Genomic DNA, 51,025 nt, shown 5'->3' with positions numbered 1-51,025 from the left:
GCGAGCTCTGCGCGGCCTTGGTGCCGTTGGTCCAGTTCGACCAGCCCTTGTCGCCGTCCACGCCGTTGCGGGTGCGCTCCGGTCCGTAGCCCGACTCCGACGACGACGCGGTCGCGACGATGCCGGCGTCCGGGTTGAAGTTGCGGAGCGTGCCCGTGGTGACGAGCACCGTGAGCGTGGCGGGGAGCGTCGCGCCGTCGGCGGTCGCCGTTCCCGAGACCGTCACCTGCCCGGCCCGGGCGAGGGAGGCGGTGGTGAGCGGCGTCCAGTCCCAGACGACCGGCACCGGGAAGGTGCTGGCCGAGGCGCCCACGCGGGCGGGGACCGTCGTCGGGGCCGAGGCCTTCACACCGGCGACCGAGGCGCCCGCGGCGGCCGTGACCGACACGGGGTCGGTCGCGGTCAGTCCGCCGACGTCGACGAGCGCGGTGACCGTGATCGTCTGGCCGTAGAGGTCGGTCGCGGTGCCGGGCACCTCGACGCGGCCGGTCGCGCCGTACGCCGAGTCGGCGGGGCGCTGCCAGGTGACGGCGAGCGGTGCGCCGGCTCCCCAGGAGTACTGCGGGGTGATGCTCGCGGGCAGGGTCGGAGCGACGCCCGCGGTGGTGCGGACGGCGATCGTCTGGCCGGCGGTCGGCGCGAGGTCGCGGAGGGACCACGACTGGTTCGCTCCGCCGTTGGAGGTGTAGACGCCGACCGACGCGTTGTCGGCACTGGAGCCGCCGTTCACGTCGAGCGACTGGGCGATCGACTCGTTGACGAGCGAGAAGTTCACGCCGTCGGTGGTGTTGACGATCCAGCGGGTCGCGGCGGTCGTTTTCGCCGCGTCGACGGACAGCGAGCGCAGGTCGGTGCCGGCGGTCGTGGCTCCGAGCACGCGTCCGTCGCCGTTGACGAGGACGACGCGGCGGGTGGCCTCGCGCTCGCCGGCGGCGACCTCGCGGACCGTCCAGGTCTGCTTGGCGGCCGTGGCGGAGTCGGTGGCGAGGCCGGTGATCGTGGTCGCGGCGCCCGAGGGGTTGCCGGTCAGGGCCTTGCCGCTCTGGGTGCCGACCAGCTGGTAGCGGTGGCCGTCGCGCAGGGCGGGGGCGGAGTCGGCGACTCCCGAGACTCCGTCGATCGAGAAGCTCGTGACCGACTTGGCGGGCACGGTGATCGTGGCGGTGCGCGAGATGCGGTCGACGCTCACCGGCGTCTTGGCGACCAGGGCGTTGCTCGTGGGAGCGGCTGCCGAGGAGGCCTTCGTGGTGACGTAGGGGGTGACCGTCGCGGTGTCGGCGATGGTGCCGAAGCGGGAGAGGTCGAGCACGACGGTCTTCTCGGTCGCGGTGCTGTTGGTGTGCACGACGGTCGCGCCCGAGCCGTCGCCGCGGACGGCGGCGGTGGAGGAGCTGTCGTTGGAGGGCATCAGGTGGTCGCCCTCGTGGATGAACTTGGTGAAGTTCCGGATGGTGTTGAACTTCGAGTTCGTCTCGACGCCGCAGACCGGGGCCTTGGTGGAGTCGCCACCGGCGTCGGCGACGCGGCGGACCGACTTCCAGACCTCGGTCCCGTTCTCCTGGTACGGCTTGCAGTCCAGGTCGATGTAGACGGAGCCCCAGTTGAGGTTCTCGCCCTTCGGCTTGGGCTGCTGCATGTTGTAGTAGTCCTCGACGGGCTGCCAGAGCACCCACGCCTTGGGCTCGAGCTCGCGCAGGTCGTCGTTGATGCGGCCGGCGATGCCGAGGCCGTTCTCCATGTTGGTGGGGTCGAAGCCGGTGACCCAGTTGCCCTCGATCTCGCTCATCCACAGGTCGGTGTCGGCCTGCTTCGCGAGGTCGCGGACCTTGAGGCGGCCCGAGGTGCCGTAGGTGTGGACGTTCATCCGGTCGACCTCGGCGCGGATCGCGGCGGAGTAGGCGGCCCAGTTCGTCGCGAAGATGTCGGGGTTGGTCTCGTCCATCGCGGCGAGGCCGGCGTCGGTGGTCGAGGCGTCCAGCGCGGCGGCGACGTCGGGGATCAGACCCGCTTGGCGCGTCGGTCCGACGTGCATTCCCTCCTGGCGTCCGCCGGTCGGGACGCCGTTGGAGAGCTGCGTGCCCCAGTAGTTCGTGTTCGGCTCGTTGAAGGGGTCGAGCGTGTCGAACTCGATGCCGTACTCGTCCTCCATGTGCTCGGTGACCTTCACGAGGTACTTCGCGAACTGCTCCTCGGCGGCGGGCTTCAGCTGCTCGCTGTTCGCGTCGAAGCCGCCCGAGACGTAGCCGCTCTCGGTCATGAAGTACGGGGCGGAGTTGGAGAACGCCTCCCAGTGCGAGATCTGCTTCTCCTCGGCGAGCCTCTCGACCCACCAGCGCTGCGTCTCGTCGGCGGTCCAGTCGTAGGAGGCGGGGTCGTCCGCGTTCCACTTGGCCAGGAGCGCGTCGCGGTCGGCGAGCTTCGTGGAGGTGCCGCCGTAGGTCGACGCGTCGCCGGCCGGGTTCGGCTTCCACCAGCCCTCGACGGCGCCGCCCGGGCGGAGGTAGTCCTTCACATCGGAGGCGTTGCCGCCGCCGATGTTGTAGCGGGCGATGTTGAGGTCGAGGCCGCTGTCGCCGAAGACCTTCTGGTAGAGGTCCTCGCGGAGGGCCTCGGGATAGCCGCCGGTCGCGTTCGCGAACCAGACGAGGCTGGTGCCCCAGCCCTCGAACGCCTCACCGGCGGCGGCGGGGTTCGGCGCGATGCGGAACGCGTCCGCGGCCTGAGCGGGGGCCGCTGCGGCGGGGATCGCCAGCAGTGCTCCTGTGGCCAGGGCGGCGCTCGTGGCGAGCGCGGCGACCCTTCTGAAGGACATCGACATTGATGCGGTCTCTCTTTCGCCATCGAAATGCGGGCATGTTCACATGAACGCGCCCTGACGGCCGACTGTACATGTTCACGTCAACAATCGGAAGGTGCTCAGGGGTGGGCGAGGCCCGCAGCGTCGAGAAGCCGGGAGTCGTCGCAGTCGGCGCCGAGTGCGACGACTCCTGGAGGGTCGTGGTCATGCGGAGGCGTGCGGCCGCGCGCCACGCCACCGCCGCGCTCAGACGCGGTGCGTCGTCTCCGGGAAGGCCTCGGGCTCGCACTGGATGGTCGCGTGGTCGATGCCGTGGCGCTCGCGGAGGACGGCGAGCACCCGCGAGAGCGCGGTGCGGTAGTCGGCGTCGGGGGCGACGACCACGTGGCCGGTGGCGCTCTCCATGCCCGAGGTGATCGTCCACACGTGCAGGTCGTGCAGCGCCAGCACGCCGGGGACGGCGCAGACGTCGCGCTCGAGTGCCGCGAGGTCGACGTGCGCGGGCGCCGACTCCATGAGGATCCCCAGCGCCTGCCGCGTGAGCGACCAGGTGCGGGGAAGGATCAGCAGCCCGATCAGCACGCCGACGATCGGATCCGCCCACGCCCAGCCGGTGGTGAGCAGCACGATCGCCGCGACGATCACGCCGATCGAGCCGAGCGCGTCGCCGAGCACCTCGAGGGAGGCTCCGCGGAGGGTGATGCTCTCCTTCGCCCCGGCCGACAGCAGGCGCAGGCTCACGAGGTTGACCGCCAGGCCCACGACGGCGGTGATCAGGAGGGGGCCGCCGGGCACCGCGGGCGGCTCGGCGAAGCGGCGGACGGCCTCGACGATCACGAACGCGGCGACCGCGAACAGCAGCAGGCCGTTGGCGAGGGCGGCCAGCACTTCGAGGCGGTAGGAGCCGTAGGTGCGGCCCTTCGCAGCGGGGCGGGCGGCGAGCGAGATCGCGGCGATCGACATCCCGAGCGCCAGCACATCGGTGCCCATGTGCGCGGCGTCCGAGAGCAGCGCGAGCGAGCCCGTCGCGACTCCGACCGCGAACTCGACGATCATGAACGCCGCGGTCAGGACGAAGGCGGCCACGAGCGGACGCCGGTGCCGCGCGGCGGCGGAGCCGGCCGGAACGCCGTGAGAGTGGCCCATCGGCTCCTCCGATCCCTGTTCGTATAAACAGTCTTGCATGCGTTTGGAGCCGAGCGCGAGCGTCCTCAGCCGACCAGCGGGTCCAGCGCCTCGCCGAGGTAGGGCGCCAGGGTCCGGGCGTACGACTCGGTGAGGTGCCCGAGGTCGCGGTACACCTTCACTCCGCCGATCACGAGGGGGCAGCCGCGGTCGTCGCAGAACCAGCGGGTGAGGTCGACGGCGGCGGCGCCCGGCCAGCCCTCGGCGGCGGCGGCCATCAGCTCGCGGTCGGCGAAGGCCTCGTCGAGCGGCACGCTGCAGTCGGCCGCGGAGCCCGGCTCCTCGGCGCAGGCCAGCAGGGAGAGCGAGGGCAGCACCGGATTGTCGCGGATCGCGACCACCGTGGATCCGCGGGCGATCAGCGGCGCCCACGACTCGTGGAACCCGTCGATGCCGGCCTGCTCGTCGGGGGTGCCGGACGCGTCGACGAACACGGACTTCTTCGCGGAGTAGGCGGTGACGACGAGCGCGTACGGCTCCTGGCCCGCGAGCTCCTCCTGCAGCTTCTCGTTCCACACGTCGCAGGAGCGCCGGGAGGAGGCGGAGTCGTCGCGCCGCTCCGCGGTCGAGAAGACGCAGCCCGTCTTGTAGTAGGTGTGCAGGTCCCAGCCGCGCTCCTCCGCGACGCCGCGCAGCGCCGGGAAGAACGACGCCGCGTGCGAGTTGCCGATGAGCAGCACGCGGAGGCCGGCGGGATCGCCGAAGCGGCACTCCTTGAGCGCGGTGCCGGAGTCGCCCGTGCTGCACTCGTCGGTGTTCAGGGCGGAGCCGTCCTCCGAGGCGTCGACGGCGGGCAGGCTCGTAGTCCAGGAGTCGAGGCAGGCGTTCGCGAGCGCCGCGGCTCCGACGCAGCCCTCGGTCGAGACGGGGAGGGCGTGCGCGCGGGTGAGGTCGGCGGCGATCGCGGCGTTCGTTCCGGTGAGGCCCGTCGCTCCGACCAGGGCGGCGACGGCCAGCAGGGCCGCCGGGGCGAGCGCGCGGAGGCGGTGCGGGCGCTCGGCGGGGGCGCGGCGGTGGAGGGGGTCCTCGAGGAAGCGCTTCGAGGCGGCGGCCAGGAGGATCGCGGCGGCGATGACGCCCAGGCCGGCGAGGGCGGTCGGGTCCTCGCCGGTGCTCTCGCGCCAGAAGACCAGGAGTGGCCAGTGCCAGAGGTAGATCCCGTAGCTCAGGCCGCCCAACCACACGAGCGGGCGCAGGGCCAGCAGTCGGCCGACGCCGCGCTCCGGGGCGGGGCCGGTCCCGGCGACGAGCACGAGCACCGCCGAGAGGGTCGGCCAGAGCGCGGCGGCGCCCGGGAACGCGCTCGAGACCTGGAGCACGAACCCGCAGGAGACGACTCCGATCAGCCCCAACCACCCGGCGACCGTCCGCAGGGCCGCCGGGATCGCCAGTCCCGGGAGCACGAGGGCCGCGAGCGAGCCGAGCCCGAACTCCCACGAGCGGGCGAGGGTGCTGTAGTACGCGGTCGGCTGGTCGATCCCGACCAGCACGACGGAGAACGCGAACGAGAGGACGGTGAGCGCCGCGACGAGCGCCAGCAGGAACCGCGGCAGCTGCGCGCGGCGCCGCAGCAGCACGGCGGCGAGGGTCGCGACGAGCACCAGGGCGAGCCAGACCAGGTAGAACTGCCCCTGCACCGACATCGCCCAGAAGTTCTGCACCGGCGAGTGGAAGTCGTCCTGCGCGAGGTAGTCCACTCCGGCCCGCGCGAGCGCGACGTTCTCGACGTAGAAGGTCGAGGCGAGCACCTCGGTGAAGGTCTGCAGCAGCTGCGAGGGGCGCAGGAGGAGCGGAGCGAGCGCCGCGACGACGACCAGCACCACCGCGGCCGCCGGGAAGAGCCGCGAGGCGAGCCTCCGGAGGAAGGCGATCGGACGCACGCGCCCGAACCGGCGGATCTGGCCGAGGAGGGTCAGGGTGGTGAGGAACCCGGCGATCACGAAGAAGACGTCGACGCCTCCGGAGACGCGGCCCAGCCAGATGTGGAACGTCGCGACCAGGAGGGACGCGACGGCGCGCAGTCCCTCGATCTCGGGCCGGTAGCCGGACGCATCGGCCTTGCGCACCAGCGCGGACCGGCCGGAGGGGGCGGTGCGGGCGGAGTGGCGGGGCAACAGGTTCCTTCCGTGACGGTCGGCGGGCGGTGGGGCGGGCGCCGTCGAGCGTCGGTGTCCAGGATCGCGCTCTCCCGCCCCCAGGGGAACCGTGTCCGGGGTGCTGTCCACCTGGTTGGGGGCTGCGGAGGCGAGGTGCGCGACAGGTGTCCGCTTACTCGGCTGTTCCGGGCCTTCTGAGTGCATCGAGAACTCGGAGGTCGCCGTTCTCGCGCGCGACCACGGCGACTTCTGCGGAGTCGCCGGCGGGCGGGACCGAGGGTGGATCGAAGGCGGGTGGCGCGGATCGACTGGCGCGGATGGACGGGCTTAGGTGAGGTAAGGCTATGCTTACCTGGGCTCCGCGCCGAAACGCGGGTGCCGCCCGCCGACGGACCGGGCCGACGAGCCCTGCCGGCGAACCGGGCCCATGAACCGGGCCTATGAACCGGGCCGACGACCGACGCCCACGAACCACGGGAGATCCATGTCCACGCACCGACGGCGCCCCGCTGCCCTCGCCCTCGCCGCCCTGACCCTGCTCGCCCTCACCGGCTGCGGCGCCTCCGAGCAGATCGAGCCCGAGAGCACGGCCGCCGCGGGGGAGGGCACGACTTCGTACCCGCTCATGCTGGACAACTGCGGCACCACGACCACCGTCACCGCCCCTCCGCAGCGGGTCGTCTCCCTCGACCAGAACTCGACCGAGATCCTGCTGTCCCTCGGCCTCGAGGACCGGATGGTCGGCACCGCCTCCTGGACCGACCCCGTGCTCGCGACCCTCGCCTCCGCGAACGAGAGCGTGCCGCGCCTGGCCGACAACGCGCCCACCTACGAGGTGCTGCTCGGCGCCGACCCGGACTTCGTCACGGCCTCCTTCGGCCGGCACTACGCGCCCGAGGGCGTCGCCTCGCGCGACCGCCTCGCCGAGACGGGGATCGGCTCATACCTCGCCCCCTCCGACTGCGACAACGGGGCGAGCGTCAACGGCGGGAGCGGCACGCGCACCGTCCCGCTGACCGTCGACGTCCTCTACCAGGAGATCCACGAGCTGGCCGAGGTCTTCGACGTGCAGCAGCGCGGCGACGCCCTGGTCGCGCAGCTGCAGGAGCGCGCCGCCGCCGCCACCGAGGGGGTCGACCTCGGCGGCCGGAGCGTCGCCTTCTGGTTCGCCGACACCAAGACGCCCTACATGGCCGGCGGCTACAACTTCGCCTCGATGCTCGGCACCACGACCGGCATGACCAACGTCTTCGCCGACCGCACGGAGGACTGGCCCGCCGTCGGCTGGGAGAGCGTCGTCGCGGCCGACCCGGACGTCCTGGTCCTCGGCGACCTGCAGCGCGACCGCTTCCCCGGCGACCGCCTCGACGACAAGACCGCGTTCCTCCGCTCCGACCCGCTGACCAGCAGCCTGCCCGCGGTGCAGGACGGCCGCTTCATCGCGCTCCACGGCGCCGAGATGAACCCGTCGATCCGCTTCGTCGACGGGCTCGAGAAGATCCGCGCCTGGTGGGACGAGAACGGGGCCTCGCTCTGAGCACGCACACGGGTACGGGCGCGGTCCTCGTCCGCCGGGTGCCGCGGGGCCTTGCCGCCGCCGCGCTGGTCGTCGGCGGGCTGCTCGCGCTGGCGCTCTCGGTCGGCGTCGCGGTGACGCTCGGCCCGGCCGACGTCTCGCTCGTGAACGTCCGCGACATCCTCCTCAACCACCTCGGGCTCGCCTCCGTCCCGGTGCGTGCGGCCGAGGACGCGATCGTCTGGCAGGAGCGCCTCCCGCGCGCACTCGTGGCCGCGGCCTGCGGGGCGGGGCTCGGCGTGTGCGGAGTGATCCTGCAGTCGCTGCTGCGCAATCCGCTCGCCGACCCGTTCGTGCTGGGCGTCTCCTCCGGAGCGTCCACGGGCGCGGTGCTCGTCGGCGTGCTCGGGGTCGGCGGAGGAGTGGTCGGGCTCTCCGGAGGCGCCTTCGTCGGCGCGCTGGTCGCCTTCGGCTTCGTGCTGCTGCTCACGCGGTTCTCGGCGGGCGGCACCTCGGGCGTGATCCTGGCGGGGGTGGCGAGCACCCAGCTGTTCTCGGCGCTGACCTCGCTGATCGTGTTCGCTCTCGCCGACTCGGACGAGACGCGCGGCGTGATGTTCTGGCTGCTCGGCTCCCTCGAGGGCATGCGCTGGGACGACGTGGCGCTGAGCGGAGGAGTCGTGCTGCTCGGCTCCGTGGTCTGCCTCGCCGCGGCGCGCACGCTCGACGCGTTCGCCTTCGGGGAGGACGTGGCCGCGTCGCTCGGCGTGCACGTGAGCCGCACCCGCCTCCTCCTGCTGGTGGTGACGGCCCTGCTGACGGCGACCCTGGTGAGCATCGCCGGCGCGATCGGCTTCGTGGGGCTGGTGCTGCCGCACGCCGCGCGACTCGTGTTCGGCCAGCGGCACTCGCGGGTGATCCCCGCGACGATCCTGCTCGGCGCGGTGTTCCTGGTGTGGGTCGACGCCGGATCGCGGGTGGCGTTCGCGCCGACTCCGCTGCCGGTGGGGGTCGGCACGGCACTCGTCGGCGTGCCGGTGTTCATGCTGCTGCTCCTGCGGCGGAGGGGCCGCTCGTGACGCTCGAGGCCGACCGGGTCTCGTGGCGCCGGGGCGGCCGCCTGGTGGTCGACGGGGTCTCGCTCCGCCCCGCTCCCGGCTCGACAGTGGGACTGCTCGGGCCCAACGGCTCGGGCAAGTCGTCGCTGCTGCGGCTGCTGCAGGGCACCGCGGCTCCGGACGCCGGCGTCGTCACCCTCGACGGCGCGCCGCTCCGCTCGCTCCGCCGCCGCGAGGTCGCCCGGGCCGTGGCCACGGTGACGCAGCAGGCCGAGACGGAGGCGGACCTCCCCGTCCGCGACGTCGTCCGGCTGGGGCGCACCCCGCACCGCTCCCTCCTGGGCGGAGACACGGCCGAGGACCTGCGCGCGATCGATCGCGCCCTCGAGCAGGTGGGTCTCGAGGCGAAGGCCGACCACCTCTGGCACACCCTCTCGGGCGGCGAGCGACAGCGCGCGCACATCGCCCGGGCGCTCGCGCAGGAGCCGCGCGAGCTGCTGCTGGACGAGCCGACCAACCACCTCGACATCCGCCATCAGCTGGAGCTGCTGGCCCTGGTGCGGGCGCTGCCGGTGACCACGGTCGTCGCGCTGCACGACCTCAACCTCGCGGCCCTGTTCTGCGACGCGCTACTGGTGCTGCGCGAGGGGCGCGTGGTCGCGGGCGGCACCCCGGAGGAGGTGCTCACTCCGGCGCTGATCGCGGACGTCTACGGGGTGCGCGCCCGCGTGATCGTCGACGCCGGACGGCCGCACGTGCTGTTCGACTCCTGATTCCGCTGCCGCATCCTGACCCCACTGCCAGACGATCGTCGATCAGTCAACGGCCTCGTCCACTTCCAGCAGCGCGTTCTACCGTCGGTGAACCGGCTTCGAGACCTCACAGGAGAGGTCCTCCTCGCGCTGGGCGAGGTGCACTCCTGACGGAGGTCGATGGACGTGCCGGTGACGGCGAAGGGGAGTCGAGAGATGTCCAGAGACGACGTGGCACCGGGGCGGTTCGCGCGGTTCGTGAAGTGGGTCAACAAGGCCGACGGCTGGGAGCCGCAGTACCTGCGCGGGCGGGTCGTGGCCAAGAAGGACGGCGAGTGGATCGTCGCGGTCGACGGCGAGGAGCGCCGGATCGTGAAGAAGGAGTGGAGCGTCTACCGCTGACCCTCGGGGAGGACTCGTGATGCTGCCCGACCGGCGCACTCCCGAGATCAGAGAGGCGCGTCCCGGAGTCTTCGTGCTCGAGCTGCGCCGCACCCGCCGCCGGCCCGCCGAGGAGCTGGGCGTCCTGATCCGCACCGGCACGACCTGGACGGTGCTGGGCCCCGAGGGCGTGCTCTCCGACGTGCCGAGCTTCCACGACGCCGTGGCGGCCCTGCGCGAGTAGCGCCGCACCATCGAGGTGCCAGCGGCCACGCTGAGTCGCCCGAGACGGTCGCCCGCTCCGGCGTGTCGACGACCGTCTCGGGCGCCTCGGCGCTGACGCGGAAGGGGACGGCGCGGCGGTGGTGCTGCCGAGGCGTGGGCCCGCCGCGCCTACAGCTGGCGGCCCGGCCGCTGCAGGCCCACGACGGTGACGGTGAGGGTCGCGGAGGTGCTCTGCGCGGCGGACGGCGCGGACTCCGAGAGGCGCACGGTCAAGCGGAGGTGGTCGGTCGCTCCGACGGCGAGGGCGGGGGAGCCGGGCAGGTCGAGGCGGGAGGCGGCGGGGCGGTCGGCCGACACGGTGGTGACGGTGCCGGGGCAGGTCGCGGCATCGGCCGACCAGGACAGCGAGCAACGCTCGATCGCGAGCTGCAGGCCGTCCGAAAGGTCGGTGCCCGTGGCCGTCTGCAGCTGGAGGGCCGACATCGGCAGGGTCCCGGCGTTCGTCAGGTCGAGGAGGCGCCGGGCCGTGCCGCCGGGGACGAGTCCCGCGACGGGGACCGGCACGGTCGTCGCTCCGGTGCCGGTGAACGTCGCGATGACGGTGCCGGAGGCGACCCGCGCGCTCACGGAGCTACGGTCCAGGAGCACGGCGGTGGCGGTGGCGGCGGCGCCGAGGACGAGCGCGCCGGCGACGAGTCCCGCCAGGACGGCGCGGGAGACCACGCGGCGGCGGACCTCGGGGGAGTGGCGCGGGGCTCCGCGGTCGCGGGAGGACGGCCGGGCGCTGTGCCGTCCGTGCTCAGCGGGCGGACGCAGGGGCTCCGGGGGCGGCGTGCCGTCCGACGAGCGGTGCGCGCCGCTCACGGGGCGACCTCCGCGGGGCGGCGCCAGATGGCGATCAGGAGCGCGCCCACGATGACCGCGCCGCCCGCGGCGAAGAGCGCGAACCGCGCCTCCGGGTGGGCGAGGCCGATGCTCGGCCAGCCCAGCAGCGGCACCACCGAGCTCTCGCGCCAGATCCGCTCGTCCGCGATCGTCACGATCCACGGGTCGGCCGACTCGTTGTTGTCGCCCTTGGTGGTGAGCGCCAGCTGGCCGGGCTCGCGGCCGCGGAGTGCCGCCGCCTCCTCCTCGGAGTAGACGAGGGTGACGCGGTGGATGACGCGGCGGCCCGGATCGTCCGGGTCGGTGAAGACGATCACGTCACCGGCGCGGATCGCGGCCTGGTCGACGGGCAGGGTGACGGCGAGGGAGCCGACGGGCATCCCGGGCGCCATCGAGTTCGACAGCACCGGCACGAGCCGCACGAGACCGAGCGCGGAGAGGACGAAGACGGCGATGCCGGCGACGGCCACGATCGTGACCAGGCCGCCGAGGAGAGCGCGGAGGGCCTTCACGCCTGCTCCCTCCGGTGACGACGGCGCGCAGCCGCGGCGAGCAGGGCGCCCGAGCCGAGGGCGAGCATCCCGCCCAGGAGCGCGGCGCCCAGGTCGCGGCCGGTGACGGCCAGCCCGCCGCCCGCCGCTCCGGGGAAGGAGCCGGGGCCGGGCGTCGCGGAGGGATCCTCCTCCGTCGTGCCCACGAGCACCCGCAGCGACGCCGCCGCGAGCTCGGTCCCGTTGCCGGCCGACTCCGGGAACAGGACGCGGACGCGCACGCCCACGGTGGCCCCGCGCTCGAGCGGACGCACGCCGTCGAGCCGGCCGAGCGTCGCCGCGGGCCCGGATCCGAGCGGCACAGCGTCGTCGGGGCAGAGGTAGCGCTCGACCGTGCGCTCCCCGTCGACGACCTCGGCGACGGTGAACGCCGCGTCGCAGAGCTCGACGGACAGCTGGAGGCCGTCGCGCGGGTCCTGCGCCAGCGTGCCTCCGTCGACCGCGAAGGCCACGGAGACCCCCTGCGGCGACAGGCCGGTGCTGGTCACCTCGACCGCCCACTCGGCGCGGTCGCCCGGAGCGAGGTCGGTGAGGGATCCGGGCGCCGAGAGCTCGCGCACGTCGAGCACGCCGACGGGCTCGGCGCTCGCCGCGGGCGCGAGGAGCGCCGCCGCGAGGACGGCGACGAGCGCACGGGCGTGGGGCATGGGGACGACTCCGGGAGGAAAGGGGGATGCCTCCGCCCCGCGCCGGTGGCGGCCGGGCAGGACGGAGGCGGTGGGGGACGGTCTACTTCTGGATGCCGGCGCGCTGGATCGCGGCGGCCGTGAAGGTGACCGTGGCGGAGGCGTTCTCGTACGCGTTGTCGGCCGCGGTCGGCAGGACGAGCTCGATCAGCGTGTTCAGCGTCACGTCACCGGCGTCCGAGGGGAAGGTCCCGGTCGTGGTGGGGGTGATGCCGAAGTTCGCCGGGGTGAAGTCGACCGCGCCGGCCTGGCCGCCGATGGACGACAGCTTGCCGGATCCGGTGACCGTGGTGGTCCCGCTGCAGGAGTACGGGCCCGCCGGAGTCGTGGTGGGGGCGGTCGTCCAGGCGGTGGAGCAGGTCAGCAGGCGGTAGTCGAGGCCGTTCGGGCCGGAGACGAGAGACTGGCCGACACGGTTCTGGTCGGTGGTGTCGGATCCCACGACGTCGTTGGTGACCGCCTGCGAGAAGCGCACCGACGAGACGAGGTCGCCGTCGTTGGTGGCGTTCGGCAGGACGATCGTCACCGGGCGCTGGATGGTGTCTCCGGGCGCGATGTCCGTCACGATGAAGGTGCCGTCGAGGTTGATGTCGAGCTGTCCGGCGTCCGCGGTGACGCTGGCGGTCCCGGAGTCGGTGAACACGGCGAAGGCGCCGGCGCCGGCGAGAGCTCCCGCGGCGAGGAGGACGCCGCCGGTGAGGGCGATCTTCTTCCAGGGGCTGCGACGGGTGGGTGCTGTGGTGGTCATGGCGACCGTTCCTTTCTGGTGGGTGGTGCCCGGTGCGGGCGTGGTCTCCCTCACGAGGACACGTGCAGGACGAGAGGGGTGTCGGCGGGGAGGCATCAGCAGCCTCCGGCGGTGGTGACGGCCGGCTGGGCGACGGCGGTCGAGGCGGCGGACGCGACTCCGAGCCAGCGCTGCAGGTCCGGGCGGACCCGCCACTGGTAGCTGCGGCCCTCACCGACCCGGTCGTCGGCGAAGCTCGTCGCGGAGGCGGCGGGTGCCGCGATCACGGTCCACGGGCCGGGCGTCGTCCCCGCGAGGCGGCGCTCGAGGGTCCAGCCGGTCGCTCCGGCGGCGGCCGACCAGCTCACGAGGGTGCTCGGCCGACCGGCCGTGCAGCTCGCGACGGGCGTGGCGACCACGGAGGAGCTGGTCCAGGCGCCGAGCCCGACCGCTCCGCTCGTCGTGCCGGTGCCGGAGAATCCGCGCCGGACGAGGGGAGCGGGATCGACCCACACCGTGATCGTGCCGCCCGCCGTGAGCGCGCCGTCCGTGACCGTGTACGCGATCGTCGCGCTCCCGGTCCAGCCGTCGGCCGCGGGCGTGTAGGTGCACGTGGATCCGGAGCAGGAGAAGGTGCCGCGCAGCCCGGCCGGGACGCTCGTGCCGGCCAGGGCGAGGGTCGTGCCCGGGTCCTCGTCGGTGTCGTTCGCGAGCGGAGCGACGGTGACGGCGGGGCCGCCGGTGGTCGCGACCACGCGGTCGGGTCGGGCGACTGGCGCGCGGTTCAGCGCGGTGACGGTGACCGTGACCCGCACGTTCCAGGTGCCGTACTGGCCCGAGAGGGAGTAGTCGAAGACGTCGGTGCCGACGAAGGCGGCGATCGGGCGGTAGGTGCACTGGCCGCGGGTCGCTCCGCTCGCGACGCAGGAGACGGACCCCTGCACGGGAGTGGCGGGGGCGGGGGTCGCCGCGCCTCCGATCGCCCTCGGGGTCGCCGAGAGCTGCGCGCGCGAGAAGGTCGCGCCGGTCGCGGCGGGCCCGTCGTTCGCGAGCACGTCGATCACGACCGATCCGCCCTGCACGACCGTCGCGGCGTCGGCCGCCGGATCGGGGATCACCGAGATGCTCACCGAGGCCGTGCGGGTGAAGGCCCCGCCGGTCGGGCCGGTCGCCGTCGCCGTGGCGGTGTTGGCGATCGTGCCGGCGGCGACGTCGGCGGCGGTGGTCGTGTAGGCGGCGGTCGCGGTGACGACCTGGCCGGGCAGCAGTCGTCCGGAAGTGCCCGGCCAGGAGTAGGTGAGAGCGGAGAGCCCGCTCTTGGGGTCGCTGATCGCGACCGCGGTGAGGGTGGTGGTGCCGGTGTTGGTCGCGCGGAAGGTGTAGGTCACCACGGTGCCGGCGGCGCTGATGAAGGCGGGGTTCGCGGTCTTGGTGAGCGCGAGGTCGTTCGTGCGGGTGATCGTCACCGTCCGCGAGGAGGTGGCCGTGACGGCGGCGCCCGTCGGAGGGGTGCCGGTCGCGGTGGCGGTGTTGAGGACCTGGCCCGCGTCGACGTCGGCCTGCGTGAGCGTGTACGACGCGGTCGCGGTGACCGTCTGGCCTATCTCGAGGCGCCCGGCGGTCCCCGGCCAGGAGTAGGCGAGCGCGGAGAGCCCGCTCTTGGGATCGGTGACCGTGACGGAGCTCAGCCCGGTGTTGCCCGTGTTGGTGGCGGTGAAGCTGTAGGAGACGGTCGAGCCCACGGCGGCCGCGGTCGGGATCGTGCCGTTCTTCGTCAGCGAGATCGAGGGCGCGTAGCGGATCGGCGTGGTGGCCGTGGAGGTCGCGGTGACCGTCACGGGCGAGGCGGCCAGCGTGCGCCCGCTGACCGTGGCGGTGTTGGTAACGACCGTGCCCTTGTCGATGTCGGTCTGCAGCACCGTGTACGGCGCCGAGGTGAAGGTCGCGCTCGCTCCGGGTGCGAGCTGCGTCGAGGCGGGCGTGATGCCGGTGACCTTCGGGTCGGCGACGGTGACCGTCTGCAGTGTGACGTTGCCGGAGTTGAGGGCGAGGAAGGAGTAGCGGATCTGCTCGCCCGCGTCGGCCTGGGCGTTGCCGTTCGTGTCGGTGAGCAGGGCGGTCTTGGTGAGGGTCAGAGCGGGAGCCGGGGCGGCGATGGGGGCGGTGACGGTGGCGGTCCTGCTCGTGACGGGGGTCGTCGTCACGACGTTCGAGATCGTCTCCGTCTTCGTCGCTGCAGCGGTCGCCGTGTTGACGAACGAGCCGGCCACCGCTTCGGCGGCCGTGACCGTATGGGATCCCGTGCAGATGGTGGAGGCGAGCGGGAGCAGGGTCGTCGTCGGACAGGAGATGCTCGCGGCCTTCGGGTCCGTGACGACGATGCCGGTGAGCGTGCCCCGGATAGACCCGTTCGTGACGACGAACTGGTAAGGGATGACGGATCCCTCGGCGTAGGCGACGGGCTGCGTGGTGGTGCGGTCGATCTGCTTGACCAGAGTGATGTCGTCGAGAGTGTTGATGGACGAGACGGAGACGTTGCGGACGAGGTGGGTGTCGTTCGATCCACCGGTGGACGCCGTGAAGCCGAGCTTGTAGGTCGAGGGCGCTGCGGTCGGCATCGTGAACTGCATCAGCTGATCGAGCTGCCCGGCGGGCAGACCCGCTGTCCCTCCCCAGTAGACCGTGACGACGGGAGTGGCGGCAGCCGAGACCATGATCCGTATCGTGCGCCCGTAGGACGCGGGCGGAGTGCCCGTCGATGTCGTGGCCGTCGTGCGGACCGACGTCAGCAGGGGAGGCGAGGCCGACTGGAGGAAGCAGTATCCGCTCTTGGCCTGCCCGGGTCCGCGCGCCACGATCTTGTTCGCCGTGAGGAGCGCCGACCCGGAGTTCGAGGGGCAGTCGGAGCCGAGGCCGAGGGTAGGCGCGGCGGGGGGCCTGGCCGAGAAGTTCCCGAAGGCGTCGATTCCGATCCCGAGGTAGCCGCCGTTCACCCCGTCGACGGTCGCCGACTGGCCGTAGCCGAGCGATCCGCCCGGAGCTCCCGCCGCGGTGAGGGACCTCGAGCCGTCGGTGAGGAAGAAGCCGATGCCGTCGGCCCCGGTCAGCGAGCTTCCGTACTGGTACTGGTCGAACTGGACGTCGATGCCGCCCGCGGCAGGAATGGGCCGGTTGAAGACCGCGCCGCCCTTGGCGTCGTTGCGGGCATCGGTGAGCTGGAGGAAGCCCGGACTCGTCGCGGCGACGGGGGCTTGAGTCCGGTTGGCGCAGACGCCGAGGTTCGAGGACCCGGCCGGGGGTGCGGTCGTCGCCCGGGTGATGCAGCCCCCGTCGAGCGCCTGCCAGGCCGAGTCCGCGACGCTGGTGCCGCCGAAGCCCTCCTGGAGCAGGACCGTGGCCGCCGCAGCTCTCGTCGCCGGCAGAACCACGAGGACGGCGGCGAGCAGGAGCAGGACGAGGCCGAGGGCGATCGAGCGGTCGTGGCTCGGCCGGGCATGCGCGTTCGACACGGATCGACCTCCCCCCGGGGCGCCTCGCCGGGCCTTCCGGATGGAGCGGGATCACGATAGGTCGCGGCTCGGAGGCGCCCTGTCCCCCTGAGACGGGACGTGGGCGGCGGACGACGGGCCCCCGATCCGGTGGGCACGCAGAAGGGGGAGAGCGAGCGCTGAACCAGCGCTCAGGTGGTGTCCAGAAAACGCGACCTATCCGGGGGTCCCCCGCGAGAGTGTTGACGTGCGCACGGCCCTCGCGCCGGGCTCAGGGCGGCCTGGATCCGTGCCGGCCCCGCGGGACCCCGGAGTTCCGCCACCGACACGATGCGGTTCCGCTCCCGTGGCGGGCATCTCCGGAGCAGTGGCGCGAGATAGCGCTCTCACCAGGACCTTCTCCGGATCGCTCCGCTGCTCGACGCCAGGTGGGAGCGCCGCCGCGGGTGTCCCTGAAGTGGGTCTGGTGGTCGCGCGGCGGACGCGGGAGGATGCATTCGCGCCTGCCCGCCCGCACGGTCCCCCGAAGGACCGCACCGCGCCCCCTCCACGGTGGTCCGATCCGGACCGCAGCACCCCCCTCACACCTTCCGGTCAGGCTCCGCCGACCGAGCAGCCCTCTCCACGTCGGGATCCCATGTCCTCTCCTGCGCGCCACAGCCGCCGTCTCGTCCTCACCGGAGCCGCCCTCGGCGTCGGATCCGCCTTCGCCTACGCGATGACCGCGTCCGCGGCGCCCGACTACAGCGTGATCCCGCCGCTGCCCAACGAGCTCGGGCGCAGCGACACGGCGATCTCGCGCGTGGGGAAGAAGCCGTACCAGATCATCGACGTGATGATCGGCACCGACCGCGCGCGGCTCTTCGTTCCGCACACCGCGGTCCCCTCGCAGCGGATCGGCCGGGTCGTCTACTGGTACTACCACGCCAACGGGAGCACCTACGCGGCCCTGTCCGGCGCCTACCAGTACAGCGCCGACCAGGCCGTCGACAAGGGCGTCATCTCGATCTGCCCGAACTACGGCGGCAGCATCTACACGAACAAGCGGGCCGTCGCCATGCAGGTGGACGCGGTCGCCTGGTTCCAGAAGACGTGGCGGATCGGGGCGAGTTTCCTCCGCTCGAACTCCGGCGGTGGCGCACTGCTCTGCTGGGCGTACGGCAACAAGCTGGTCCCCGAGATCCGCGGCGCGTACCACGCGGCCGGCGTCTACGACATGGCCGACATGGCCCGCCGCGACCCGGGGCGCGTCCTGCCGGACTACGACAACGACCCCTCGACGATCCCGGCGACCGACCCCGCGCTGCTGCCGCAGGCCTCGTGGGCGGGGGCGCGGATCCGCACGACCGGCTCGACGGAGGACGTCCTCGTCCCGATCGCCGTGCACGGAGGGGCGTGGGTCGCGCTCGCGAAGCCCGTCGCGAAGGAGGCGGTGGTCCTCTACACGCCGACCGAGGGCGCTCCGAACGGCCACAACGTGCCGAGCCTGACGAACAAGGACATGCTCGACACGTTCGACCGCTGGCTCGCGGAGCAGCCGGTCGTTCCGCTGCCCGATGAGCCCGCCTCGTCGATCCCGGGCGAGGGCACGTACCAGAACTCCTCACCGCTCATCACGACGGCGGGCACCTGGAGCACGATCTCCTCCTCCGCCGACAGCGGTGGGAGCATCAGCTACTCCAGCTCGGCCGGAGCGTCCGCGAGCTTCCGCTTCTCGGGCACGGGCGTCAGCTGGGTGAGCCGGATGACGGCGACCTCCGGCATCAACGAGGTGCTGCTCGACGGCGTCCTCGTCGCCACCGTCGACCGCTACAGCCCCACGACCCGCTCGGGTCAGACGGTCTGGACGAGCGGGCCGATCGCCGCCGGCACCCACACGGTCACGATCCGCCGCGGGACGACGCGCAACCCGGCGTCCACCGGATCCACGCTGATCCTCGACGCCTTCGTCGTGACCGCGGGGACCGTCTCCACGTCGACGCCCACCCCCACCGCGACGGCGTCTCCGACCAGCACGCCGACGCCCACCGACACGCCGACTCCGACCGAGACGCCGACTCCGACCGAGACCCCGACGGCCACGTCCACGCCCACCCCGACCTCGACGCTGCCGGCGGCGGGGACGTACCAGAACGGAGCCGCCGTCATCGCGACGGTCGGCACCTGGGCGACGCTCTCGAGCACCGCCGACAGCGGCGGCAGCATCTCGTACTCCAGCACCTCCACGGCCTCGGCGACCCTCCGCTTCCGGGGCACGAAGGTCAGCTGGGTGAGCCGGATCACCCCGACCTCCGGCATCAACGAGGTCCTGATCGACGGCGTGCTCGTCGCCTCCGTCGACCGCTACAGCGCCACGAACCGCTCGGCCCGCACCGTGTTCACCAGCAGCACCCTCAGTGCCGGTGAGCACACCATCACCATCCGCCGCGGCAGCAAGCGCAACGCCGCCTCCACGGGCAACTCGCTGATCCTGGACGCCTTCGTCGTCGTGTGAGCCGCTCGAGCGCCCGAGCCGCCCGCGTGATTCCGGACAGAGGACGCGGGCGGGCTCGGGTGGTCGGGTGTTCGGGGGCTCGTGAAGGGGGCCCTTGTCGCTGAGGCGCTCGCTCGGCGCGCACCGCGTCGAGTCGCCCGAGGATGCAGCTGTTTCAGCGTTCTCGGAACCGTCTCGGGCACCTCAGCGGGCCTCGCGCGGGGAGGCCCGTGCGAGCATGCGGGGATGAGAACGCTGATCCTCGGAGGAACGGGCTGGCTCGGCGGGCACCTCGCGGAGGAGGCGCTGCGGCGCGGCCACGACGTGACCTGCCTCGTGCGCGGGACGGCCGTGCACGCGGGGGTGTCCCTCGTTCGGGCCGACCGCGACCGCGACGACGCTCTCGACGCCGTGGCTGCGGCATCGTGGGACGCGGTGATCGACGTCTCCTCGACCCCGCAGCACGTCCGCCGATCCGTCCGCGACCTGCGCTGCAGCGCCTACGTCCTCGTCTCGACCACGAGCGTCTACGCCGAGAACGCGGTCGTCGGAGCGGACGAGGACGCCGAGCTGCTCGCTCCCTCCGACGATCCCGCCTCGTACGGCGCCGCGAAGTCCGCCTGCGAGCAGGCCGTGCTGGCCGGATCCGCGCCGTCCCTGATCGCGCGCGCCGGCCTGATCGGCGGCCCCGGCGACCCGACGAGCCGCTCCTCCTACTGGCCCTGGCGCTTCAGCGCGCGGTCCGGCCCCGTGCTGGTGCCGGATGCGCCCGGACTGCCGACGTCCGTGGTCGACGTGCGGGACCTCGCCGCCTGGCTGGCGGCGTCCGCCGAGGCGCGGCTGGCGGGCGTGATGAACGTCTGCGGGACCCCCGTGCCGTTCGGCGAGCACCTGGCCGCGGCGCGCGGCGGGTCGTCCGCCGAGCCGGTCGCCGTGCCGAAGGAGTGGCTGCTCGAGCGCGGCGTCGGCCAGTGGGCGGGCCCCGGCTCGCTCCCGCTGTGGATCGCGGATTCGGACTGGCGCGGCATGAACGCCCGCTCGACGGCACGGGCGGAGGCCGCGGGCTTCGAGCGCCGCGACCTCGCCGAGACGCTGCGGGACGCGGCGGCCGCGCACGTGCCGGGACGCGGAGCCGGGCTGGGGGAGGAGCGGGAGCGGGAGCTGCTGGGGGAGTGGGGTGCGGGGCGGGATTGAGGCGGCGGGCCGTCTGGGCTGAGTCGTCCGATGGAGCAGGCGGCCCTAAGACGAGGCGCGGAGTTCAGAGGCCGGAAGAAGTATTGATCCCTGCCCGCCTGGCAGCCGCTCGACCGATGTCGTCCAGCTGAGCGAGCATCTCGGCGGGCGGCCTCGTGACGTCGATCCGCACCGTCCGAACCACGACACCGGAGCCTTTCACCGTCGCTGTCCGATCACTCGGGTCTCCGGCGCTCGAGACGTAGACGAGCGTCCCTTCAGCCAGCCCGAGCACTGTGCAGTAGGCCAGCATCTGGTAGAGGTCCTCGACCCTCGGTGGCCCGAGTTTGTACTTGGCATCGATGACGACCACTGGTCGGCCGCCGGCGACGTGGACGAAGTCGGGTCGGATCGGCTGGCGTCGTTCGAGATCGAGATGAGCGGGGAACTGACCGATACTGACGCCCCGCGAGACCCCTGAGAGAGCGCTGCTCAGAGTCGTGGTCACGAATGCCTCGAACGCCTCCGCCATATTGACGACGAAGGAGGCGACGGTGTGGCCGCCGTTCGTCGTGGTGGGCGTGATGCGTGCGAGCACGAGTTCGGCGAAGCGCAGGGCGGGCTGATAGCGCTGGTTCAGCCGCGACGGCTGCCACGACGGTGTCATCGTCCCTGGCCGCAGGAGGGCTGCCTCCGACAGTCTCGAGTCGAGGTGCGCCAGGCGCCGCCGGACGTCCGGCGACACGCGGGGCACGGCGAGCAGCAGCCGGCCGGCCGCACGCAGGATCCGGTTCTCGACGATGTCGGCCGAGTAGTCGTCGACCGTCAGCTCGATCGGGAGGAGTCGTCCGCCGCGGCGCGACATCTGGTCGGAGAACCGGACCCGCCCGCGCACCGTCATGGCGCTCTCGTCGTACCGTCGGTACCCCTGCAGGAGGCCGTGCCCGAGTGCACGTTCCGCGATGCGCGCGTACGTCTCGGCGACCGCGGGGAAGATCTCCCTGCCGTCGCCGGAGACCTCTTCCGGTCGGAAGCCCGGGTCCGCCGCGTACCCCAGCATGAAGAGCACCGAGGAGAAGGCGGCCTTCGGACGGACGACGACCTCGTCGCCATCGATCCGAATCGCCCCGATCCTGTTGAGCTGAGGCTTCACCTCGGCGCCTGACGCTGTCATGCGGGATTCGAGCAGCCCTGCGCTGCATACGCGACCGATGACCTCAGGGTCGAACGAGACCGCCGTCCAGCCGCCGTTCTCGTCGAACTCGACGCGGGTCATCCGGCCGGAGCGTCGTCGACCGCTTCGTCCGGATCCGCGACAGCACCGGGCTCGAGAGCGCTGAGACCGAACGTCGCCCGGACCTCCGCGCGAGACAAGCGTCCGTAGTAGTGCTCGTCGAGCAGCGGAAGGATGTCGTACTCCCAGATCCTCGCCAATCCGGAGTCCGTGCGGGCAGAAGCGCCCATGAGGTAGGACGGGCCGATCTGGAAATCGCGGTCGAGGTCGCCGATCCGCTCGTTGAGCTGCCTCAGCAGAGCACTTCGGCTGATCTCATGGTGCTGTGCCTTCGACCATCGCTCGATCAGGCCGAGTACCGGCTCCTCTGCGGGGTGCAGCTCGACGAACGAGAACCGCCTCCTGATCGCCGCGTCCACCAGGGAGATCGAGCGGTCTGCCGTGTTCATCGTTCCGATGACGAAGAGATTCTCGGGCAGACGGAAGTCCTCCTCCGGCGAGTACTGCAGTGAGACCCCGGCGTCGCGGTATTCGAGGAGCAGGTAGAGCTCGCCGAACACCTTCGCGATGTTCGCCCGGTTGATCTCGTCGATGATCAGCACATGCGGCACTGTCGGGTTCGCCGCCGCCGCAGCAGCGAGAAGACGTACCGGCCCCGGTGCGAGTCGGAAACTCGCGGACCCCTTCTCATCGACCGTCGGCCGGAACCCCTCGAAGAAGTCCTCATAGGAGTAGGAGGGATGGAACTGGACGATGCGGACCGCGCCCTTCGGCGCGATGAAGTCGGCGAGAGCACGGGCGAGATAGGTCTTGCCCGTTCCGGGAGGCCCGAAGAAGATCGCTTGGCGACGCTCCTCGAGGAGACCCAGCACCTCGTTCAGCCACAGTGAGTCGTAATGCAGGCGACCCGCGAGTTCGGGCGTGCTGCGGGGGAGGCGGAGGGGGCCGGACAGCGGAGGTGCGGGCGTCGGTGCGATCGGCGGCGATATCAGGAAGCCGACGTCGGTGATCGGAGCGCTGCCGGACAGGACGTCGAGGACGGCGTTCGGTATCTCCGACCTCGAGACCGGCGTTCGCCAGTCGACGCCGCGTCGTCCTCGGGAATCGAGTTCTCCGATGACGCCCCAGTGCACGTCGTCGGAGCCGTCGACGAAGACCTGGTCGCCGGCCGCCATCGTCACGAGGAACTGCGCAGCCGAATCCACCTCGGTGAGGAGATCGGTGATGAGCGGTCGCGGACCGGCCCCGGACGTCGGCCAGTCTCTCCATGAACGGAGCGCTTCGTCGCGGATGCCGCTTCGACCGCCATCCGGCGGGAGCGTGACGTGGGGGCCTGGGAGGGCGAGTGGCGCGCCGGGAGCGGCCGAGGGTACGGCCCAGCCGCGATGCTCGGTCGGCGGTGCCGCAAGCCACCATTCCGCGTCCCACGGTGGCGAGTACCAGGCGATGTCGAGCTCGCCGCTCGGGTCGAGGCTGTCCCGCAGAGCGAGCAGATCGCGGTCGACGTCGTCCGTCACCGTCGGGAGCGCTCCCGCGAAGGCGTCGCGGATCGCGTGCTTCTGCGCGACGGAGACGATTGCTTCGAAGCAGCTCGGCCAGGCCAGAGCGAGCAGAGAGCTCCGGATCGGTGGAGCATCACCCTGTATGTCGAGCGTGCGGTCGCGGAAGAGCCAGGGATCGCCGAGCGCGGCTTCGCGATCGTCGGACGCGAGGGCGTCCCACTGCCGGACGAAATCGCACAACCAGAGGAGATGCTGTGCGATCTGCTGGTTGAACCCCTGACCGCCGTTGAAGACGCCGCGAGTGTCGAGGGCGTCGACGATCACATCAGGGACCCGGGGGCGATCGGGCAGCACGTCGAGGATCTCCTGCAGAAGAGCGAGCTTCGTCTGCGCCCGGATGTTGATGAGGGGGAGGCGCTGCAGGAAGCAGAGCTCAGCGGCGAGCAGGACGACCGCCCTCGGCTGATCAGTCATCTGCTCGGCGATCCGCTCACGGAAAGTGCCGGTCGACCCGGGTGTCTCGATCGCTCGCCGGAGTGCCGCCGCAGTATCAGCGGTCCAGGTCACCGTCCGGCCGTCGAACGCGGAGGCCTGGCGTCGGAGACCACCGTCGAGGACGACCCGGGCGGCCTGCGCGATCGCCGTCCGCTCCGCCCGGCCCGTCCGTCCGGACGTCTCCGGTTGCTCCGCTGGAACGCCGGGGTCGGTCGTTCCTCTTATGGCCGCGCAGTCCGAGCACCATCCCGGTCGCGTCAGCGTCCTGAGATCGACATCCGGCGCAGCACCCCAGGCCTTCAGCACTTCGTCCTGAGCCCAGATGCGGATCGGAGTCGTCACGCCGTGAGCACATCCTGGGAGATGCAGCTTGCCCGAGGACGCTTCCTCGTAACCGTGCTCGGATGCGGCGAGCCCCCACTCGACGCCGTCGAAGGACCGCGTGGAACCGGAGATGCGCCCTCGAGCTCCCGGAGCAGTGCTGAGCACCAGGAATCCGAGCCCTGTGAGGACCCGCTGTGCCTGGCCGGAGGTGAACTCGCTCCTCTGCAGACCGGTGACCTCGGAGATCACCTGTTTCACGGGGAAGCGGCTGCCGCTCACCTCGACGGAGTACGTGCTCACCTCGGCCGGCGCGGTACGGGCGAGGGTGCTCTCGACTTGTTCCCGTGTGAGTTCGTAGGTGGCGCCGTTGATCGTGAACTGCACTTCGTCCCCTTCGTCGTTCCGGTGAGTCTGTCGGACGGTACCGACTTTCACCGCATCGGCTCCCTTCTCGCGCCGGGAGAAGAGGGGGTGTCACTGACCGTCTTCGAGTCCGTCTGCTCCGGTCTTGGTATGGGGGAGAGTCCGACGCGATGAGCGCGGAGAATCCAACGGGACGGCGACCGATCGAAAAGGAAGCGACAGCCCTTCCGCAGCGAACCGGACCTCGACCGGTATGGCACGATCAACCCATGCCCGGCTCACTGCACGCCTATGTCGTCGAAGGAACCCGTCTCCGAGTGGATGTGGTCTCGGATCAGGGGGCGACTCTCTCCCTTGCGGGGGAATTCACCGATCTCGAGCCGGTGACGGAGAGCGGTGGCGTTCTCGAGAGCAATCCTGCACTGCGCAGCAACATGTGGGCGTACGCCAAGACCTGGTATCGCGCCCGGATGACGTCCAATGCCGAGGCTCTCGCGCATTCGGATCCGGCCGAGCAGAAGGCAGCTCTCCAGCAGGTGGAGCAGGAGCGGCGGACCGCACAGAAAGTGGCCGAGACGTACGCGAAGACGGCGCAGTGGATCGCGGACGTCGCAGACGACGTCTCGCTGCTGGACGTCCAGCACGGATGGTGCTCGTCGTGCTTCTTCAACACCGAGCACCGGAAGTCCAACCGTCCCGCGGGGCAGCTTCCCGTCTACGTCTGCCAGGGCTGCGGATCCGCGACGCTCCCGTGCGTAGCTGTGGGCTGCGGCAACATGGCGGTGCGCGAGCGCGGCGCTCTGCGCGTCCCCCAGTTCTGCGCCGAGCACAAGCACGAGATCCCGGGCTTCGAGAAGGCCCAGGGGAGCTTCGGCGAGCTGCACGACTACGAGGCCTTCCTCGAATACGAGAAGCCCGACCTCGACGCGACCTCGAAGATCATCGTGGGCGGCATCGCTGTCCTCGCGATGGCGGCGCCGGTCGCTCTCCTCGCCGCTCCCGCCATCGGCGGCGCGATCGGCTCGCTCGGCGTCTTCGGCGGATTCACCGGCGCAGCGGCGAGCTCACACGGACTCGCGCTGCTCGGCGGCGGCACCCTCGCAGCGGGCGGGCTCGGCATGGCCGGCGGCACGGCGGTCGTGACGGCCGTCGGAGCGGCGGTGGGAGGTGTCCTCGGGGCATCGGTCGCGAACGCCTACCTGAGCGAGGACAAGTCGTTCCAGATCGAGCTGCTCCGTCCGGGAAAGGGCGGCGTGCCCGTGGTCGTCGCGAACGGGTTCCTCTCCGACGGTGAGGGAGAGCGGTGGGGCAAGTGGAAGTCGATCGTCGACTCCCGCTACCCGGACTCGCCCGTCTACCGCGTCCGATGGGGGTCGAAGGAGTTGCGGGATCTGGGGGAGCTCGCCCTTGGCGCAGCAGGCAAGGGCGTCGCCATGGGGCTGCTCAGAGGAGCGGCGGCGCTCGGGCACAAGGCGGGCGCGAAGCTTCTCGGAGGCGTCGCCGGACCGGCGATGATCGCCTCGGACCTCGCGAGGAACCCCTGGCACGTCGCGAAGAACCGCGCCGACAAGACGGGCGTGATCATCGGTGATCTGCTCGCACGCACGAACGCGGAGTCGTACGTGCTCATCGGTCACAGTCTGGGAGCGAGGGCGATGGTCGTCGCCGCGCAGTCCATGGGCACGAAGCCCGGAGGGCCGCGTATCCAGGCCGCACATCTCCTCGGCACCGCGATCGGAGCGAAGAGCAACTGGGACTCGTTGACCGCCTCGGTCGACGAAGCGGTCTACGGCTACCACTCCCGCAACGACGCGATCCTCAAGTTCGTCTACCGGACGGCTCAGGCCGGTGAGACGGCAGCTGGTCTGGTGGGCTTCATCCCCGCGTCCAGCAAGCTGCAGAACATCGACGTCTCGGATCGTGTCCAGACGCACTTCGAGTATCAGGACAACGTCGAGCTCCACGACGCCGTCTGAGCGGTGCCGGGCGGGAGGTCGGTGACCTCTCGCCCGCGATCAGTCGATCCGCTGGTCCTTCGTCCATTCGCGCAGGACTCGCCGACGACCGCCGGCTCGGCCGTTCGGCCCTCGAGCGACGAGCGCTGTCCGAGCTAGCGCCCTTCCCCACCCAACCGCACACTCATCCTCGCGACCTCCTGCCACGCCCCGGTCGCCCGTTCCTCCGCCGTCGCCTCCCGGAGCAGCCCGGTCAACCGCTCCCGCAGCCGCAGCTCTGCGGCCGTCATCGCGCTCTCGTGCCCTCGCGCGAGGAGGTACGAGTGGGCGTCCGTCGCGAAGGCGGCCAGGGCGTCGAGGAAGATCTCGAGGGCGCGGGCGGCCTCGCCGACGCGGGACGGATCGCGGGGCACAGGCAGCATCGGCACGAGCCGCAGCCTCCCCTGCCAGAGGCGCTCGTCGAGCGGATCGGCGAAGAGGGTGAGCGCGGTCGCGAGCGTTCCCGAGGCGGAGGAGGGGAACGCGCGGCGGACGTCGTGGACGATCTCGTGGAAGTGGTCGTCGGTGAGGCCGAAGCCGACGAAGAGCAGGTGCCGGGTCGCGAGGGTGGCCTTCACGATCGAGGAGAGGGCGCGGCGGGAGGAGTCGAAGCCGAGGTAGTCGTCGCGGGTGAGGACGATCGAGGACGGGTCGTCGACGGTGCCGTGGAGCTTCAGCAGCCAGCGCTCGTGGTCGCCCTCGTGGTCGCCGGGGATGACGGCGCGGGGGACGCCCGCGTCCTCGGACGCCGTCTCGAAGAGGCGGTCGTAGTTGAGCGTGATGGCCTGCTCGGAGTCGATCGCGGTGAGGAGCGCCGGCGCGAGACCGTACCGCTCGAGGGAGCCGATCTCACGGGCGACGGCCTCGGCGAACCGTCCGGGCTTCTCCTCGTCGAAGAGCGTCGCGAGGTAGGACGCCTGGTCGAGCACGTTCTTCCCGCTGAGGACCGCGGACGTCTCGGAGTCGAGTCCGATCTCGCGGCCGAGCTCCTCGAGCAGTCCGTCCCAGGAGGGGCCGCCGGCGCTGACACTGGTCCCGGCGCCGAGGAAGGGCACGAGCCGGCGGCGCCGGGCGCGCTCGGCGAGGCTCTGCGCCTCCTCGAGGGCCGGAGCCTCCAGCTCGGGCCAGGACGTCGCGGGATCGAGTCGCCGCCTGGACTGGGCGAAGGCGTGGACGTCGGCGCGGAGGGTGACGATCGCGATGTCGACCTGGAACGCCTCGGCGGCCTCCCGCAGCACGCGGAGCTGCTGGGCGAGCACGGCGTCGCGGAGGGTCCCTGATCCTCCTCCCGCCGTCGCGAAGAGCGGCACGGCCAGGAGCGGCAGCGGCCGCCTCGTGCGCCGATCCCTCGTCGCCGTCCGCGCGGCGACCTCGACGAAGGCCCGGAGGCGGCGGGCGATGTCGGCGAGTCCTTCGCTGTCCTCGGCGTCGCGCACGGCGTGATCGGGGACGGCGGTGAGGACCGGAGTGGGCTCGTCGTCGCGCGGCGCGAGCGGCAGTGCCGCCTGTCGGCCGTCCGAGAACTCCGGAGTCAGCGCGGCGCGTGCGCGATCCTCCAGCCGCGGGACCCTGCGCCAGAAGTCCGTGAACGAGAGGAAGCGGTCCGTCGGCAGGAGCCACGCGTCGCAGGCGAAGTGGAGGAGGCTTCCGCGGGTGACGAAGAGATGAGGTCGAGGCACGGCCTCTTCCTATCAGCATCGCTCAGTCGCCCGGGAGGGCTCGTTCTCCGCGTCGAGAACGAGCCCTCCCGGGCGACTCGGTGAAGAGGGCCGGGAGTCACGCGCGCATCCGATGCCGACGTGACACCGGCGTCAGCGCCCCAGCACTCCCGCGTACACCGCCAGGTACTCGTCGACCATCCGATCCACCGCGAAGCGGCGGCGCGCCGTCTCTCGCACGGCCGCGCGGTCGAGGAGTCCGACCCGTTCGACCGCGGCGACCGCCTCCGCCGCGGAGCCCACCGCGAACCCGGTGACGCCCTCGTCGATGATCTCGGCCATGGATCCGCGGCGGTACGCGATCACCGGCGTCCCGCACGCCATCGCCTCGACGACGGAGAGGCCGAACGGCTCGTCGAAGCCGATCGGATGCAGAAGCGCGAGCGCTCCGCCGAGCACGAGGGCGCGCTCCTCCGGCCCGACCGAGCCGCGGTAGACGACGCGCGTCCCGTCGACGAGCGGCTCGACCTCCTCGCGCCAGTAGCGCTCGTCCTGCACGATGCCGCAGAGGAGGAGTCGGCGCCCGGCCGCGGCGGCGATCCGGACCGCCTCCGCCGTGCCCTTGTCGGGGTGGATCCGGCCGAGGATCACGAGGTCCTCGCCTCCGGATCCGGCGGGGAAGCCGTTTACGTCGATCCCGTGGTGCACCGTCGCCGCGTAGTCGAGCTCGGGGGAGCGGTCGCTGTCCGAGATCGACACCAGGTGCGCGGTGCGCGGATGCCGCAGCGCCTCGCGGTAGGCGGGCAGGATCTCGGGCCCCGAGAAGCCGTGCACCGTCGTCACCAGGAACACGGCCGCGGTGGCGTCGACGTCGACGCAGTGGCGGATCAGGAGGCAGGCGTCGCGAGTGGCGTCCTCGCGGCCGTGCCCGGCGGGGAGGGCCTACTCGAGGAGGAAGGCGCGCCCGTTGATCAGCAGCGTGTCGCCGTCGGTCGCGGCGAGAACGCCGAATTCGTCGACGGAGCGGGTGGAGTCCTCGGCGGTGTCCGAGGTCGCGGCGACAGCGGGAGTGGCTGCGGCGGCGGTGAGGAGGAGCCCGCAGGCGAGTGCGGTGATCACGGTCGTGCGGTTCATCGGCGTCGTCCTTGGCGTCGTGGTGGGCCGCTTCTCGTGGAGGCGGCGGGAACTGATTCGAGCCTAGGGCGCCGAGCCCGTCAACGCCCTGGGTCGTTCCTTGGGTTCAGCTATGAAGTACCGTGCAGCCATGCCCTGGGGACGCCTCTACTTCGCCGTGCAGGCGCTCGGCGGAGCGGCCTGGTGGGTCGCCGTGGCGCTCGTCCCCGCGGTGCGGATCGCGACGCTCGGCAGCCTCGATCCCGTCCCTGTCGCGGCACTCGACCTCCCGCTGTTCGTCGGCGCCTCCGCTCTGGCCGCCACGGGCATCCGCTGGGCGGCCGTCACCGCGACGGCCTGGACGCTCCTCGTCGCGGTCGCGCTGACCGTCTGGGCCACCCTGACGGGGGAGGCGGGCTGGGGCGTCGTCGCGATGCTCGCCGCGGCGGGCGGCTCCGTCGTCGCGGCGTGCCTGCTCCTGCTCGGCCGGGTGCCCACGCGCTGGATCGCCTCCGGTCCCTTCTCCTTCCGGGTCGCGACCGCGGGCCGCCGACCCGGATCGCACCTCGCCGCGACCCTCGGGCAGATCGTGGTGTTCTGGGGAGGCGCGCTGGTCGTCATCCCGCTGGTGATCGCTGCGCTGGAGGAGCGCTGGGGCGTGAGCATCGGAGCGGCGCCGCCCGCGGTCGTCTGCCTCGGCGTCCTGCTGCTGGTCGCGGCGAGCGCTCTCGGGATCTGGTCGGGGCTCACGATGTCGCTCCTCGGCGACGGCACGCCGCTGCCGATCGCAATGACCAACCGGCTGGTGATCGCCGGCCCCTACCGCTGGGTCCGCAACCCGATGGCGGTCGCCGGCATCGTGCAGGGAGCGGCGGTCGGGCTGCTGCTCTCGTCGTGGCTGGTCGTGCTGTACGCACTCCTCGGCGCCGTCGTCTGGAACCAGGCCGTGCGCCCGCTGGAGGAGGCGGACCTCGCCGCCCGCTTCGGAGCCGACTTCGAGCGCTACCGCTCGCGCGTCCGCTGCTGGGTGCCCCGCCGCCCGGAGCCGCTGCTGCGCCGGGGGTAGCCGCTGCCGCGGTGCGCTCGTCGAGGCGTTCCGCTCCCGCCGGGACACCGCCGCCCGGCCGGCGTCTCGGCCCGGAGCCGCTGCCGCGCCGGGGGTAGCCGCTGCCGCAGTGCGGTCGTCGAGGCGTTCCGCTCACGCCGGGACACCGCCGCCAGGCCGGCGTCTCGCCGACGAGGGCGGTGTCTCGAGGTGCCGGACGCGCCTCTCGCGACGGCGACGCGCCTCGCCCGCCGACCTCGTCACTCCGCGGTGCGCCCGCGCCCGACCACCGCGGCGACCAGCCCCGCCGACACCGCGGCCAGCGCGACCAGCACACCGCCCACGCCGAGCGCCCCCGCCACGAGCGGAGTCGCGAGCGCCAGCGCGACACCGGGGAGCGCCAGCCGCGCGGGCATCGGCTGGTGCTCGCCGAGCGGCGCGTGCACCGCCCACAGGGTCAGGATGAAGACAGCGACCGGCACCGCGACGGCCGCGCCGATCACCGTGTCGGACGCTTCGAGGTGGCCCGCGGTCGCGGCGACGGCCGCCTCCAGCCCGGATCCCAGCGCCGCGAGGGCCGCGAACGCCGCGAAGTGCGCGTAGCCCCAGCGGTAGGAGAGGCCGCGCCGCCGCTCCAGCAGCTCGCCGGAGGGATGCGAGAACGACAGCCACCACAGCGCGAACACGATCACCAGCCCGCAGGCCGCGACCAGCACGAGCGAGGCGCTGACGCCCGCCTCCGTCACCGCCCGCTGCACGCCCATCACCGCCGCGAGGACGCCCTCGCCGAGCAGGATGATCGTGAACAGCCCGTACCGCTCGGCGACGTGGTGCGGATGCCAGTTCGCGTCTCCCGCCCGCTGCGCCCAGAGGGGCACCGCCAGCTCGCAGGCGACCAGGAGCAGGAAGCTCACCACCCCGACCTCCTCGGGCAGGAGCAGCCGCAGCAGCCAGCCGACCTGCACGATCGAGAAGCCGACGGCGTTGCGCACGGCGGCGGTGCGGTGCTCCGGAGTGGACACGGCGACGCGGATCCACTGGCTCACCAGCGCGAACCGCATGATCGCGTAGCCGATGGTGATCGCCCGGTAGTCGCCGTCCTCGAAGCCGGCCGGCACTCCCGCCGCGAGCACCAGGACGCCGCCCATCTGGGCGAGGGTCAGCAGCCGGTAGGGCACGTCGTCGGTGTCGTACCCGGAGGCGAACCAGGTGAAGTTCATCCACGCCCACCAGATCGCGAAGAACACCATGCCGAAGGGGAGGAGCCCCTCGGCGAGGTGCCCCTCCTCGGTGGCGTGGGCGAGCTGCTGGGCGATCTGCGCGATCGCGACGACGAAGGTCAGGTCGACGAGCAGCTCGAGCGGACTCGAGACGCGGTGCGCCTCGTCGATCGCGCGCGGCTGCATCCGCACGCGGAGGGGGTGCGCGGGGGAGGCGGGCATGCGCTCATCCTGCACCCGGAGGGCTTCTGCGCGAGTGCCGCGCCCGCCTCCCGCGACCCTCGGCGCGCGCCCTCGCATCGAGCGTCCAGAAGTCGTCGCACTCGAGCGCGAGTGCGACGACGATCGGACACTCGCGGACGGCCGGACCTCGCCAGGTCGGGCGCAGTCGACACCGCGAGCAGGCAGGAGTCGCGGTACTCGCGCTCCCGTACGGCCACTTCTGGGTTCTCGTGCGCCCCGGGCGACACCCGGCGGCCCCCCGCCCGCGCCCCGCGCCGGCCCGCGCAGGACCCCCGCCTACGATGGGTCGGGATGTCCCCCGAATCCGCGCTCGCCGCCCCGACCCGCGCGTCCCCGGGCGCCCGGCGGTCGCGGCGCGGGCCGCTCCTCGGGCTCGCCCTGGTCGCTGTCCTCGTGGCGACGCGCCTGCTCGCCCCGGACGCGGCGGGCGACGCCCTCTCGGACGCGGTGCGCGACTTCCTCACCCTCTCGATCAGCGTCGTCATCGAGTCGCTGCCGTTCGTGTTCCTCGGCATCGTCCTCTCGATCGCGGTGCAGCTGTGGGTGCCCGAGGCCGTGCTGCTGAGGATCCTGCCGAAGCGGGCGCTCCCGCGGCGCCTCGTGATCTCGCTGCTCGGCGTGCTCCTCCCGGTCTGCGAGTGCGGCAACGTGCCGCTCGCGCGCGGGCTGATCGTCAAGGGCCTCTCGGTATCGGAGTCGATGACGTTCCTCCTCGCCGCGCCGATCGTGAATCCGATCACCATCGTCACGACCTACCAGGCCTTCGGCTGGGCCGACGGGATCCTCGTCTGGCGCATCGTCGGCGGCTTCGCGATCGCGAACCTCGTCGGCTGGATCTTCAGCCGCCACTCCGAGCCGATGAGCCTGCTCACCGACCGCTTCCGCGCGGCGTGCGAGGCGGGCGAGCGGCCGTCCCGCTCCCTCCGCGACCGCTCCCGGCGCAGCGTGCTGCTGTTCGCCGAGGAGACCGGGGCGATGATGCCGGCGCTGTTCGTCGGCGCCGCCATCGCGGGGCTGATCCAGGTCGGCGTCTCGCGCGACGTGCTGACCACGCTCGGCGGCGACCCGCTCTGGTCGGTGCTGGCGCTGATGGTGCTCGCCTTCGTCATCTCGATCTGCTCGAACGTCGACGCGTTCTTCGTGCTCTCGTTCGGCTCCACGTTCCTGCCGGGAGGCATCATCGCGTTCCTCGTCTTCGGTCCGATGATCGACGTCAAGATGCTCGCGCTGCTGCGCACCACGTTCTCGGCCGCGACGCTGGTGCGCGTCACCGTGCTGGTCGCCCTCGCCGCGGCCGTGCTGGGACTGGCGGTGAACTATGCGCTCTGAGCGCCTCCTCGCCCGCTGGAAGGGCGTCGTCCTCAGCCTGATCGGCGTCGTCTCGACCCTGTGGCTCGCGGCGACCGGTCGGCTCGGCCTCTACATCCACCCCCGCTACTTCGAGTTCTCGGTGGTGCTCGCGGTGATCGCCGGAGTGCTGCTGATCGCGGCGTTCGCGGTCGTGCCGGGCGCCGAGGAGGACGCCCACGAGCACGAGCACGAGGACGACGTCGAGCACCTCCACGCCCCCGCACCCGCCCGCCCCTGGCGCCGGGTGGTCGCGGTCGCGGCCGGATTCGCGGTGATCGCCTCCGCCGCCGTCGCCCTGCTCGTGCTCCCGCCGGCCGCCCTCACCGCCTCGACCGCGACGCAGCGCGAGGTCAACACCAGCGCCGTCGACGCCTCCGTGACCGCCGCGGCGCCCACCGGCGACACGGCCTCCTTCAGCGTGCGCGACTGGGCGACCCTGCTGCGTCAGGGCGCGAGCGAGCAGTTCCTCGCCGGCCGCACGGCGACGGTGAGCGGATTCGTGACCCCCGACGCCTCCGACCCAGAGAACGTCTTCTACATCGCCCGCTTCGTCGTCACCTGCTGCGCGGTGGACGCGCAGCCGGTGGGCGTGCCGGTCTACCAGGCCGGCTGGGCCGACACCTGGTCGGAGGGGCAGTGGCTGGAGGCGAGCGGCGGCTTCGGCGCGAACCCGAGCGTCACCAGCGCCGAGGCGGTCGTGCTGGAGCCGGAGGCGGTCACTCCGATCGACGAGCCGGCGATGCCGTATGTCTACTGAGCGCGGCGCGAATCCTGAGCCCGGCGCGACTCCCGAGCGCGGCACGTCGGCGCAGAGCGGGCGACGGGACGATGGCGGCGCTCCCGGCCTCGACTCCGCAGGCGCCTCCCGCTTCCCACGGCTCTTCTGGGCGGTCGTCGCGGTGCTCGTCCTCGCGGTCGGAGGCCTGACCGCCGCCACCGTCGCGAAGGGGCCCCGGGTCGCCTCCCTCGAGGTCAGCACCGACGGCGTGGTCGAGCGCGACGGCTCCCGAGCCCGCCTGCACCTCGACCAGGCGCTCGAGCCCGACGCGCTCGACCGTGTCCGCGTCGCTCCGGACGCCCCGCACACCGCCGAGCTCGACGGCGGCGTGCTCACCGTCACGTTCACCGACACCCTCCGCTACGCCACCCGCTACGAGATCGGGATCGACGACGCCCGCAGCGCCGCGACAGGCTCGGTCGCCGACGTCTCCGCCTCGTTCACCACGAAGGACCCCGACCTCTTCACCCTCGATCGCACCGCCGACGACCCCTCGCAGCCCGACGCCGTCCGCGTCCGTCCGCTCTCCGGAGGCGACGCCCGGGTCCTCGTCACGGCCGACCGGATCCAGGACTACGCCGTCGTCGGCCCGGTGCTGGTCGTCGTGACCATCGAGCCGGACGACACGAACCTCCTCCGCACGGTCACGCTCGACACCGGCTCCGAGGGCGTCATTCCGCTGCCCGGCCCCGGGATCGTGCGCGAGCTGCACTCCTCGCCCGAGAAGGGCGTGCTCGGCTGGACCTTCACCGGGCAGGCGCCGTCGGGCCCGCTCGACCGCGCCCTCTACTCCTACGACCTCACCGACCAGAAGGCCGAGGCGGTCCCCGTGGTCGGGATCGACGGCGGGCCGCTGCGGGCGCGCGACTGGATGTTCGTGCCCGGCACCACCTCCGTCGTCACCCACTCGCTCGACGACACGGTGCTCCTGCTCGACCTGCTGACGCCCGGCTCGATCAGCCCGCTCGGGCAGCACGCGGAGCTGCGCGGATTCGTGCCCGGCGCGAACCGGCTCGTGGTCGCCGATCCGGAGTCGGGCTCGCTGATCGACCTGGCCGACGGCTCGGTCGAAACGCTCGCCCTCCCGCCGGCCGACGTGAGCGCGACCGCGACGCCCGTGCAGATCCTGCTCCTCGACTCCGGGAGCTACGTCGAGCTCGAGGCCGAGTACGCGCCGGAGACGGGGGCGACCCAGTACTCCGTCGTCCGCGTCGACGCGTCCGGCACCTCGGAGGTGTTCCGCACCTCGCCGACGGGGCGCATCCGCGGCGTCTGCCTCTCGTCGAACGGGCAGTACCTCGCCGTCGAGACCGTCTCGGTCGAGGGTCGGCCGGACGACTACCCGGGCGAGCCGGGCTTCAGCGCGACCTCGACCGTGCTCGTCGACCTCGGCACCGGCGACACCGCGCGCAGCGTCAACGGACGCTCGCGCGACTGGTGCGCGTAGGGGCCGACCTGACGACCGGCTCGTCCACCTGACTGATTGCTGGCGGCTCGGAAGTACCGGATCGTTCAGCAGATCATCGAGAACGACCAGCGCGCCGAGTTGAGCGTCGCGGACCGCACCGCCGCGTGGGCGCAGCTCGCGTTCGAGGGCGTCACCGCCGCAGCGATCGCCAAGCGCACCGGCACCAAGACAGACGCGGTGAAGAAGGGCCTCGCGGTCGCGGAGTCCGCGACCGTCACGTCCGTTCTGCACGAGCACGAGCTGACCCTGGACCAGGCGGCGGTGCTGTTGGAGTTCAAGGACGACGCCGACGCCCGCGCGAACCTGATCGAGGTCGCCACCCACGACCCGGCCCAGTTCGAGCACACCGCGCAGACCCTCCGCGACGAGGCCGCGCACCAGGCGCTCCTCGCAGCGACCGCCGCCGAGTACACCGGCAACGGCTTCCAGATCCTCACCCGCTCCGACGCCTCCGGCGACCAGGCGACGTGGACGCCGGTGCGGCAGCTGCGCGGCGAGGACGGGAAGAGCGTCACTCCCGAGCAGGTCGCCGCCGCTCCCGGCCGCGGAGTGCTCATCGACACCAGCTGGCGCGGCGAGGTCGAGGTCACCCTCCTGGTTCAGGACCCCACCGCCGCCGGATTCACCTACGCCTACGGAGCCCCCGAGCAGCCGCAGACCGAGGAGGAGGCCGAGGAGGAGCGGGCTGAGAAGTCCGCGGAGCGGAAGGTGCTCATCGCCAACAACAAGGCGTGGAACGCGGCCGAGAAGGTGCGCCGCGAGTGGATCGCGACGTTCCTCGCCCGCAAGACCCTCCCCAAGGACGCGGATCGCATCATCGCCCTCGGTCTCACCGCTCACCGGTTCGCGGTGTCCTCCGGGATGACGGGCGGCAGCGACCTCGCGCACGCGCTGCTGCGCATCGAGCGCCCCTCCGGCTACCGCGCCGACGCCCTCGCGGCGCTGGTCGAGGCGAACCCCGCGAAGGCCCGCCTGGTCGCGCTGGCCGTCGTGCTCGGAGGCCAGGAGGCGCACTCGAGCAAGGAGTCCTGGCGCCGCGGCGACGAGCGCACGGCCGAGCACTTCCGCCAGCTCGCCGCCTGGGGTTACGCGCTCTCCCCGGTCGAGCAGGTCGTCACCGGCGACAGCACCCCCGCCGACGCCGCAGGGCTCAGCTAGCCCACCCGGGGGCGGGGACCGGCTCGCACCGGTCCCCGCCCCTCCTCTTCTCCCACTGCTGCACAGGAAGGCCCCACCATGACCACCACGACCACCGCACCCCGCCCCGCCCACCGCTTCGACCCGTACCAGGAGTGATCGACCTCGAAATCGGGTCGCTTTCCACGGCTGGGGGACCGACGACGAGAACGACGACCACCCTCGACGCTATCGACTGCGCCGACGGCCCACACGAGATCGATCCCGCGTCGCTCGGTGAGAAGCCGATATCGAGTGTCGACGCCACCCCATCGGACGCGGACAACGACACCGTCCGGGTCCTCACAGTGCGCGGAGACCGGGATCCCTCCTGACATCGGCGGGACTTCTCGACGCGCTCGGCCGGTGTCGTCCTCAAGCGCGTCTCGGCTCTGCTGTCCAGTACGGAAATCGTCCTACGGCCGGCCGAGTTCAGCTAGTCGACGGTCATAGCGGGCCAGTTCGGCACGCATCTGCTCGATCGACCTCGGCGTGAAACGCCTCACCTGCATGTCGAGGATCGCATCGGCCACGACGTCGCTGGTCCCGAATGCTGCGGCAACGGCCGCCCTCTCGTCGTCGCGACCTCCCGAGACGCTCGCGCACACCCGGAACAGCTTCTCGGGGTTCTCGATGGCTCTGATGCAGGCGTTGATGATCTCGGTACTCATCACCAGATTCTGACGTTCGCTGTCGTCGTCCATGCGGTCACCGTACCGGCCGAAGCGACCTGCCTCCGGGCGGCGACGGCCTCGCGGCGGGGCGGACGTTCTCGGCGCTCCAGTCGGTCGGGTCGTCGCGGGGATCGCGAGGCCGGGCTTCATGGCGACGACGATGTCCGCGTTCTCGAGGTCCTCCACTGTGACGGCGCGGGGGGTGCGGTCGCTGATGTCGAGACCGAGCTCCGCGACGGTCGCGGCAATCGCGGGGTTCACTGTGTCTGCGGGGGACAGCCCGGCGGTGGTGGCGGTGTAGCGGTCGCCGGCGAGGACTTCGAACACGCCGGCCGCTCCCAACTCGGCGCCCGCGGTCAGCCGAAGCACCAGCATCGCCTGCACGATCCACCTCACCCGGAAAGGGGACTTAGTTAGACCGTCTAGAAAATCTAGGCTGTGACCGCTCGATCGGCGATCCCTGGCTGCTGGTCGTTCGAGGTTGGCGCGCGTTCGGCCAACCGGCAGCGAGGGGTGCACCGACCCGAACGGTTGCACCCCTCGCTGTAATTGTGAAGCCACCAGAGCCCGTTGACGAGAGGGCCCGCAGGCGCCGCGACATTTTCGAGGGTCGATGCCGGTGAGGGTCAGGCGAAAGCGCTGCCCGCCAGCGGATGCGCGAGCAGGATCCCCGCGATGAGGACGAGTGCGGCGCTCGGCAGCACGAACTCGACGGGGCGTTTTCCGTGGCGGCTCAGCGCGGAGGGCGCCAGATGGATGAGCACGCCGACCGTGAGCAGGGCGGCGCACGTGAGAAGACCCCATCCGCCGATGAAGAGCAGACTGACTCCCGGGCCACCCGACTCGGGGATCCCGTACCAGACGGCGTCCGCGATCCAGAGTGTCGCGGCGGCGACGCCGGTTGACGCGAGAGCGACCCAGGACACAACGGAGCTAGAGCCGGTCGAGGTCGATCTCCTGGTGTCCACCTGCCGAACGCTAGGGCAGCCGACGGCGCTGGACAACGAAGCCGGAATGAACAAGAGGTGGACGTGAATCCGTCCGGCGACGGACGGCCGTGCCCCTTCAAGGAGTTGCCGGTGGACTCCCGAGCGCAGCGTCGTCGTGTCTCGTTGCCCTGCGGTCGGGGATCGAGGAGCGGGGAGGGGGAGGCGCCGGCTGGTGGACCGACAGGTCGGCTTCGCTTGCAGTTCCCGCAGCGGAGGATCGCCATGCTCACCGGCGGTGCCGACTCGCTGCCCGTGAGGGGAGCTCTCGCTGAGCTGGCGGATGAGCCGATCGGCGATCGGGTTCAGCCGGTGAGCCGGCGGACCTGTTCAGCGGAGAGCTGGCGGTCGGCGAAGAGCACGACTCGTGCGGTCGGGTCTGGGCTGTGCGCGTCCGGACCCTCCCATCTGAGCGCGAGGCCGAGTCGCTCGATGGTGCGGCGGGAGCGTGCGTTGCGTTCTGCGACGACCGCGGTGACGGGCAGCTCCGGTCGGAGGCGGTGGGCGAGTTCGATGCCGGCGAGGGCGACCTCCTGCGCGTAGCCCTTGCTCCAGTGGTAGGGGTGGAGGGTGAACGCCACATTCCAGGCTGCATCGGAGAGCAGAGTGCATCCACCCATTCCGATCAGATCACGGCTGTCGATGGGGGAGTCGCGCCGGCGGATCACCCAGCTGCTGAGTCCGTCCCGTGTCCACTGGGTCCTTCGATACGCGATCACGGCCCGGGTCTGATCGGCGGAGAGATGGAGGAGGAGCGGATCCTCTTCCGCGATCCGCGGATCGGTGTAGAGGCGGAACAGCTCGTCCAGGTCGGTCTCGGCGGGCCGGCACAGTCGGAGCCGGTCGGTGAGCACGTCGAGGTCCCGTGGGGCACAGGCCTGTCCGTCGCTCACGCTCATGGGATGAGGTTGCCATGACCCGACCGCTCGACCAGCGTTGAGTGCGCATGTGATCCGGTCGCGCGGAGTGGCCCGTACGCGGATCGGTGGCCGGAGGTCCTCAGTTGCTGACGTGAGTCAGAGTCCGCGCGTACTCGATCATCGGATGACCACCGAGCGGATGCGGCGCGGGATCCCCGTGAGGCTCGAAGCCGGACGCCTTGTAAAGCCCTTCCGCCCGATCGTTTCCGGCGCGGACGTGCAGCTTCAGGACGAGGTAGCCGAGCTGAGAGGCGGACTGGACCGCGTCGTCGAGCAGTGTCCGGCCGAGCCGGCGCCCTGTCTCGCTCGGTGCGACGGCGAGCAGTTCGAGCAGCGCACTGTGTCGGCCCGGACCATCGCCCGTGTCGACGGTGAGAGCGAACCCGAGGGGATCCGAGCCGATGACGGCGAACCGAACGAGAGGCCGGTGGAACTTCGCTCGAGCCCTCTCGGCGACCGCGTCGTCCTGACTGCATCCGTCTCGTGCTCTGAGTGCCTCCAGCCAGAGGTCGATGCAGGGCCCGCGATCGTCAGGCGAACCGGCTCGGATCTTCATGCGCTGAGGCTATCGAGGCAGCCATCGGACATGTTCCGAATCCGAGTCGCGTCCTCGTTGTGGACGCCGGCTCGCCGGCTGACGCTGGACAGCAGCTCGCCGAGGCGTGGTCGTGTCACCGAACGAGACGTCGGGCGAAGGACCGGCACATGCTCCGAGGGGCGGGCGTGCGCGAGGAGCGATTCGTACAGTGGAGGTATGAGTGTGATGAAGGAGACGGGTACCGCGCGGCGGAGCGGACGAGGGTGGACGCGGGCTGCGTTCGTGCTGGGCGTTCTCGCCGTCGTGTCCTACGCCGTCGGATACCTGGCGGTGGCCCACCTGTGGGTGGGCGATCCCCTGGTCATCGGAGTCGCGACCACGCTGCAGTACCTTCTCCCGCTGGCCGGCGTCCTCGTCGGTCATCAGGCGCGACGACACGTCGGTCCTCGCTGGGAGTCGACGGTGGGACTCGTGCTCTCCTACCTCTTCCTGGCATTTGCCGTGGTGCCGGTCGTCATCGGCTTGGCCGGACTGCTGCTGGCACGCTGATCGATCGACGACCCGGATCATTCAGCGGTTCACGCGATTCGCCGCCGTCTGAACGATCGGCAGCTTCTTCGCACGAAGGGTGGCGGCGAGGAGCCAGCCGAGGAGGGAAGCGATTCCTGCCGTGACTGCGTATTCCGTGATGAGGCCCGCGGAGGAGGGCCAGGTCGCGTTTCCCGACGCGAGTACCAGTGCGGTGGAGGCGGCGGCGCCGATCGCGAGTCCCAGGCCCAGGAACGCGGCCGCCTGCCCGATGCGCGGGAAGCGGAGTGTCCGCCGGTCGAGCCAGAGACTCGAGGGAAGCCACAGGAGTGCGCCCGCGACAGTGAACGCAGCTGCCGTGCCCGCGATGAGCCCTGCTGCGGACCCGCCCGATACATCCCAGCTGCCCGCGGTTCGCACCAGCGCGAGGACCGCAACGGCAGGCCACGCCAGAATGCCCCATGCCAGTTCTCGTGTTTCCATGAGCATCATGGTCCGGCACGTCGGTGAACACGCCATGAATCAGAACGTTCAGCACTCCACGATCATGTGTTCCGTGAGGGGATGGTTGAGCGGGCCATCTTCGTCGTCCGCGTGGACTCATCCCTCCACAGGACCGGGGCACGTCTCGGGGCTGAAATCGGAGGTTGCGGTGGTTGCGTCCGGGCAGAGGCCGGTGGTCCAACCGTGATCATCCGCGTAGGAGTTGTATTCGTTTGTCAGAGAGAAGACGATCCCTGCGTTCCAGGGTGCCGTGTAGGCGAAAGAGACGACGGGATCCCCTTCATCCGTGAGAGAACTCCAGGCGAGCTCCGCCTCCTCGCCCGCTGCTGCTGCCGTGTCGAGGCATGCGACCGCGTTGATGGGCACGAGCTCGGTGTGATCAAGCACGAACTCTCCGCAGGTGTCGGCAGCGTTGCCTTCCTGCACGATCAGCGGCGCGTCGCGCAACGCGCGAGCTGCCCGGATCGGATCACCCTCCGGAGCTGGTGAACCTGAGCACGCGGCGAGCATCAGTGCGCCAGCAGCAATGAGCGCCGTAGCGGCGCAATGCCGTCCCGCCATTCCCTCGCCTGTTCGTTTCACGGCGCCACCGTACTCAAGACCGCGCCTTTGTCTACTTGCAACCGGCAGGCGGGGCCGGCACCGTCCCGTATCGGGATGGTTCACCGGGCCGATCTGGTGCCCGGCCGTGGAAGACTCGTTGGGCCGACGACAGCGGAGCGTGACGCCAGTGACTTCAGTAGTGAGCCTCATCCGCTCCAACAGCCTCTCCGGCGCAGCGCAGTATGCGTACGCCGCGACAGTTCCCGCCGGCTCGCGCATGATCTTCCTCGCCGGAGATGTTGCACTGGACGCGGTAGATCCCCTGCCCCGGAGTTGCCGTCACTTCGTCCCTAGTCTTTTCCTATGAACGCATCGAGCTCATTGCCCTCTCTTGACGGTTACCGCTTCGCGGCTGTCCGCGACACAGTCGGCGGCGAAGTAGGACCTGAGACTGTCTTCGACTACCACGAAGCGGACGGCGAGGTGTGGGCCACCTACGCCGGCGGCGCAGTCCGGCGGGGATTCCTTGTCGGCACTCGAACCGGTGACACGGTGGCGTTCCGCTACTGCCAGCTCAACGAGGACGGCGAGACCTCGACGGGATCCTGCGTCTCCAAGATTGTTCTCGACCCAACCGGGCTGCTTCGAATGAAGGAGACGTGGGCCTGGGAATCAAAACCCGGTAATGGCACCAGCGAAGTCACGGAGATCATCGTCCCTCGCCTAGCATCGGTCGTCACAGAACCCCGAACCCGACCCTTTCACGAGTCGTAGAATGAGTGACAAGTTATAGGACAACACTGCTCGGCGCGCCGCGTTTGTGGAGTTGATCGCTAAGTGGCGGCGTCTCTTGATCGTTGCGTGGCGCTAGTTGCCGATGACGAGGATGCTGGCAGCGGCTTCGATGACGTCGTCGGTGATGGTTTCGAGGTCGTTGATCTTGAGCACGCGGGCTATCTGCGGAAAGAGTCGTTCGAGTAGGCGGAAGTTGCCGCGGGTGATGCGTTCGATGGAGGCGATGGCTTGGGCGTCGGTGAAGTCGTCGGGGTCGAGGGTGCGGCCGAGGCGCTTCCAGTGGCGGTCGAGGACGAAGAGGAGTTCGTCGCGACCGAGGGCGCGGTAATGGTGGGAGAAGCCGAGGCGGCTGTAGAGCTGCGGGTAGTGGCGGAAGCGTTGGTCGATGCCGGGCATGCCGATCAGAATTATGGAGAGGTGTTCGCGGTCGTGTCGGTCGCGGAGCAGCTCGAGTGCGGTGGGTGTGAGTCGTTCGGCTTCGTCGATGATGAGTAGCTCGACGAGGTGAGCCACTGGTCGTGCTTTGAAAGGCGGGTCAGGTTCGAGGGAGCGCAGATGTTCGTCGGCGCAGAGGCCGACTTTGATTTGCCAATGGTCGATGTCGTGCATGAGGTCTTTGGGTCGGCAGAGTACTTCGGGTGTGTAGAACACGGTGCGGGATCGGTTGGCGAGGGCGTAGTGCTTGGCGTCGTGATCTCCTCGCGGGCCCCATTCGTTGATGTAGGGCTCGAGAGCGTCCCAGTTCGCATAGCGGCGGGCGGAGTTGGTCTTGCCGACACCAGCATCACCGTGACAGATGCCGATGGTTCGTTCCTCGCGGACGGCGTTGGCGAACTCGGTGAAGCGTCGGTGCTCTTTGGTCACGATGAAGGCCTGGTTCATCACTCGTCCTCTTCATAGGTGCGTAGCCGGCGCCGATGGGGAACGGGCGCGACGCTGTGCGGCTCCTCCCGGACGGTGGCGGTGGGAATGCGGTCGTTGATGACGTGCCGGAGTCGTCGTCGGCGGGCGCGGCGGGCGGCTTCGATGTCGCGGAGGCTGAGTCGGAGGTTGGGGTGAGCTTCGTCGACGGCAACACAGACGAAGGTGTCGCGGTCGTAGACCCGGATCTCTGAGACGTCACGTGGGTCATATCGAATCGTGACGGTGTGCCCGACGAAGGGTGCGAGCGTCGGGGCGAGGTAGCGCTGGCCCTGGAAGTGAACGCCATCGCGCTGCACGACGCGATTCTTCGGAACAGTGAGAAGAAGCCCATCGAGCTGTTCGAGGCCGTCAGGCATACGCGGGAGCCAGCCGTCAGCAACCCATGCGTCTCGCGGAGAGGCTTCGAGCTCGCGATGCGGGCGCTCGTTGTAGGTCCTGACGAAGGCGCCGATCGCCTGGTCGAGGGCCGCCAGATCAAGTACTGGGTGGGGGCTTCTGCTGCCGGGCCCGAGGTGCCCCGGGAGGGTAGCGAGGAGTTCGGTGTTGATGGTGCGGAAGAAGCGTTCGATCTTGCCGCAGCCCTGGGGTCTGCCGACGATGGAATGGATGATGCGGATGCGCAGCTCGATGGCGGTGCGCTCGAGGTGGTGGCTGGTGAAGTCGGAGCCGTGGTCGACGTGGAGAACGTCAGGTATCCCGCACATAGCCCACGTCGGGTCGGGCTTTCTCCAGATCGCCTGACGGAGAGCAAGTGCTGTGTTCATCGCGGACGGTGCCCCGGCGAAGACGATGTAGCCGCAGATCGCGCGCGAATAGTCGTCCATCACGATCGTCAGCCACGGCCGATCGGGCGCGCCCCCGGTGCCCATGATGAGGATGTCGAGTTCGGTGTGATCCGCCTGCCACATGTGGTTGGGACGTTCGGCGCGTCGGCGAAACACCAGCTCGTGCTTGTCTCGATAGGCGGCCGGTCCTTCCAACGCGAGTGTTACGAGCGCCGGGTCTAGAGCTTGCACGATTTCCCTGACGGTGGCGTAGCTCGGCGCCGACAGGCCATGATGATCTGCTTCAGCGCTTGCTAGGCGGTGCAGCGTGGTCAGCGCTGGTCGCGGCCTGCTCAAAGCCAGTCGTTCGATGAACGCCAAGAGCTCAGGCGGCGTTCGACGTACACCAGCGTCCGATCGCTGGTGCGGATCGAGAGCAGTGACGCCGCTTTCTCGGTAGAGCTGATGCCAGCGCTGTAGTGTGCGGAGGCCGATGCCGATGTCTCGTGCGAGGGCGGCGAGGGGTATCTGATCTTCGACGTGAAGTCGGAGAATTCGCCACCGCTCGTCACCGTCCATGGCATTTGCTACATGGCGGTGCTCTCGCGGCCGGCGAGGGCTTGCTGGTGACGGTAGAGGGTGGCGCGACTCCAGCCAACGAGTCGTGCTGCGTCTTCGGCGGTGCGGCCCTTCGCTCGAGCATCGGAGGCGATGGCGAGCTTGTCGGCGATTACTGCAGGATCGGACAGTGGGCGGCCGAAGCGTGTGCCGTTCTGCCGCGCCGCTGCGATCCCCGCATTCACCCGCTCGACGATCAGTTCGCGCTCGTACTCGGCGAGGGTGGCCAGCATGTTGAGCATCAGCCGGCCCGTCGACGTCGCCGGATCGATGCCATCAGAGATAGACCGGACGTGGATGCCGCGGTCACGCAGCAGGTTCACCGTGTTCAGGACGTCCATCAAGGAGCGGCCAAGCCGATCAACTCGCCACACGACCACGGTGTCACCGGACTCTGCATGCTCGAGGAGCTTCTTCATCCCTCGGCGCTCGATCGCGGTCTTGCTCCCGGAGGTGACATCAGCGAACACGTCGCGCTTTTGAACGCCGACAGCCACCAGCGCGTCGAGCTGCAACTGCGCATCCTGACTCGATGTGCTCACGCGGGTGTATCCAAGAAGTCTCACTCGACCAGTGTGACTCAAAAACCCCTCGCAGTCATGACCCTGAGACGGTTTCTGTTGAGACGCATTTTCGAGACATCTGCGACCTCGGAATCGCGCGGACCCGACACCGCGACAGCGATGCCGACCGGGCGTCTCAGAAAGCTGTTGTTTTCCGAGATGCAGTTGATGTTGCAGGTACGGTGTCTCCGTGCCGAATAGTTTCGCTCCCGTGGACCCCGTCGCGCTCACGCAGTCTTTGATCCGATGTGCTTCGGTCACCCCGAGCGACGACGGAGCCCTCGATGTCGTGGCAGGCGTACTTGAGAGCCTTGGCTTCATCGTTCATCGGCTGGACTTCGATGGCACCCCGAATCTCTACGCCCGCCGAGGAATCGACGGACCGCACCTGTGCTTCGCCGGTCACACCGATGTCGTTCCCCCAGGCTCTAACGAGTGGAGCTCCGACCCCTTCGATGCGACACTCCGCGACGGGACGATCATCGGTCGAGGTGCCAGCGATATGAAGGGCGCCATCGCCGCTTTCCTCGCAGCGGTCTCGCAGACGCAGCCCGAAGTGCTCGACCTTGGGTCGGTCAGCCTCCTGATCACCGGAGACGAAGAGGGGCCGGCCACGGGTGGCACCGTGCGTGTGCTCGAGTGGCTCGCCGATCGCGGCGACATGCCGGACTTCACCCTTGTCGGCGAAGCGACGAACCCGGAGCGTATCGGCGACGTGATCAAGATCGGACGGCGCGGAAGCCTTAACGCCAACCTGACGGTGCGCGGGTTCCAGGGGCACGTTGCCTACCCCCACCTCGTCGACAACCCGGTGCACCGCCTCATCCGCGTTCTCAACCGACTCGCCACAACACCACTCGACGAGGGGTCCGAGTGCTTCGAGCCGTCGAGTCTCCAGATCACCACGATCGACGTCGGCAATGCGGCGAACAACATGGTGCCCGCCGAAGCAACCGCGCATCTGAACATTCGCTTTAACGACCTTCATTCAGCCGAGAGCCTCGAGGGCTTGATCCGCCGGGCGGCAGAAGAGTTCGCAACCGACTTCACCCTCTTAGTCGAGGTAAGTGGCGACCCCTTCATCACTGCTGGATCGAGCCACGTCGCGCTGTTATCCGAGGCGGTAACATCCGTGACCGGGCGAACTCCCTCGTTGGATACCGGCGGAGGAACTTCCGATGCGCGATTCATCGCCCACTATGGCGAGGTCGCCGAATTCGGCCTCATCAGCAGCACAATCCATCAGATCGACGAACACGTCGTGGTAAGCGATCTGCACCAGCTCACAGTGATTTACCGCACGTTTCTCGCGAAATTCCTGACTCGCTGAAATCCTCGGTGATCCGACGCACGCGTAGCGCGACGTCAAGGAGCGATCAAAGACTGCCGCCACAAAGCGATCAACTCCACACCGCGTTGACGCTGGCTTGTCACGTATTCGGCCGTATAAGTGACAGGAGCCAGCGGTGCTCGTCGGGTACATGCGCGTCTCGAAGACCGACGGGACGCAGACCACCGATCCGCAGCGCGACGCGCTGCTCGCGGCCGGCGTCGAGGATGCTCAGCTGTACTCCGACCTCGCATCCGGCCGGAAGGATGATCGCCCGGGCCTGCTGTCGTGCCTGAAAGCACTGCGCGAGGGCGACACGCTCGTGGTGTGGAAGCTCGACCGGCTCGGACGCGACCTGCACCACCTCGTGAACACGGTCCATGACCTCACCGCCCGCGGCATCGGGCTGAAAGTGCTCACGGGTCAGGGGGCGGCGATCGACACGACCACCGCGGCCGGCAAGCTGGTCTTCGGGATCTTCGCGGCCCTCGCCGAGTTCGAGCGCGAGCTCATCTCCGAACGAACCATCGCGGGCCTCGCGTCCGCTCGAGCACGGGGTCGGGTCGGCGGGCGCCCGTTCACCATGACGCCCGCCAAGGTGCGACTCGCAATGGCGTCGATGGGCAAGCCGGAAACGAACATCGGCGCTCTCTGCACAGAACTCGGCATCTCCCGCCAGACGTTCTACCGCCACGTCTCGCCCACGGGTGAGGTGCGACCAGACGGCCTCCGCGTCCTCGGGCGGAAGACCACCTAGACGCAGCTGGCCGACGTCGGCGTACGCTCCGAAAGACGGCTCCGGTAGTTGTGCAGACGACCTTGAAGATCTGTGCAGAGGACCTCGAGAACTGACAACCGCGAACGTCATCAGATCGTTGAAAGGTTGACTGATCAGCGTCCCGTTAAGGGATGGTCGACCGGACGGCCGGTAGGGGTCGTTCTCACATGCTCGTCCGCGCGGTCGACGTGAGGAACGGGGTGGTTAGTACCGGCGGATAGAGACGTTCTCACCGAGGCTCGTCCAGTCGAGGCCATCAGCGTCGTCCGGACCGGCGCCATCGGTGTGTATCTGAACGACCCATGCTCCGTTCAGCGACAACTCATCCCCACAGCCGCTTCCGTCTTCGTTGTCGCCTTCTCCGTCCACGATCACGCACCGGCCTCCGGTCGTGATCTGCGACCCGATCCAGACTTCCAATCCGTAGGCTGAGCCGACGTAACGGATCGAGGCGGGGTCGTAGCCGTCTCCTACAGTGCCGACGTCGGGAAGAGCGTCTCGCTCGTCTTGTGCCCGCTTGAAATCGGAGTAGGCCTCGGTATCGGGGCCGGAACACCCGGCCATGAGCGTCGTCGTGAGCGCCATCACTGCGGCTCCGGTCACCCACCTCAGGCGCGTTGTCGATTCCACCGCATCCCCCTGTGCCTCGTCAGCACAACGTACCGCGCTGCGAAGGAGAGGAGCGCTGGCACTGTAACGATGGGTCTTCTTCCGAGTCTCGCACCCACGGGAGAGTCGATGGAGCGTCCCGTATGGGGATCGTTCACCGGTACACGCGCACGCAGCAGAACCGGCTGTCGTTCCTCGCGGTCGCCTGCACGACTCTTCGTGCCGTTGCGGCACTCGTGCAGACGACCGTGAACATTCGAATGCTCGAGGTCGTCTGCACAAGCGACGCGAGCATGGCGTCCTTTGCCCGGTGGGGCTAGGGGATCGGTCGGCTCGCCCAGGCTGATTCTGTAGGAGGTCGGTTCTAGCGTGGATCGAGGCCATGGAACGTGTCGGGGAAGTTGTCGAGCCAGCGCCATCGGTCGATCGGCCACGTGATCGCGACGGCTCGGCCGGTCACATTATCGATCGGCACGAAGCCCTTGGAGGGCGTGCCCTGTTGGAGGCGGGAGTCGGCGGAGTTCTCCCGGTTGTCGCCCATCACCCAGAGCCCATCGGCAGGCACGGTGACATCGAACGGGATACTCGACGCGGCCGGGGCGTTCTCGCCGTCCTTGATGTACGAGGCCTCGTCGAGGGGCTGCCCGTTCACGGTCATCTGCCCCAACGGCGTGCAGCAGACGACGTGATCGCCAGGAAGCCCGATCAGCCGCTTGATGAGGTGATCGTTGGTCTCCTCGGGCGCCAGTCCCACCGCCTGCAGCGTGTTCTCGAACAGCCCGGCGATGGACGTGTCCTCGGCCTGCGGGACGGGCTGAAGCCATCCGCCCGGGTCCTTGAACACGATGACGTCTCCGCGGGAGAGGGGCACGACATCGGGGACGAGCTCGTTGACGATGATGCGGTCGTCCTGCACCAGCGTGTTGTTCATCGAAGACGACGGAATGTAGAACGACCGCACGAGGAACGTCTTGACCAGGCTGGAAACCAGAACCGCTACCAGGACGATGACCACCACGTCTCGGAGGAACAGCAGCGCCCCGTGCCGCCGCCGCTGCGGCGGGCGTCGGCTGGTCAGGGGCACGGACTCAGCCGGCGTCGTCATGCTGAGAAGGCTACGTCCGCCGGTCCTGCTTGAAAGACCACTGCTCAGACCCTCCACGAGAAAGAAGTGCGGGACGCGTCGAGTCGTCCGCAGCGTCCGCCGCGGGCGGCCAAGGCGGTCGTCCCGTATGGGGATCCCTGCACGGTCACTAGTCGGCGCAGCTATCGCCCCCTCAGCCGCCGGTGGGTAGCTGCGGCGTCTCGAAGAAGAGGTACGGCAGGAAGTGGAGTGTCACTGAGGCGGCGATGCCGATGACCGGCACGATCCAGTAGCGCTGGCGAGGGTGAGCGAGTCGGCGGACGGTGATGAAGGCGACGACGGGTGTCACGAGGGCCGGCACCCATGCGCCAAGCGTTGCCCACTGCACGGCTGGTCCGAAATCGCGCAGGTCCTGTGCTTCATCGAAGGCCGGGTGCATCAGGTTGCCGTAGTGCAGCAGCGTGAACGGGACCAGGGCGACGGCGAGTGCGAAGTGAACGACCGCGAAGACACCGATTCGGAAGCGAGCGCGGTCGAGGTCTATTGCGAAGGCCGGAGAGGTCACGAGCGAAGACTAGCCAGTGAGGACGGTCTGCTTGCTAGGTAACCGCGAGAGGTCCGCCCGCCGATCGAGACGTCCGTATGGGGATCGTTCACCGGTACACGCATGAGCGACACCGACCGCCGCGAAATGTAGAGATGATCGCTCTGTGGCGGTGTTCTGCGATCGCATTATGGCGGCAGAGAGCGCTCGTTTGGAGCACACCTCAACTTGGCGTCAGGCGGGCTCGCTTAGCGAGTTGTCTCGTCCATCGAGTCGGGAGCCTGCTCGGGAGAGATCTCTGCGTCTTCGTGGCGGGCATTGCGCAGGGGGGAGAGTGCGACGATGAGCGCGGCTGCGGTGAAGGCGATCGCCGCCGCTCCGATCGTCAGGTTGTAGCCCCAAGCCGTTACGAGGACGCCGGTCAACAGCGCACCGAAGAGAAACACGACGCGATTCGCTGTGCGGATGGTGGAGTTCATGCGGCCCTGGATCTCGTCGGGCGCGATCGCTTGCCGGTATCCCGTGTCGTTGGCATCCTCAATACCCATCGACAGCCCGTAGACGAACTGCACGGCGCAGACGACGGGAAGCAGGAGACCGAGGCCGCTGTCGACGTCGAGGGGAAGAACGGCGAGTGCCAGCCAGGGCAGGATGACGAGCGCACGGCCCAGCAGGATCGCACGACCCGCTCCGACCCGCGCCCCGACAGCAGGTGCGACGAGAGCTCCGAGGAGGCCACCGACGCCGCCGAACGCGAGCGAGACGCCGAACGCCCAAGCGGGCAGGGACAGCTCTCGGAGAACGAACACCGCGAACACCGTCGTCACGATGCTGTTGCCGAGGAACCAGGCGTGGACGGAGAGCGCGAGCGGCCGGAGGGTGCGGTGCCGGTAGGTGAATCGCATTCCCTCGAGGATGTCGTGACCGATGTGACGGCCTGGTGCGCGGCGATCGGGCCGGCGCTCCTCCACCTTGATGCGTGATTGCAGCACCGCCGACACCGCGTTGATGGCAGCGTCGAAGGCGAGCAGGAGTGGTGAGCCGATCAGGTTGAGCAGTGCTCCGCCGAGCGCGGGTCCTGCCGTTCCCGCCAGGGTCTCGCTCTGGCCCAGTCGCGCGTTGGCCATCACCAAGGACGACCGGGGAACGATCTGCGGGAGGAACGGCTGCGCGGCGGAGTCCGCGAACAAGGTCAGGACACCGAGCAGCAGGACTGCCGCGGCGAGTGACCAGAAGGTGAGCGCATCGAGAAGGAGAAGGACGGGGATCATTCCCAGAATCAGCGCACGCCCGATGCTGGTGACGACCAACGTCCGCTGGCGCCGCCACCGATCCATGAGCGCGCCCACGATCAGACCGAACAGCAGGTACGGCACTACGCCGAGCGCCGCGAGAATGCTGATCTCCGCAGGCGTTGCGTTCAGTACCGAGACGATCAGCACCTGGAACGCGACACCCGCGATCGCACTGCCGAAAGAGCGGATGGTCGTTGCGCTCCAGAACAGCGCGAAGGGCGGAAGGCCGAGCACTTCGCGCGGACCGTTCATCGGAACCCTCCGGGCAGCCGATCCATCTCTACGGTCCGCCGCGCATCAATCATTGGTGCCCCTCACGATTCAGTCCACTCTCCCAGAACAGCGGCCTGAGAGGATGTGGTGTCCGGTAGGGGATCGTTGAGCGGTCACCCGAACGCCGATCAGTAGACCGATGCACGCCGCATTGCTACGGCGAGACGATAGAACCCCTGAGAGTCACCGTCTGTCACCATTCGTCGCCCAGCTTGCGGAGCCCGTTGTCTTCCGGCAGGGACTGGCGCGAGTAGTCGTGCAGAACGTCGGGCGACGCAGTTTCGCGTCCGTCACGTTCAGCTTGGCGGATGGCCGCGATGACGACGCATGTCACAGCCACGATCAACGCCGCAGCAGTCGTCAACGTCATCCATATCGGCTGAACGGTTGACCCATCCGAGCACAGCGGGTTCCAGAGGAACCCCTCTCCCGTCAGGCTGCCTCCGCCGCGGGTCCTGCACGTCTCGCTCGGGTCCCACATGTAGATGGAGGCTACGGCTCCCACGGCGGCTGCAAGCCCACCGAAAACCAAGGCGAGAACGATGGGCGTCGCTGCACTCGGTCGCGGGGGCTCTCCAACGTTCATCGGGACATCATGCACCGCGCTCCACCAGATTGATCAAGAGCCGGAACGTCAGGCCCGGTATCGAGTGGCCCGCGTGGAGGTCATCGCGCCGCGACGGTGAGGTTCAATTCTTCGCCGACGCGCAGAATTTCGTCGGAAGGGAAGCGGAACGGGTTGAGGTAGAACAGGTCATCGGCCGTCATGTCGAATCGTGCCGCGACGTCCTCTGCGAGG

General features: G+C 70.2%; 47 protein-coding genes. 19 read left to right on the top strand and 28 right to left on the bottom strand.

Features of this window, described 5'->3' with window-relative positions; genetic code table 11:
- The 3 genes from C5C63_RS14205 to C5C63_RS14195 form a co-directional block, all read right to left on the bottom strand.
- Nucleotides 1–2,812: glycoside hydrolase (locus C5C63_RS14205; RefSeq protein WP_181110624.1), on the bottom strand; the 2,812-nt coding region annotated here is incomplete at its 3' end.
- A gap of 231 nt (nucleotides 2,813–3,043) precedes the next feature.
- On the bottom strand, nucleotides 3,044–3,943 hold the full coding sequence (locus tag C5C63_RS14200) for a cation diffusion facilitator family transporter (protein ID WP_104223402.1): 900 nt from the start codon (nucleotides 3,941–3,943) through the stop codon (nucleotides 3,044–3,046).
- A gap of 65 nt (nucleotides 3,944–4,008) precedes the next feature.
- Nucleotides 4,009–6,096 carry an acyltransferase family protein gene (locus tag C5C63_RS14195; protein WP_181110623.1) on the bottom strand — a complete coding sequence of 696 codons (2,088 nt, stop codon included), beginning with the start codon at nucleotides 6,094–6,096 and terminating at the stop codon, nucleotides 4,009–4,011.
- A gap of 466 nt (nucleotides 6,097–6,562) precedes the next feature.
- On the opposite strand from C5C63_RS14195, the gene C5C63_RS14190 reads away from it, so the two are divergent.
- From C5C63_RS14190 to C5C63_RS14170, 5 genes are all read left to right on the top strand, one after another.
- A complete protein-coding gene (locus tag C5C63_RS14190) occupies nucleotides 6,563–7,615 on the top strand; it encodes an ABC transporter substrate-binding protein (protein WP_104326289.1) in 1,053 nt (350 codons plus the stop codon).
- A complete protein-coding gene (locus C5C63_RS14185; protein ID WP_104326288.1) occupies nucleotides 7,588–8,673 on the top strand; it encodes an iron ABC transporter permease in 1,086 nt (361 codons plus the stop codon). Before C5C63_RS14190 ends, C5C63_RS14185 begins: the two co-directional genes overlap by 28 nt.
- On the top strand, nucleotides 8,670–9,425 hold the full coding sequence (locus tag C5C63_RS14180) for an ABC transporter ATP-binding protein (protein ID WP_104258091.1): 756 nt from the start codon (nucleotides 8,670–8,672) through the stop codon (nucleotides 9,423–9,425). The genes C5C63_RS14185 and C5C63_RS14180 overlap by 4 nt, the downstream gene beginning before the upstream one ends.
- Nucleotides 9,426–9,620: 195 nt before the next feature.
- Complete coding sequence (locus C5C63_RS14175) at nucleotides 9,621–9,806, top strand: hypothetical protein (protein WP_104223398.1); 186 nt, start codon at nucleotides 9,621–9,623, stop codon at nucleotides 9,804–9,806.
- Nucleotides 9,807–9,825: 19 nt separating this feature from the next.
- On the top strand, nucleotides 9,826–10,029 hold the full coding sequence (locus C5C63_RS14170; protein WP_104234084.1) for a hypothetical protein: 204 nt from the start codon (nucleotides 9,826–9,828) through the stop codon (nucleotides 10,027–10,029).
- 149 nt (nucleotides 10,030–10,178) lie between these two features.
- Here C5C63_RS14170 and C5C63_RS14165 read toward each other — a convergent pair whose 3' ends face one another.
- The 5 genes from C5C63_RS14165 to C5C63_RS14145 form a co-directional block, all read right to left on the bottom strand.
- Nucleotides 10,179–10,874, bottom strand: coding sequence for a peptidase (locus tag C5C63_RS14165; protein ID WP_104326286.1), 696 nt, complete (start codon nucleotides 10,872–10,874; stop codon nucleotides 10,179–10,181).
- Nucleotides 10,871–11,407 carry a signal peptidase I gene (locus C5C63_RS14160; RefSeq protein ID WP_104223395.1) on the bottom strand — a complete coding sequence of 179 codons (537 nt, stop codon included), beginning with the start codon at nucleotides 11,405–11,407 and terminating at the stop codon, nucleotides 10,871–10,873. The genes C5C63_RS14165 and C5C63_RS14160 overlap by 4 nt, the downstream gene beginning before the upstream one ends.
- Nucleotides 11,404–12,093: a hypothetical protein gene (locus tag C5C63_RS14155; protein ID WP_104326285.1), complete on the bottom strand. Its 690-nt coding sequence runs from the start codon at nucleotides 12,091–12,093 to the stop codon at nucleotides 11,404–11,406. Before C5C63_RS14155 ends, C5C63_RS14160 begins: the two co-directional genes overlap by 4 nt.
- 82 nt (nucleotides 12,094–12,175) lie before the next feature.
- On the bottom strand, nucleotides 12,176–12,880 hold the full coding sequence (locus C5C63_RS14150; protein ID WP_104226366.1) for a TasA family protein: 705 nt from the start codon (nucleotides 12,878–12,880) through the stop codon (nucleotides 12,176–12,178).
- Between the two features lie 95 nt (nucleotides 12,881–12,975).
- Complete coding sequence (locus tag C5C63_RS14145; RefSeq protein WP_104326284.1) at nucleotides 12,976–16,368, bottom strand: Ig-like domain-containing protein; 3,393 nt, start codon at nucleotides 16,366–16,368, stop codon at nucleotides 12,976–12,978.
- Between the two features lie 616 nt (nucleotides 16,369–16,984).
- Between C5C63_RS14145 and C5C63_RS17140 the strand changes: the two genes are divergently transcribed.
- Both C5C63_RS17140 and C5C63_RS14135 read left to right on the top strand, forming a co-directional pair.
- Nucleotides 16,985–18,841: a hypothetical protein gene (locus C5C63_RS17140; protein ID WP_181110622.1), complete on the top strand. Its 1,857-nt coding sequence runs from the start codon at nucleotides 16,985–16,987 to the stop codon at nucleotides 18,839–18,841.
- Nucleotides 18,842–19,066: 225 nt separating this feature from the next.
- Nucleotides 19,067–20,014 carry an NAD-dependent epimerase/dehydratase family protein gene (locus tag C5C63_RS14135; protein ID WP_104326283.1) on the top strand — a complete coding sequence of 316 codons (948 nt, stop codon included), beginning with the start codon at nucleotides 19,067–19,069 and terminating at the stop codon, nucleotides 20,012–20,014.
- Nucleotides 20,015–20,078: 64 nt separating this feature from the next.
- On the opposite strand, the gene C5C63_RS14130 is transcribed toward C5C63_RS14135, so the two are convergent.
- A complete protein-coding gene (locus tag C5C63_RS14130) occupies nucleotides 20,079–21,269 on the bottom strand; it encodes an McrC family protein (RefSeq protein ID WP_104234076.1) in 1,191 nt (396 codons plus the stop codon).
- Entirely contained in the window at nucleotides 21,266–23,983 is a 2,718-nt protein-coding gene (locus C5C63_RS14125) for an AAA family ATPase (RefSeq protein WP_181110621.1), read from the bottom strand. The genes C5C63_RS14130 and C5C63_RS14125 overlap by 4 nt, the downstream gene beginning before the upstream one ends.
- A gap of 398 nt (nucleotides 23,984–24,381) precedes the next feature.
- Here C5C63_RS14125 and C5C63_RS14120 point away from each other — a divergent pair, with 398 nt between their 5' ends.
- Complete coding sequence (locus tag C5C63_RS14120; protein ID WP_258065469.1) at nucleotides 24,382–25,887, top strand: TMCO4 family protein; 1,506 nt, start codon at nucleotides 24,382–24,384, stop codon at nucleotides 25,885–25,887.
- 134 nt (nucleotides 25,888–26,021) lie between these two features.
- Here C5C63_RS14120 and C5C63_RS14115 read toward each other — a convergent pair whose 3' ends face one another.
- From C5C63_RS14115 to C5C63_RS14105, 3 genes are all read right to left on the bottom strand, one after another.
- On the bottom strand, nucleotides 26,022–27,584 hold the full coding sequence (locus C5C63_RS14115; RefSeq protein WP_104326280.1) for an SIR2 family protein: 1,563 nt from the start codon (nucleotides 27,582–27,584) through the stop codon (nucleotides 26,022–26,024).
- A 132-nt stretch (nucleotides 27,585–27,716) separates the two neighbouring features.
- Nucleotides 27,717–28,415 (bottom strand): glycosyltransferase, encoded by a 699-nt coding sequence (locus C5C63_RS14110; RefSeq protein WP_258065468.1) that lies wholly within the window; start codon nucleotides 28,413–28,415, stop codon nucleotides 27,717–27,719.
- Nucleotides 28,416–28,505: 90 nt separating this feature from the next.
- Nucleotides 28,506–28,697: a hypothetical protein gene (locus C5C63_RS14105; protein ID WP_104258147.1), complete on the bottom strand. Its 192-nt coding sequence runs from the start codon at nucleotides 28,695–28,697 to the stop codon at nucleotides 28,506–28,508.
- A gap of 130 nt (nucleotides 28,698–28,827) precedes the next feature.
- On the opposite strand from C5C63_RS14105, the gene C5C63_RS14100 reads away from it, so the two are divergent.
- Nucleotides 28,828–29,742 carry an isoprenylcysteine carboxylmethyltransferase family protein gene (locus C5C63_RS14100; protein ID WP_104326278.1) on the top strand — a complete coding sequence of 305 codons (915 nt, stop codon included), beginning with the start codon at nucleotides 28,828–28,830 and terminating at the stop codon, nucleotides 29,740–29,742.
- Nucleotides 29,743–29,981: 239 nt separating this feature from the next.
- Here C5C63_RS14100 and C5C63_RS14095 read toward each other — a convergent pair whose 3' ends face one another.
- Nucleotides 29,982–31,163 (bottom strand): low temperature requirement protein A, encoded by a 1,182-nt coding sequence (locus C5C63_RS14095; RefSeq protein WP_219815305.1) that lies wholly within the window; start codon nucleotides 31,161–31,163, stop codon nucleotides 29,982–29,984.
- Between the two features lie 312 nt (nucleotides 31,164–31,475).
- On the opposite strand from C5C63_RS14095, the gene C5C63_RS14090 reads away from it, so the two are divergent.
- From C5C63_RS14090 to C5C63_RS16755, 5 genes are all read left to right on the top strand, one after another.
- Nucleotides 31,476–32,513: a permease gene (locus C5C63_RS14090; RefSeq protein ID WP_104223382.1), complete on the top strand. Its 1,038-nt coding sequence runs from the start codon at nucleotides 31,476–31,478 to the stop codon at nucleotides 32,511–32,513.
- Nucleotides 32,503–33,291, top strand: a complete 789-nt coding sequence (locus tag C5C63_RS14085) for a TIGR03943 family putative permease subunit (protein ID WP_104326277.1) — start codon at nucleotides 32,503–32,505, stop codon at nucleotides 33,289–33,291. The genes C5C63_RS14090 and C5C63_RS14085 overlap by 11 nt, the downstream gene beginning before the upstream one ends.
- The gene (locus C5C63_RS14080; protein ID WP_104326276.1) at nucleotides 33,281–34,759 is read left to right on the top strand and encodes a hypothetical protein; all 1,479 of its coding nucleotides are present in this window, start codon (nucleotides 33,281–33,283) and stop codon (nucleotides 34,757–34,759) included. Before C5C63_RS14085 ends, C5C63_RS14080 begins: the two co-directional genes overlap by 11 nt.
- A gap of 36 nt (nucleotides 34,760–34,795) precedes the next feature.
- The gene (locus C5C63_RS14075) at nucleotides 34,796–35,938 is read left to right on the top strand and encodes a hypothetical protein (protein WP_104326275.1); all 1,143 of its coding nucleotides are present in this window, start codon (nucleotides 34,796–34,798) and stop codon (nucleotides 35,936–35,938) included.
- 134 nt (nucleotides 35,939–36,072) lie between these two features.
- Nucleotides 36,073–36,291 carry a hypothetical protein gene (locus C5C63_RS16755; RefSeq protein ID WP_146086397.1) on the top strand — a complete coding sequence of 73 codons (219 nt, stop codon included), beginning with the start codon at nucleotides 36,073–36,075 and terminating at the stop codon, nucleotides 36,289–36,291.
- Nucleotides 36,292–36,372: 81 nt separating this feature from the next.
- Here the strand turns inward: C5C63_RS16755 and C5C63_RS14070 are convergent, their stop codons facing one another.
- From C5C63_RS14070 to C5C63_RS14055, 4 genes are all read right to left on the bottom strand, one after another.
- On the bottom strand, nucleotides 36,373–37,026 hold the full coding sequence (locus tag C5C63_RS14070) for a low molecular weight phosphatase family protein (RefSeq protein ID WP_258060023.1): 654 nt from the start codon (nucleotides 37,024–37,026) through the stop codon (nucleotides 36,373–36,375).
- A gap of 230 nt (nucleotides 37,027–37,256) precedes the next feature.
- Nucleotides 37,257–37,556 carry a hypothetical protein gene (locus C5C63_RS14065; protein ID WP_104223378.1) on the bottom strand — a complete coding sequence of 100 codons (300 nt, stop codon included), beginning with the start codon at nucleotides 37,554–37,556 and terminating at the stop codon, nucleotides 37,257–37,259.
- A 365-nt stretch (nucleotides 37,557–37,921) separates the two neighbouring features.
- Nucleotides 37,922–38,515, bottom strand: coding sequence for a GNAT family N-acetyltransferase (locus tag C5C63_RS14060; protein WP_104326274.1), 594 nt, complete (start codon nucleotides 38,513–38,515; stop codon nucleotides 37,922–37,924).
- A 100-nt stretch (nucleotides 38,516–38,615) separates the two neighbouring features.
- Entirely contained in the window at nucleotides 38,616–39,092 is a 477-nt protein-coding gene (locus C5C63_RS14055) for a GNAT family N-acetyltransferase (RefSeq protein ID WP_104326273.1), read from the bottom strand.
- A 198-nt stretch (nucleotides 39,093–39,290) separates the two neighbouring features.
- Between C5C63_RS14055 and C5C63_RS14050 the strand changes: the two genes are divergently transcribed.
- Nucleotides 39,291–39,623 carry a hypothetical protein gene (locus C5C63_RS14050; RefSeq protein ID WP_104226378.1) on the top strand — a complete coding sequence of 111 codons (333 nt, stop codon included), beginning with the start codon at nucleotides 39,291–39,293 and terminating at the stop codon, nucleotides 39,621–39,623.
- 21 nt (nucleotides 39,624–39,644) lie between these two features.
- Here the strand turns inward: C5C63_RS14050 and C5C63_RS14045 are convergent, their stop codons facing one another.
- Nucleotides 39,645–40,094 (bottom strand): hypothetical protein, encoded by a 450-nt coding sequence (locus C5C63_RS14045; RefSeq protein ID WP_104326272.1) that lies wholly within the window; start codon nucleotides 40,092–40,094, stop codon nucleotides 39,645–39,647.
- Nucleotides 40,095–40,202: 108 nt separating this feature from the next.
- Nucleotides 40,203–40,688: a hypothetical protein gene (locus tag C5C63_RS14040; RefSeq protein WP_146078480.1), complete on the bottom strand. Its 486-nt coding sequence runs from the start codon at nucleotides 40,686–40,688 to the stop codon at nucleotides 40,203–40,205.
- Between the two features lie 324 nt (nucleotides 40,689–41,012).
- Between C5C63_RS14040 and C5C63_RS14030 the strand changes: the two genes are divergently transcribed.
- Nucleotides 41,013–41,423 carry a hypothetical protein gene (locus C5C63_RS14030; RefSeq protein ID WP_104326270.1) on the top strand — a complete coding sequence of 137 codons (411 nt, stop codon included), beginning with the start codon at nucleotides 41,013–41,015 and terminating at the stop codon, nucleotides 41,421–41,423.
- A gap of 93 nt (nucleotides 41,424–41,516) precedes the next feature.
- Here C5C63_RS14030 and C5C63_RS14025 read toward each other — a convergent pair whose 3' ends face one another.
- The 3 genes from C5C63_RS14025 to C5C63_RS14015 are packed head-to-tail and all read right to left on the bottom strand — an operon-like array spanning nucleotide 41,517 to nucleotide 44,316.
- Entirely contained in the window at nucleotides 41,517–42,326 is an 810-nt protein-coding gene (locus tag C5C63_RS14025; protein ID WP_104326269.1) for an AAA family ATPase, read from the bottom strand.
- Entirely contained in the window at nucleotides 42,326–43,711 is a 1,386-nt protein-coding gene (locus tag C5C63_RS14020) for a Mu transposase C-terminal domain-containing protein (RefSeq protein ID WP_104292381.1), read from the bottom strand. The genes C5C63_RS14025 and C5C63_RS14020 overlap by 1 nt, the downstream gene beginning before the upstream one ends.
- An 8-nt stretch (nucleotides 43,712–43,719) precedes the next feature.
- The gene (locus tag C5C63_RS14015) at nucleotides 43,720–44,316 is read right to left on the bottom strand and encodes a recombinase family protein (protein WP_104223370.1); all 597 of its coding nucleotides are present in this window, start codon (nucleotides 44,314–44,316) and stop codon (nucleotides 43,720–43,722) included.
- Nucleotides 44,317–44,524: 208 nt separating this feature from the next.
- On the opposite strand from C5C63_RS14015, the gene dapE reads away from it, so the two are divergent.
- Together dapE and C5C63_RS14005 are read left to right on the top strand one after the other, a co-directional pair.
- Nucleotides 44,525–45,643, top strand: coding sequence for a succinyl-diaminopimelate desuccinylase (gene dapE / locus C5C63_RS14010; protein WP_219815304.1), 1,119 nt, complete (start codon nucleotides 44,525–44,527; stop codon nucleotides 45,641–45,643).
- Between the two features lie 136 nt (nucleotides 45,644–45,779).
- On the top strand, nucleotides 45,780–46,400 hold the full coding sequence (locus tag C5C63_RS14005; RefSeq protein WP_104292382.1) for a recombinase family protein: 621 nt from the start codon (nucleotides 45,780–45,782) through the stop codon (nucleotides 46,398–46,400).
- Nucleotides 46,401–46,625: 225 nt separating this feature from the next.
- Here C5C63_RS14005 and C5C63_RS14000 read toward each other — a convergent pair whose 3' ends face one another.
- On the bottom strand, nucleotides 46,626–47,051 hold the full coding sequence (locus C5C63_RS14000) for a hypothetical protein (RefSeq protein WP_146078481.1): 426 nt from the start codon (nucleotides 47,049–47,051) through the stop codon (nucleotides 46,626–46,628).
- Between the two features lie 122 nt (nucleotides 47,052–47,173).
- Between C5C63_RS14000 and C5C63_RS17135 the strand changes: the two genes are divergently transcribed.
- Complete coding sequence (locus tag C5C63_RS17135; protein ID WP_181068376.1) at nucleotides 47,174–47,350, top strand: hypothetical protein; 177 nt, start codon at nucleotides 47,174–47,176, stop codon at nucleotides 47,348–47,350.
- A gap of 44 nt (nucleotides 47,351–47,394) precedes the next feature.
- Here C5C63_RS17135 and lepB read toward each other — a convergent pair whose 3' ends face one another.
- The 4 genes from lepB to C5C63_RS17130 all read right to left on the bottom strand — a co-directional run bounded on the left by lepB (nucleotide 47,395) and on the right by C5C63_RS17130 (nucleotide 50,596).
- Complete coding sequence (gene lepB, locus C5C63_RS13995; protein ID WP_104292384.1) at nucleotides 47,395–48,135, bottom strand: signal peptidase I; 741 nt, start codon at nucleotides 48,133–48,135, stop codon at nucleotides 47,395–47,397.
- A 172-nt stretch (nucleotides 48,136–48,307) separates the two neighbouring features.
- Nucleotides 48,308–48,679: a hypothetical protein gene (locus C5C63_RS13990; protein ID WP_104292385.1), complete on the bottom strand. Its 372-nt coding sequence runs from the start codon at nucleotides 48,677–48,679 to the stop codon at nucleotides 48,308–48,310.
- A gap of 227 nt (nucleotides 48,680–48,906) precedes the next feature.
- Nucleotides 48,907–50,205, bottom strand: coding sequence for an MFS transporter (locus C5C63_RS13985; protein WP_104263149.1), 1,299 nt, complete (start codon nucleotides 50,203–50,205; stop codon nucleotides 48,907–48,909).
- Nucleotides 50,206–50,419: 214 nt separating this feature from the next.
- Nucleotides 50,420–50,596, bottom strand: coding sequence for a hypothetical protein (locus C5C63_RS17130; RefSeq protein ID WP_181068434.1), 177 nt, complete (start codon nucleotides 50,594–50,596; stop codon nucleotides 50,420–50,422).
- Nucleotides 50,597–51,025 lie beyond the last annotated feature (429 nt).

This window comes from Rathayibacter sp. AY1B8, assembly GCF_002932775.1.
Classification (GTDB): domain Bacteria; phylum Actinomycetota; class Actinomycetes; order Actinomycetales; family Microbacteriaceae; genus Rathayibacter.
This window is presented reverse-complemented; position numbering and strand designations above follow the sequence as displayed.

Excerpts from the sequence above, each read along its gene's own strand:
- C5C63_RS14055 (WP_104326273.1), bottom strand. The coding sequence starts at position 39,092 with ATGAAGATCCGAGCCGGTTCGCCTGACGATCGCGGGCCCTGCATCGAC.
- lepB (WP_104292384.1), bottom strand. The coding sequence starts at position 48,135 with ATGACGACGCCGGCTGAGTCCGTGCCCCTGACCAGCCGACGCCCGCCG.
- C5C63_RS14190 (WP_104326289.1), top strand. The coding sequence starts at position 6,563 with ATGTCCACGCACCGACGGCGCCCCGCTGCCCTCGCCCTCGCCGCCCTG.
- C5C63_RS14120 (WP_258065469.1), top strand. The coding sequence starts at position 24,382 with ATGACGTCCAATGCCGAGGCTCTCGCGCATTCGGATCCGGCCGAGCAG.
- C5C63_RS14050 (WP_104226378.1), top strand. The coding sequence starts at position 39,291 with ATGAGTGTGATGAAGGAGACGGGTACCGCGCGGCGGAGCGGACGAGGG.
- C5C63_RS17130 (WP_181068434.1), bottom strand. The coding sequence starts at position 50,596 with ATGACGTTGACGACTGCTGCGGCGTTGATCGTGGCTGTGACATGCGTC.
- C5C63_RS14090 (WP_104223382.1), top strand. The coding sequence starts at position 31,476 with ATGTCCCCCGAATCCGCGCTCGCCGCCCCGACCCGCGCGTCCCCGGGC.
- C5C63_RS14130 (WP_104234076.1), bottom strand. The coding sequence starts at position 21,269 with ATGACCCGCGTCGAGTTCGACGAGAACGGCGGCTGGACGGCGGTCTCG.
- C5C63_RS14020 (WP_104292381.1), bottom strand. The coding sequence starts at position 43,711 with ATGGACGGTGACGAGCGGTGGCGAATTCTCCGACTTCACGTCGAAGAT.
- C5C63_RS14095 (WP_219815305.1), bottom strand. The coding sequence starts at position 31,163 with ATGCCCGCCTCCCCCGCGCACCCCCTCCGCGTGCGGATGCAGCCGCGC.
- C5C63_RS14170 (WP_104234084.1), top strand. The coding sequence starts at position 9,826 with ATGCTGCCCGACCGGCGCACTCCCGAGATCAGAGAGGCGCGTCCCGGA.
- C5C63_RS14085 (WP_104326277.1), top strand. The coding sequence starts at position 32,503 with ATGCGCTCTGAGCGCCTCCTCGCCCGCTGGAAGGGCGTCGTCCTCAGC.
- C5C63_RS14150 (WP_104226366.1), bottom strand. The coding sequence starts at position 12,880 with ATGACCACCACAGCACCCACCCGTCGCAGCCCCTGGAAGAAGATCGCC.
- C5C63_RS14155 (WP_104326285.1), bottom strand. The coding sequence starts at position 12,093 with ATGCCCCACGCCCGTGCGCTCGTCGCCGTCCTCGCGGCGGCGCTCCTC.
- C5C63_RS14060 (WP_104326274.1), bottom strand. The coding sequence starts at position 38,515 with ATGAGCGTGAGCGACGGACAGGCCTGTGCCCCACGGGACCTCGACGTG.
- C5C63_RS14080 (WP_104326276.1), top strand. The coding sequence starts at position 33,281 with ATGTCTACTGAGCGCGGCGCGAATCCTGAGCCCGGCGCGACTCCCGAG.
- C5C63_RS14175 (WP_104223398.1), top strand. The coding sequence starts at position 9,621 with ATGTCCAGAGACGACGTGGCACCGGGGCGGTTCGCGCGGTTCGTGAAG.
- C5C63_RS14030 (WP_104326270.1), top strand. The coding sequence starts at position 41,013 with ATGAACGCATCGAGCTCATTGCCCTCTCTTGACGGTTACCGCTTCGCG.
- C5C63_RS14025 (WP_104326269.1), bottom strand. The coding sequence starts at position 42,326 with ATGAACCAGGCCTTCATCGTGACCAAAGAGCACCGACGCTTCACCGAG.
- C5C63_RS14105 (WP_104258147.1), bottom strand. The coding sequence starts at position 28,697 with ATGAACCGCACGACCGTGATCACCGCACTCGCCTGCGGGCTCCTCCTC.
- C5C63_RS17135 (WP_181068376.1), top strand. The coding sequence starts at position 47,174 with ATGGGGATCGTTCACCGGTACACGCGCACGCAGCAGAACCGGCTGTCG.
- C5C63_RS14200 (WP_104223402.1), bottom strand. The coding sequence starts at position 3,943 with ATGGGCCACTCTCACGGCGTTCCGGCCGGCTCCGCCGCCGCGCGGCAC.
- C5C63_RS17140 (WP_181110622.1), top strand. The coding sequence starts at position 16,985 with ATGTCCTCTCCTGCGCGCCACAGCCGCCGTCTCGTCCTCACCGGAGCC.
- C5C63_RS13985 (WP_104263149.1), bottom strand. The coding sequence starts at position 50,205 with ATGAACGGTCCGCGCGAAGTGCTCGGCCTTCCGCCCTTCGCGCTGTTC.
- C5C63_RS14045 (WP_104326272.1), bottom strand. The coding sequence starts at position 40,094 with ATGATGCTCATGGAAACACGAGAACTGGCATGGGGCATTCTGGCGTGG.
- C5C63_RS14100 (WP_104326278.1), top strand. The coding sequence starts at position 28,828 with ATGCCCTGGGGACGCCTCTACTTCGCCGTGCAGGCGCTCGGCGGAGCG.
- C5C63_RS14135 (WP_104326283.1), top strand. The coding sequence starts at position 19,067 with ATGAGAACGCTGATCCTCGGAGGAACGGGCTGGCTCGGCGGGCACCTC.